This window comes from Kribbella sp. NPDC104218, assembly GCF_055584105.1.
Map to the genome: position 1 here is coordinate 559,161 of NZ_JBVJMQ010000001.1, position 54,945 is coordinate 614,105.

At 70.3% G+C, this 54,945-nt stretch carries 54 protein-coding genes (1 of these 54 cut by a window edge); 25 read left to right on the plus strand and 29 right to left on the minus strand.

Going from position 1 to position 54,945, the window contains the following annotated elements; genetic code table 11:
* Window positions 1-316, plus strand: a 316-nt coding sequence (locus ACZ6ZD_RS02590; protein WP_465667610.1) for a hypothetical protein, incomplete at its 5' end; no start/stop codon positions are given.
* Window positions 317-555: 239 nt separating this feature from the next.
* Here ACZ6ZD_RS02590 and ACZ6ZD_RS02595 read toward each other — a convergent pair.
* Window positions 556-1,113 carry a TetR/AcrR family transcriptional regulator gene (locus tag ACZ6ZD_RS02595; protein WP_465667612.1) on the minus strand — a complete coding sequence of 186 codons (558 nt, stop codon included), beginning with the start codon at window positions 1,111-1,113 and terminating at the stop codon, window positions 556-558.
* A 92-nt stretch (window positions 1,114-1,205) separates the two neighbouring features.
* Between ACZ6ZD_RS02595 and ACZ6ZD_RS02600 the strand changes: the two genes are divergently transcribed.
* The gene (locus ACZ6ZD_RS02600) at window positions 1,206-2,033 is read left to right on the plus strand and encodes an oxidoreductase (protein WP_465667613.1); all 828 of its coding nucleotides are present in this window, start codon (window positions 1,206-1,208) and stop codon (window positions 2,031-2,033) included.
* Between the two features lie 560 nt (window positions 2,034-2,593).
* Here the strand turns inward: ACZ6ZD_RS02600 and ACZ6ZD_RS02605 are convergent.
* The gene (locus ACZ6ZD_RS02605) at window positions 2,594-3,745 is read right to left on the minus strand and encodes an epoxide hydrolase family protein (protein ID WP_465667615.1); all 1,152 of its coding nucleotides are present in this window, start codon (window positions 3,743-3,745) and stop codon (window positions 2,594-2,596) included.
* Window positions 3,746-3,808: 63 nt separating this feature from the next.
* Between ACZ6ZD_RS02605 and ACZ6ZD_RS02610 the strand changes: the two genes are divergently transcribed.
* On the plus strand, window positions 3,809-4,747 hold the full coding sequence (locus tag ACZ6ZD_RS02610) for a helix-turn-helix transcriptional regulator (RefSeq protein WP_465667617.1): 939 nt from the start codon (window positions 3,809-3,811) through the stop codon (window positions 4,745-4,747).
* 59 nt (window positions 4,748-4,806) lie between these two features.
* Window positions 4,807-5,631: an alpha/beta fold hydrolase gene (locus tag ACZ6ZD_RS02615; RefSeq protein ID WP_465667619.1), complete on the plus strand. Its 825-nt coding sequence runs from the start codon at window positions 4,807-4,809 to the stop codon at window positions 5,629-5,631.
* On the opposite strand, the gene ACZ6ZD_RS02620 is transcribed toward ACZ6ZD_RS02615, so the two are convergent.
* Together ACZ6ZD_RS02620 and ACZ6ZD_RS02625 are read right to left on the minus strand one after the other, a co-directional pair.
* Window positions 5,612-6,526, minus strand: a complete 915-nt coding sequence (locus tag ACZ6ZD_RS02620) for a ribonuclease Z (RefSeq protein ID WP_465667621.1) — start codon at window positions 6,524-6,526, stop codon at window positions 5,612-5,614. The two genes, ACZ6ZD_RS02615 and ACZ6ZD_RS02620, sit on opposite strands and share 20 nt — an antisense overlap.
* Window position 6,527: 1 nt before the next feature.
* Complete coding sequence (locus tag ACZ6ZD_RS02625) at window positions 6,528-7,484, minus strand: pyridoxal-phosphate dependent enzyme (protein WP_465667623.1); 957 nt, start codon at window positions 7,482-7,484, stop codon at window positions 6,528-6,530.
* Between the two features lie 56 nt (window positions 7,485-7,540).
* Here ACZ6ZD_RS02625 and ACZ6ZD_RS02630 point away from each other — a divergent pair, with 56 nt between their 5' ends.
* Window positions 7,541-8,602 (plus strand): GDSL-type esterase/lipase family protein, encoded by a 1,062-nt coding sequence (locus tag ACZ6ZD_RS02630; protein ID WP_465667625.1) that lies wholly within the window; start codon window positions 7,541-7,543, stop codon window positions 8,600-8,602.
* Here ACZ6ZD_RS02630 and ACZ6ZD_RS02635 read toward each other — a convergent pair.
* Window positions 8,586-11,573: a glycine--tRNA ligase gene (locus ACZ6ZD_RS02635; RefSeq protein ID WP_465672604.1), complete on the minus strand. Its 2,988-nt coding sequence runs from the start codon at window positions 11,571-11,573 to the stop codon at window positions 8,586-8,588. The genes ACZ6ZD_RS02630 and ACZ6ZD_RS02635 overlap by 17 nt on opposite strands.
* Before the next feature lie 92 nt (window positions 11,574-11,665).
* Window positions 11,666-12,025, minus strand: coding sequence for a winged helix-turn-helix transcriptional regulator (locus ACZ6ZD_RS02640; protein WP_465667627.1), 360 nt, complete (start codon window positions 12,023-12,025; stop codon window positions 11,666-11,668).
* 63 nt (window positions 12,026-12,088) lie between these two features.
* Between ACZ6ZD_RS02640 and ACZ6ZD_RS02645 the strand changes: the two genes are divergently transcribed.
* Window positions 12,089-13,036, plus strand: a complete 948-nt coding sequence (locus tag ACZ6ZD_RS02645) for an NADP-dependent oxidoreductase (protein ID WP_465667628.1) — start codon at window positions 12,089-12,091, stop codon at window positions 13,034-13,036.
* Window positions 13,037-13,108: 72 nt separating this feature from the next.
* Here ACZ6ZD_RS02645 and ACZ6ZD_RS02650 read toward each other — a convergent pair whose 3' ends face one another.
* On the minus strand, window positions 13,109-14,050 hold the full coding sequence (locus tag ACZ6ZD_RS02650; protein WP_465667630.1) for a LysR family transcriptional regulator: 942 nt from the start codon (window positions 14,048-14,050) through the stop codon (window positions 13,109-13,111).
* Between the two features lie 84 nt (window positions 14,051-14,134).
* Here ACZ6ZD_RS02650 and ACZ6ZD_RS02655 point away from each other — a divergent pair, with 84 nt between their 5' ends.
* Together ACZ6ZD_RS02655 and ACZ6ZD_RS02660 are read left to right on the plus strand one after the other, a co-directional pair.
* Window positions 14,135-14,935, plus strand: a complete 801-nt coding sequence (locus tag ACZ6ZD_RS02655; protein ID WP_465667632.1) for an alpha/beta fold hydrolase — start codon at window positions 14,135-14,137, stop codon at window positions 14,933-14,935.
* A 219-nt stretch (window positions 14,936-15,154) separates the two neighbouring features.
* Complete coding sequence (locus ACZ6ZD_RS02660) at window positions 15,155-15,778, plus strand: superoxide dismutase (protein WP_171677649.1); 624 nt, start codon at window positions 15,155-15,157, stop codon at window positions 15,776-15,778.
* 90 nt (window positions 15,779-15,868) lie between these two features.
* Here ACZ6ZD_RS02660 and ACZ6ZD_RS02665 read toward each other — a convergent pair whose 3' ends face one another.
* A complete protein-coding gene (locus ACZ6ZD_RS02665) occupies window positions 15,869-16,651 on the minus strand; it encodes an alpha/beta fold hydrolase (RefSeq protein ID WP_465667634.1) in 783 nt (260 codons plus the stop codon).
* A 321-nt stretch (window positions 16,652-16,972) separates the two neighbouring features.
* Between ACZ6ZD_RS02665 and ACZ6ZD_RS02670 the strand changes: the two genes are divergently transcribed.
* The 4 genes from ACZ6ZD_RS02670 (at window position 16,973) to snpA (ending at window position 21,141) form a co-directional block, all read left to right on the plus strand.
* Window positions 16,973-19,279: a M4 family metallopeptidase gene (locus tag ACZ6ZD_RS02670; protein WP_465667636.1), complete on the plus strand. Its 2,307-nt coding sequence runs from the start codon at window positions 16,973-16,975 to the stop codon at window positions 19,277-19,279.
* A gap of 110 nt (window positions 19,280-19,389) precedes the next feature.
* Window positions 19,390-19,812, plus strand: coding sequence for a phage holin family protein (locus ACZ6ZD_RS02675; RefSeq protein ID WP_465667638.1), 423 nt, complete (start codon window positions 19,390-19,392; stop codon window positions 19,810-19,812).
* The gene (locus ACZ6ZD_RS02680) at window positions 19,809-20,261 is read left to right on the plus strand and encodes a DUF3618 domain-containing protein (RefSeq protein ID WP_465667640.1); all 453 of its coding nucleotides are present in this window, start codon (window positions 19,809-19,811) and stop codon (window positions 20,259-20,261) included. The genes ACZ6ZD_RS02675 and ACZ6ZD_RS02680 overlap by 4 nt, the downstream gene beginning before the upstream one ends.
* Before the next feature lie 262 nt (window positions 20,262-20,523).
* Window positions 20,524-21,141 (plus strand): snapalysin, encoded by a 618-nt coding sequence (gene snpA / locus ACZ6ZD_RS02685; RefSeq protein WP_465667642.1) that lies wholly within the window; start codon window positions 20,524-20,526, stop codon window positions 21,139-21,141.
* Window positions 21,142-21,200: 59 nt separating this feature from the next.
* Here snpA and ACZ6ZD_RS02690 read toward each other — a convergent pair whose 3' ends face one another.
* The 3 genes from ACZ6ZD_RS02690 to ACZ6ZD_RS02700 form a co-directional block, all read right to left on the minus strand.
* A complete protein-coding gene (locus ACZ6ZD_RS02690; RefSeq protein ID WP_465667644.1) occupies window positions 21,201-22,451 on the minus strand; it encodes an RNA polymerase sigma factor in 1,251 nt (416 codons plus the stop codon).
* A gap of 131 nt (window positions 22,452-22,582) precedes the next feature.
* Window positions 22,583-22,972: a YciI family protein gene (locus ACZ6ZD_RS02695; RefSeq protein WP_465667646.1), complete on the minus strand. Its 390-nt coding sequence runs from the start codon at window positions 22,970-22,972 to the stop codon at window positions 22,583-22,585.
* Window positions 22,973-23,041: 69 nt separating this feature from the next.
* Window positions 23,042-23,869, minus strand: a complete 828-nt coding sequence (locus ACZ6ZD_RS02700) for an SDR family NAD(P)-dependent oxidoreductase (RefSeq protein WP_465667648.1) — start codon at window positions 23,867-23,869, stop codon at window positions 23,042-23,044.
* A gap of 97 nt (window positions 23,870-23,966) precedes the next feature.
* Between ACZ6ZD_RS02700 and ACZ6ZD_RS02705 the strand changes: the two genes are divergently transcribed.
* Window positions 23,967-24,611 (plus strand): TetR/AcrR family transcriptional regulator, encoded by a 645-nt coding sequence (locus ACZ6ZD_RS02705; RefSeq protein WP_465667650.1) that lies wholly within the window; start codon window positions 23,967-23,969, stop codon window positions 24,609-24,611.
* A 712-nt stretch (window positions 24,612-25,323) separates the two neighbouring features.
* On the opposite strand, the gene ACZ6ZD_RS02710 is transcribed toward ACZ6ZD_RS02705, so the two are convergent.
* Together ACZ6ZD_RS02710 and ACZ6ZD_RS02715 are read right to left on the minus strand one after the other, a co-directional pair.
* The gene (locus tag ACZ6ZD_RS02710; RefSeq protein WP_465667651.1) at window positions 25,324-26,820 is read right to left on the minus strand and encodes an LCP family glycopolymer transferase; all 1,497 of its coding nucleotides are present in this window, start codon (window positions 26,818-26,820) and stop codon (window positions 25,324-25,326) included.
* 108 nt (window positions 26,821-26,928) lie between these two features.
* Window positions 26,929-27,603 carry an SDR family NAD(P)-dependent oxidoreductase gene (locus ACZ6ZD_RS02715; RefSeq protein ID WP_465667653.1) on the minus strand — a complete coding sequence of 225 codons (675 nt, stop codon included), beginning with the start codon at window positions 27,601-27,603 and terminating at the stop codon, window positions 26,929-26,931.
* Between ACZ6ZD_RS02715 and ACZ6ZD_RS02720 the strand changes: the two genes are divergently transcribed.
* A complete protein-coding gene (locus ACZ6ZD_RS02720; RefSeq protein ID WP_465667655.1) occupies window positions 27,602-28,606 on the plus strand; it encodes an NAD-dependent epimerase/dehydratase family protein in 1,005 nt (334 codons plus the stop codon). The genes ACZ6ZD_RS02715 and ACZ6ZD_RS02720 overlap by 2 nt on opposite strands.
* Here the strand turns inward: ACZ6ZD_RS02720 and ACZ6ZD_RS02725 are convergent.
* Window positions 28,603-29,499 (minus strand): hypothetical protein, encoded by an 897-nt coding sequence (locus ACZ6ZD_RS02725; protein ID WP_465667657.1) that lies wholly within the window; start codon window positions 29,497-29,499, stop codon window positions 28,603-28,605. The two genes, ACZ6ZD_RS02720 and ACZ6ZD_RS02725, sit on opposite strands and share 4 nt — an antisense overlap.
* A gap of 93 nt (window positions 29,500-29,592) precedes the next feature.
* On the opposite strand from ACZ6ZD_RS02725, the gene ACZ6ZD_RS02730 reads away from it, so the two are divergent.
* From ACZ6ZD_RS02730 to ACZ6ZD_RS02745, 4 genes are read left to right on the plus strand one after another with little or no spacing between them, the layout of a single operon-like run.
* Complete coding sequence (locus ACZ6ZD_RS02730; protein WP_465667659.1) at window positions 29,593-30,408, plus strand: ABC transporter ATP-binding protein; 816 nt, start codon at window positions 29,593-29,595, stop codon at window positions 30,406-30,408.
* A gap of 10 nt (window positions 30,409-30,418) precedes the next feature.
* Window positions 30,419-31,399, plus strand: coding sequence for an ABC transporter substrate-binding protein (locus ACZ6ZD_RS02735; RefSeq protein ID WP_465667661.1), 981 nt, complete (start codon window positions 30,419-30,421; stop codon window positions 31,397-31,399).
* The gene (locus ACZ6ZD_RS02740) at window positions 31,396-33,498 is read left to right on the plus strand and encodes an iron ABC transporter permease (protein ID WP_465667663.1); all 2,103 of its coding nucleotides are present in this window, start codon (window positions 31,396-31,398) and stop codon (window positions 33,496-33,498) included. Before ACZ6ZD_RS02735 ends, ACZ6ZD_RS02740 begins: the two co-directional genes overlap by 4 nt.
* Before the next feature lie 4 nt (window positions 33,499-33,502).
* On the plus strand, window positions 33,503-34,090 hold the full coding sequence (locus ACZ6ZD_RS02745; RefSeq protein WP_465667665.1) for an HhH-GPD-type base excision DNA repair protein: 588 nt from the start codon (window positions 33,503-33,505) through the stop codon (window positions 34,088-34,090).
* 7 nt (window positions 34,091-34,097) lie between these two features.
* Here the strand turns inward: ACZ6ZD_RS02745 and ACZ6ZD_RS02750 are convergent, their stop codons facing one another.
* Window positions 34,098-36,113: an oxidoreductase gene (locus ACZ6ZD_RS02750; RefSeq protein WP_465667667.1), complete on the minus strand. Its 2,016-nt coding sequence runs from the start codon at window positions 36,111-36,113 to the stop codon at window positions 34,098-34,100.
* Window positions 36,110-36,652: a PadR family transcriptional regulator gene (locus ACZ6ZD_RS02755; protein WP_465667669.1), complete on the minus strand. Its 543-nt coding sequence runs from the start codon at window positions 36,650-36,652 to the stop codon at window positions 36,110-36,112. The genes ACZ6ZD_RS02750 and ACZ6ZD_RS02755 overlap by 4 nt, the downstream gene beginning before the upstream one ends.
* Window positions 36,653-36,793: 141 nt before the next feature.
* Between ACZ6ZD_RS02755 and ACZ6ZD_RS02760 the strand changes: the two genes are divergently transcribed.
* The 3 genes from ACZ6ZD_RS02760 (at window position 36,794) to ACZ6ZD_RS02770 (ending at window position 39,762) form a co-directional block, all read left to right on the plus strand.
* Window positions 36,794-37,279, plus strand: coding sequence for a cation:proton antiporter regulatory subunit (locus tag ACZ6ZD_RS02760; RefSeq protein WP_465667670.1), 486 nt, complete (start codon window positions 36,794-36,796; stop codon window positions 37,277-37,279).
* A 1-nt stretch (window position 37,280) separates the two neighbouring features.
* Window positions 37,281-38,501, plus strand: a complete 1,221-nt coding sequence (locus ACZ6ZD_RS02765; protein ID WP_465667672.1) for a cation:proton antiporter — start codon at window positions 37,281-37,283, stop codon at window positions 38,499-38,501.
* Window positions 38,502-38,598: 97 nt separating this feature from the next.
* A complete protein-coding gene (locus ACZ6ZD_RS02770; RefSeq protein WP_465667674.1) occupies window positions 38,599-39,762 on the plus strand; it encodes an acyltransferase family protein in 1,164 nt (387 codons plus the stop codon).
* Between the two features lies 1 nt (window position 39,763).
* Here the strand turns inward: ACZ6ZD_RS02770 and ACZ6ZD_RS02775 are convergent, their stop codons facing one another.
* From ACZ6ZD_RS02775 to ACZ6ZD_RS02785, 3 genes are read right to left on the minus strand one after another with little or no spacing between them, the layout of a single operon-like run.
* Complete coding sequence (locus ACZ6ZD_RS02775) at window positions 39,764-40,249, minus strand: methylated-DNA--[protein]-cysteine S-methyltransferase (RefSeq protein WP_465667676.1); 486 nt, start codon at window positions 40,247-40,249, stop codon at window positions 39,764-39,766.
* A complete protein-coding gene (locus ACZ6ZD_RS02780) occupies window positions 40,246-40,779 on the minus strand; it encodes a GNAT family N-acetyltransferase (RefSeq protein ID WP_465667678.1) in 534 nt (177 codons plus the stop codon). Before ACZ6ZD_RS02780 ends, ACZ6ZD_RS02775 begins: the two co-directional genes overlap by 4 nt.
* A gap of 2 nt (window positions 40,780-40,781) precedes the next feature.
* Window positions 40,782-42,245 (minus strand): AlkA N-terminal domain-containing protein, encoded by a 1,464-nt coding sequence (locus ACZ6ZD_RS02785; RefSeq protein ID WP_465667680.1) that lies wholly within the window; start codon window positions 42,243-42,245, stop codon window positions 40,782-40,784.
* A gap of 122 nt (window positions 42,246-42,367) precedes the next feature.
* Here ACZ6ZD_RS02785 and ACZ6ZD_RS02790 point away from each other — a divergent pair, with 122 nt between their 5' ends.
* From ACZ6ZD_RS02790 to ACZ6ZD_RS02800, 3 genes are all read left to right on the plus strand, one after another.
* The gene (locus ACZ6ZD_RS02790; RefSeq protein ID WP_465667682.1) at window positions 42,368-42,967 is read left to right on the plus strand and encodes an LLM class flavin-dependent oxidoreductase; all 600 of its coding nucleotides are present in this window, start codon (window positions 42,368-42,370) and stop codon (window positions 42,965-42,967) included.
* A gap of 74 nt (window positions 42,968-43,041) precedes the next feature.
* Window positions 43,042-44,037, plus strand: a complete 996-nt coding sequence (locus ACZ6ZD_RS02795) for a LacI family DNA-binding transcriptional regulator (RefSeq protein ID WP_465667684.1) — start codon at window positions 43,042-43,044, stop codon at window positions 44,035-44,037.
* 19 nt (window positions 44,038-44,056) lie between these two features.
* Window positions 44,057-46,783, plus strand: coding sequence for a glucosidase family protein (locus tag ACZ6ZD_RS02800; protein WP_465667686.1), 2,727 nt, complete (start codon window positions 44,057-44,059; stop codon window positions 46,781-46,783).
* 375 nt (window positions 46,784-47,158) lie between these two features.
* Here ACZ6ZD_RS02800 and ACZ6ZD_RS02805 read toward each other — a convergent pair whose 3' ends face one another.
* The 10 genes from ACZ6ZD_RS02805 to ACZ6ZD_RS02850 all read right to left on the minus strand — a co-directional run bounded on the left by ACZ6ZD_RS02805 (window position 47,159) and on the right by ACZ6ZD_RS02850 (window position 54,805).
* Window positions 47,159-47,914 (minus strand): hypothetical protein, encoded by a 756-nt coding sequence (locus ACZ6ZD_RS02805; RefSeq protein ID WP_465667688.1) that lies wholly within the window; start codon window positions 47,912-47,914, stop codon window positions 47,159-47,161.
* Window positions 47,911-48,840: an ATP-binding cassette domain-containing protein gene (locus ACZ6ZD_RS02810; RefSeq protein WP_465667690.1), complete on the minus strand. Its 930-nt coding sequence runs from the start codon at window positions 48,838-48,840 to the stop codon at window positions 47,911-47,913. The genes ACZ6ZD_RS02805 and ACZ6ZD_RS02810 overlap by 4 nt, the downstream gene beginning before the upstream one ends.
* On the minus strand, window positions 48,840-49,199 hold the full coding sequence (locus tag ACZ6ZD_RS02815; RefSeq protein WP_171677680.1) for a GntR family transcriptional regulator: 360 nt from the start codon (window positions 49,197-49,199) through the stop codon (window positions 48,840-48,842). The genes ACZ6ZD_RS02810 and ACZ6ZD_RS02815 overlap by 1 nt, the downstream gene beginning before the upstream one ends.
* Window positions 49,200-49,283: 84 nt before the next feature.
* Complete coding sequence (locus ACZ6ZD_RS02820; RefSeq protein WP_465667692.1) at window positions 49,284-49,964, minus strand: GOLPH3/VPS74 family protein; 681 nt, start codon at window positions 49,962-49,964, stop codon at window positions 49,284-49,286.
* Complete coding sequence (locus ACZ6ZD_RS02825) at window positions 49,964-50,173, minus strand: type II toxin-antitoxin system antitoxin (protein ID WP_465667694.1); 210 nt, start codon at window positions 50,171-50,173, stop codon at window positions 49,964-49,966. The genes ACZ6ZD_RS02820 and ACZ6ZD_RS02825 overlap by 1 nt, the downstream gene beginning before the upstream one ends.
* 9 nt (window positions 50,174-50,182) lie before the next feature.
* Window positions 50,183-51,091 (minus strand): SPFH domain-containing protein, encoded by a 909-nt coding sequence (locus ACZ6ZD_RS02830; RefSeq protein ID WP_465667695.1) that lies wholly within the window; start codon window positions 51,089-51,091, stop codon window positions 50,183-50,185.
* Between the two features lie 86 nt (window positions 51,092-51,177).
* Window positions 51,178-51,870 carry an aminotransferase class IV gene (locus ACZ6ZD_RS02835; RefSeq protein ID WP_465667697.1) on the minus strand — a complete coding sequence of 231 codons (693 nt, stop codon included), beginning with the start codon at window positions 51,868-51,870 and terminating at the stop codon, window positions 51,178-51,180.
* Window positions 51,867-53,198, minus strand: coding sequence for an aminodeoxychorismate synthase component I (gene pabB, locus ACZ6ZD_RS02840; RefSeq protein WP_465667699.1), 1,332 nt, complete (start codon window positions 53,196-53,198; stop codon window positions 51,867-51,869). Before pabB ends, ACZ6ZD_RS02835 begins: the two co-directional genes overlap by 4 nt.
* A 45-nt stretch (window positions 53,199-53,243) precedes the next feature.
* Window positions 53,244-54,020, minus strand: coding sequence for a class I SAM-dependent methyltransferase (locus tag ACZ6ZD_RS02845; protein ID WP_465667701.1), 777 nt, complete (start codon window positions 54,018-54,020; stop codon window positions 53,244-53,246).
* 71 nt (window positions 54,021-54,091) lie between these two features.
* Window positions 54,092-54,805 (minus strand): metal-dependent transcriptional regulator, encoded by a 714-nt coding sequence (locus ACZ6ZD_RS02850; RefSeq protein WP_465667703.1) that lies wholly within the window; start codon window positions 54,803-54,805, stop codon window positions 54,092-54,094.
* Window positions 54,806-54,856: 51 nt separating this feature from the next.
* Here ACZ6ZD_RS02850 and ACZ6ZD_RS02855 point away from each other — a divergent pair, with 51 nt between their 5' ends.
* Window positions 54,857-54,945: the beginning of a cryptochrome/photolyase family protein gene (locus tag ACZ6ZD_RS02855; RefSeq protein WP_465667705.1), read on the plus strand. The gene runs 1,231 nt beyond the window's last position; 89 of the gene's 1,320 nt are visible here — the first part of the coding sequence; it begins with the start codon at window positions 54,857-54,859; its stop codon lies off the right edge, out of view.

Genomic DNA, 54,945 nt, shown 5'->3' on the forward strand with positions numbered 1-54,945 from the left:
CAGCACCACCCACCTGCGACCGCAGACCCACCTCGCCAGCACCACCCACCTGCGACCGCAGACCCACCTCGCCAGCACCACCCACCTGCGACCGCAGACCCACCTCGCCAGCACCACCCACCTGCGACCGCAAGCCTGGCTCACCAGCACCGCCCGCCTGCGACTGCAGTCCCGGCTCAGCACCACCAGCCTGCGCCCGCAGACCCGCCTCAACACCGCCCACCTGCGGCTGCAAGCCCGGCTCAGCAGCACCGCCCGCCGGCGAACTGGCGACAGGATCACTCACCTGCGAGCCCTCATCACGCTGACCTGCTGACTGCGCCGCCGGGGCGTGCGCTTCGGGCGTCGGGTCCGGAACCGCTTGAGCCCGAACCGTCTCGTCCGGAACCAGCTGGCCCGGATTCGCCTGCCCCTGCGGGGATTGCGGACTCTGCGCCTGCTGGTCGTCCTGGTGTCCCGTACCGTCGTTCATCGCCGTTGCCCTCCGTCAGCCAGTTCGCTCTGCCTTCGAGTAGAGCTCGCCAGACTGAGAACTCCATCGGGCCAACCAATGAATCAGCTGAGAATCTTCTCCACGGCCGCGACGACGGCCCGCCGGCGGACGATCCGGCTCGGCGCGGCGGCGCCGTACTCAGGGGTCATCGACGACCAGCTGGTCGCGATCGCCTGGATCAGCGACAGCAGCGTCACCGCGCTGAACTGCTTCGGTACGACGCGTCGCCGCTGCGCGCGTTCCAGCTCCTCGAGCCGGTCGTGGTTGACCGCGAGGACCGCCTCCAGCGGCTTACCGTCCGGCCGTTCGAGCCGGTACCAGCTGGTCAGCCGGAGCCGGGCCGGGTTGTCCTCGAAGTAGTCGAACAACCGCCCCGCGTACGCCGGGAGGTCACTGGTGTCGAAGCCGACCACCGTGAGGTACTCCTCGACGCTGGCGGTGAAGACGGCGTCGAACAAGCCGTCCTTGTTCCCGAAGTACGCGTAGAGCATGGCTTTGTTGCAGTCGGCCACTTCTGCGATCCGCTGCACCCGGGCGCCGGCGATCCCCCGCTCGGCGAACTCTTCGGTGGCGGCGGCCAGGATGCGGGCCCGGGTCCGGTCGGCGTTGCGCTGCTGCATGACACCAGCATAACCAACCGGTTGGTTGATTCCTCGGAGGTCGGGAGTTACCGTGGTCAAGTATCCAACCGTTTGGTTAGTTAGGACTGATCATGAGCAAGGTGTGGTTGATCACCGGAAGTTCCCGCGGCCTGGGGCGAGCGCTGGCCGAGGCTGTGCTGGCAGCCGGCGACCGGGTGGTCGCGACGGCGCGGACGCCGGAGCAGTTGAGTGACCTGGTGACGAAGTACGGCGACCAGGTCCGTGCGGTGGCGCTCGACGTCACCGACCCGGCTGCCGCGCGGAACGCCGTCCGGACGGCGGTCGCGGAGTTCGGCGGGCTCGACGTCGTGGCGAACAACGCCGGCTATGCGAACAGTGCGCCGATCGAGGAGATGGCGGACGACGACTTCCGCGCCCAGCTCGAGACGAACCTGTTCGGCGTGGTGAACGTGACGAAGGCCGCGCTACCCGTCTTCCGGGAGCAGCGCGGCGGGCACTTCCTGCAGTTCTCGTCGATCGGCGGGCGCGTCGGCGGGACACCCGGGATGGGCGCGTACCAGACCGCGAAGTTCGCCGTCGAAGGGTTCTCCGAGGTTCTCAGCAACGAAGTCCGGCCCTTCGGCGTCCGCGTCACTATCGTCGAGCCCGGCGCCTTCCGCACCGACTGGGGCGGCTCCTCGATGAGCATCGCCCCCGTCGGTGCCGACTACGAGCAGTCCGTCGGCGCCATGCACACCTTCCGCCGCGAAGCCGACGGCAACCAGGCCGGCGACCCCGCCAAAGCCGCCCAAGCCCTTCTCCACATCGTCAACCACCCCACTCCCCCACTCCGCCTCCTCCTCGGCACCGACGCCCTGACCCGAGCCCAACAAGGCGCCCAAGACCGCGCCACCGAAACCCAAACCTGGGCCCACCTATCAACCTCAACCGACTACTGACCCGCCAGCACCAGTCGCCCGAAGCGGCCGGACCCTCCGCTGCCGCTCACGTCCCCAGCGGCCGCGAGAGGGGATCCATCGAGCCCACCCACGGTGGGTGGGAGGGTGGGTGGCTGTCGGTCTGGCCGGTCGCCGGGCCACTCAGGTCGCCGGTGGCGCAGCTGACTGGCGCAGGTCCGGCGGCCACATCCGGCCCCTCGTAGGTGGCGAGCGGCCACGCACGCCAGTCGTCCGAAGCGGCCGGAGGCTCCGCTGCCGCTCTCGTCCCCAGCGGCCGCGGGAGGCGAGCCATCGAGCCCGCCCCCGGTGGGTGGGTGGCCGTCGGTCTGGCCGGTCACCGGGCCGCCTAGGTCGCCGGTGGCGCAGCTGACTGGCGCGGGACTGCGGCGCACTTGGCTGGCGTGGTCCGGTGACGCACTTGGCTGGCGTGGTCCGGCGGCGCGCACGGCGGCGGTCCGGCGGCGCAGATGGCGGCGGTCCGGCGGCGCGGATGGCCGGTGCGGGTCTGCGCCGCCGAAATCCGAAGCTGGGCCGACCTGGCCACCTCGACCGACTGCTGATTAGCGGAGGGGGTGGAAGAAGTGGCGGAGGTCGGTTAGGAGGAGGGTGGGTTCTTCTAGGGCGGCGAAGTGGCCGCCTTGGGGGACGTCGGTCCAGCGGGTGATGGTGTTCTCGCGTTCGGTGTAGGCGCGGATGGGGACGTCGTGGGCGAAGGCGAGGACGGCGGTGGGGACGCCGGAGTTGGGGCGGGTGGCGCCCCAGGGCTGGGATTGGGCGTAGCCGACGTAGGCGGCGGAGTTGGCGGTGCCGGTGAGCCAGTAGAGCATGGCGTTGGTGAGGAGACGGTCCTTGGGGATGATCTCGTCGGGGAGGGTTTGGGCGGGGTGGGTCCAGGCGTGGAACTTGTCCATGATCCAGGCGAGCTGGCCGACCGGGGAGTCGACGAGGCCGTAGCCGATCGTCTGCGGGCGGGTGGACTGGATGGCGATGTAGCCGAACTCCTGCTGGAGGAAGGTTTCGATCCGGGCGATCCGGTCCTGTTCGAGCGGCGTCATCGACTCGAGTTCGCCGGGTGCGAGCGGGAGGGTGGGCATGGGGCCGGGGCCGCCGTTGGTGTGGACGCCGACGACGTGCTCGCGGTCCGCGCGGGCGACCTCGGGTGAGACTGCGCCGCCGATGTCACCGCCCTGGACGCCGTACCGGGTGTAGCCGAGGCGGCTCATCAGCTCGGCCCAGACGCGGCCGATCCGCTCCGCCGTCCAGCCGCCCTCGGAGACCGGCCCGGAGAAGCCGAAACCGGGCAGCGAGGGGATGACGACGTGGAACGCGTCGGACGCGTCGCCGCCGTGGGCGACCGGGTCGGTGAGCGGGCCGATCAGGTCGAGGAACTCGACGATCGAGCCCGGCCAGCCGTGCGTCAGCAGCAGCGGGAGCGCGTTCGGCTCGGCCGAGGTGACGTGCAGGAAGTGGATCTGCTGCCCCTCGATCTCGGTCGTGTACTGCGGGTAGGCGTTCAGCTCGGCCTCGGCTGCCCGCCAGTCGTACGTCGTCCGCCAGTACTCGACCAGCTCGGACAGGTACCCGACCGGGACGCCGGTGTCCCAGTCGTCACCCGGCAGCGGAGTGGGCAGGCGGGTCGCGGCCAGCTTCGCCGCCAGGTCGTCCAGGGCGCTCTGCGGAATCTCGATGCGGAAGGGCTTGATCGTCGTCATGTCTTGTACTCTTTCAGCCAGTTAGGTCAGCTTTTGTCCTAAGTGACCGGAAGACTTCTGAACATGCTGGAAACCTCCGCACGCCTGCTCAAACTCCTGTCGCTCCTCCAGTCCCCGCGTGATTGGAGCGGCGCCGCGCTGGCCGCCGAGCTGGGCGTCGGCGTCCGCACCGTCCGCCGCGACGTCGACAAGCTCCGCAACCTCGGCTACCCGGTCGACGCCCTGCCCGGCGTCGCCGGTTACCGGCTCGGCGCCGGCGCATCGCTGCCGCCGCTCCTCCTGGACGACGACGAGGCCGTCGCGGTCGCGGTCGGACTGCGAGCTGCCGCGGGCGGACCGATCGCCGGGATCGAGGAGTCCTCGGTCCGGGCGCTGACCAAGCTCGAACAGGTCCTGCCGTCGCGGCTCCGCCATCGGGTCAAACTGCTCCAGACAGTCGCCGTGACGCCGTCCGGCGCGGCCGCCGTCCAGACCGACGTCCTGCTCGCCGTTGCTGAGGCCTGCCGCGACCATCAGCAGCTGCGGTTCGACTACCGCGATCACCACGGCGCATCGGCTCGGCGGACGACGCAGCCGCATCGGCTGGTCAACAACGGACGCCGCTGGTACCTCGTCGCCTGGGACGTCGACCGCGACGACTGGCGCACGTTCCGCCTCGACCGCCTGCAACCGGTGATCCCGACCGGCCCGCGCTTCACCCCGCGCGAAGTTCCCGAGCTGAAGTCGACCGCGGCCGGCGTCGCCTCCGGTGGATACCGCTACCAGGCAACCTTCCACATCACCGCCCCGGCCGACGTCCTCGCCGACCAGCTCCCACCAACCGTCGCCACCGTCACCCCCGTCGACGAGCACACCACCCGCGTCACCACCGGCTCCAACTCCCTCGACGAACTCACCCTCTACATCGCCCTCCTCGGCCACCCCTTCACCGTCGAGTCCCCACCCGAACTCATCACCCACATCCACACTCTCGCCACCCGCCTAACCACCGCCGTCCCCTGACCCAAACCCAAGCCAGCGGGTGGGTGTGGGGGTGGTGGGGTGGGCGGTACGGTTCGGGTATGACGGTCGGCGGGGTTGAGGATCGGTTTGTCGAGACTGGGTTGGGGCGGATTCGGCTGCGGGTGGGTGGGGCTGGGGCGGGGATCTTGTTCTGGCCCAGTTTGTTGATGGACGGGACGTTGTGGGCGGGGCAGGTTGAGCATTTTGCGGGGCGGTTCCGGGTGATCTTGGTGGATCCGCCGGGGCATGGGGGGAGTTCGCCGCTGACGAGGGCGTTCACGTTCGCGGAGTGTGCGGAGGTGGTGGTGGCGATCCTGGACGAGTTGGGGATCGAGAAGGTGCATCTGGTGGGGAACAGCTGGGGCGGGATGATCGGGGGGACGTTCGCGGCGTTGTATCCGGAGCGGATCGGGGTCGCGGTGTTGATGAATGCGACCGCGTCGCCGGCCGGGTGGGCGCAGAAGGTCGAGTACGGCCTGCTGGACAAGGCGACTCGGGTACTCGGGGGGATTCGGGGGCCGTTGGTGGGGCCGGTGGTGAACGCGTTCCTCGGGCCGACGGCGAAGCGGGAGAAACCCGAGGTCGTTGCCACGGTCAAGCAACTCGCGCGGCAGGTGGCGGTGAATTCCGGGCGGCACGCGGTGGCGAGTGTGGTGCCGCGGCGGCCGGATCAGCGGGAGTTGTTCGGGCGGATCCGGACGCCGGTGCTGGTCGTGGCGGGTGCGGAGGACGCGACGTTCCCGGTGGCCGAGACCGAGGCGATGGCCGATTCGATCCCGGGTGCGCGGTTCGTCGTCCTCGAGCAGTCCGCGCACCTTGCCGCGCTGGAGTCCCCAGCCGAGGTCAATACACTGATCGACGAGTTCATCGAGGACTACGGGTAGGGACCGGTGTTCGGGTGAGGTCGGCGGCTACGACGATCTCGCCGTCGAACTCGGCGGCGGCCTCCTCGTGGAAACGCTCAGGCTCCAAGTAGCGTTGGGAAAAGTGCGTCAGGACGAGTTTGCGGACGCCGCACTCGGCGGCCGCCCGCGCCGCCTGTTGCGCGGTGAGATGGCCGAAACGATGCGCCAGCTCGCGTTCGGCCGACAGGTACGTCGACTCGATCACCAGTAGATCGGCGCGATCGGCGAGTTTCAGTACGTTCGCGCACAGCCGGGTGTCCATCACGAACGCGAACCGCTGACCCGGCCGGGGCTCGCTCACCTCGTCGACGTGCACGGTCCGGCCGTCGACCTCGATCGAGCCGGTCCGTTGCAGCTGGGCGATGTCCGGCCCGGCGACGCCGTACGCCCGTAGCTTTTCCGGCAGCATCCGGCGTCCATCGGGCTCGATCAGCTGATAGCCGAACGACTCCAGCGAGTGCTCCAGCCGCCGCGCCCACAGCTGCCCGAACGAGCCGACCGCGAGCAGCCCGTCCTCCTCGACCGGCTCCTCCAGCAGCTCGGCCCGCTCGTAGAAGGACGCCGCATGGCGCAGGCGGTCGAAATACTGCTGGCCCGAGGCCGGGTAGTGCGCGCGGACGGCGTGCGGCACGTCGTCCAGTGACATCCGTTGGACGACGCCTGGTACGCCGAGGCAGTGGTCACCGTGGAAATGCGTGATGCAGAGGCGGGTGATCGCGCCGGCCGGGACACCGGCGAACAGCATCTGCCGCTGCGTCCCCTCCCCCGGGTCGAAGAGGAAGCCTTCGTCGTCCCAGCGCAGGAAGTAGCCGTTCTGGGTGCGTTCTCGCGACGGCACCTGACTCCCGGTGCCGAGCACCACCAGCTCGCGCATCTCAGGCGAGGACGGCGGCCAGCGTCGCCGAGGAGATGTTGGCGCCGCAGGACACGACCGCGACCCGGCCGCTGGTCAACCGGCGCGCGGCGGCGAACGCCATCGCGGCCGACCCCTCGATCAGGTGATGCTCGGTGTCGATGACGGTCTTCAGCGCGGAGCGGATCTCGGTCTCGTCGACGAGGATCCAGTCGTCGACCAGCTCGCGGCACAGCTCGAAGGTGATCGCGCCGGGCTCGACGCTGCCCGCCGTCCCGTCGGAGAGCGTCGGCGCGGCGTCCACCTGGATGATCTGACCGGCCCGGACCGACTCGGCCATCGCGGCGTCGGCGGCCGGGGAGGCGCCGTACACCTTGATCTCCGGGCGCTGTTGTTTGAGGACGGCGGCGATCCCGCTGATCAGCCCACCGCCGCCGACGGCGACGACGACCGCGTCGAGGGGTTCGCCGTCGAGCTGGCGGAGGAGCTCGACGGCGATCGTGCCCTGGCCGGCGATCACGTCGGCGTCGTTGTACGGCGAGGCGTAGGTGAGGCCGTGTTCCTCGGCGTACGCGCGGGCCTTCAGCTCTTGGGCTCCGGTGTCGGTGCCCTCGGCGCGCAGCTCGGCGCCGAGGCGGCGGAGGGCCGCGACCTTGCCGGCGGCGGCGTTCTCGGGGAGGTAGACGATCGCGTGGCCGCCGAGGAGGTTGAGCGCGTTGGCGACGCCGAGACCGTGGTTACCGGAGGACGCCGTCACGACGCCGGCCGCGCGCTGGGCGTCGGTCAGCGTGAGGATCTTGGCGAGCGCGCCGCGGGCCTTGAACGAGCCGGTCTGCTGGAGGTGTTCGCATTTCGCCAGGACGTCGACGCCGAGCTCCGCGCTGAAACCGCGGAACGGGAGCAGCGGGGTCGGCGGGAGGTACTCGTGCAGCGACGGCGCGATCCCTCGCGATCGGGCGGCGATCTCGGCTGCGGTCACGTGTGCTCCTCGTATTCTGTCGTCGTCGACTGCAGGCTATCCGGAGGGTGTTCGCGATGACGGAAGCACTGTGGAGCGGATACCAGTACGCCGACGTCGACGCCGACGGGTGGACGACGTTCTGGCGCCTCGACCCCCGCGGTCGCGACTTCACCCTGAACGACTGGACGGCGGACCGGGCTCGGCCGGAACACCGCCTCTGGGAGCGGGCCGCGACTCCGGCCGGTGTTCGCGGGGTATGGACGACGTCCGCGACCTCACTCCGCCTGGAGGTCCGGGCAGCCTTCGGTATCTCGAAGAAGATCGCACCCATAGATGTGCTCGTCGATGGGCAGTTGCACGCACGCTGCCCGCTGCAGGAAGGCGAGCAAGAGGTCGTCGTCGACCTACGGAAAGAGCGAAAACCAGGAGGCCCCGCATGGGCCGAAGCGGGCGCGGGAGACGGGGCGGGCGCGGGGGGCGGGGGTGCGGCGGTGGTTGAGGTTTGGTTGCCGCAGGCGGGGCGGGTCGAGGTTCGGGAGGTGGGGTTCGAGGGGGCGGCTGAAGCTGTGGTCTCGGGGGGTCCGCGGTGGGTGACCTATGGGAGTTCGATTACGCAGGCGGCGGGGGCGGCGGGGCCTTCGGAGACTTGGCCGGCTTTGGTGGCTCGGGCTCGGGGTTGGGAGCTGCGGTGTCTCGGGCTGTCCGGCGAGTGTCACCTGGATCCGGTGGTGGCGCGGACCATTCGGGACACGCCGGCTCGCCTGATCTCGATGTGCCTGGGCGTGAACATCTACGGGGGCGCGACGTTCAACGGGCGGACATTGCCAGGACAGGTCGAGCAGTTCATCCGGACCGTGCGGGACGGCCATCCGACAACGCCGATCGTGGTGATCACGGCGCTGACCGTGCCGGATCGGGACCGGACGCCGAATGCGGTCGGGCTGACACTGGACGACGTCCGGACCTGTGTCGAGCTGGGCGCCCGCCAGGATCCCGGCGTCCGGATCATCGGCGGGCGGACGATCCTGTCCGCGGACGAGACTCGGGCCCTGTACACAGATGGTCTGCATCCAGGGCCCGAGGGTTATCGCGTCATCGCGGAGCGGCTGACTCCGTTGCTCACTCTGCCGGAGTGAGCGAGGTGCCGAGGGCCTGCCAGTCGAGGACCGGGGCGGCCTGGGCGCCGATGGTGGCGAGCAGACCGAGGCGAGCGGCCCGGACGTCGGCGTCCTCGGCCATCACCAGGATCTCGTCGAAGAACGTGCTGACCGGCTCGACCAGGACGGACGCCGCGGTGGCGAAGTCGCCGAGCGCGATCGGGGCCTGACCGACCTTCTGGACGGCCTCGTGCAGGACGACCTCGGCCGGCTCGGTGAGCTTGCCCGCGTCGTACTCCGGCGCGGTGCCCTCCGGGACGATCCGGCGCACTCGCTGCAGCACGGCGACCAGCTGCGCGAACTCCGCGCTGCCGACCAGCGACTGCAGACTCGCCAGCGTCTCGTCCGCGACCGCCGGAGCCGTTGCCAACGGCAACACTGCCGCGACCTGCAGGTGGTCGTCACCGCGGTCGATCAGCTGCTGCTCGTAGCGCCGGACGGTGAACTCGACGACGTCCTCGATCGACTCGCCGGACACCTCGATGCCCTGGGCGCCGATCTCGGTCGCGGCGGCCTGCAGGCCCGCGGTCAGCGTGATCGCGCGCAGCGCCGGGTGCTCGCGCAGGATCGCGACCACACCGCCGGCCGCGCGCCGCAGGGCGAACGGGTCCGAGCTGCCGGTCGGCTTGGCGCCGATCCCGAACAGCCCGGCCAGCAGGTCGAACCGGTCCGCGAGCGCGAGCAGCGCGCCCGGGATCGTGGACGGCGTCGGGTCACCCGCCGAGCGCGGCAGCTCCATGTCGAACAGGGCCTGCGCGACGGCTTCGGTCTCACCGGCCCGGCGCGCGTACTCGCGAGCCATCGTGCCGGCCAGGCTGGTCAGCTCGACCACCATCTGCGAACCGAGGTCGAACTTCGCCAGCTCGGCCGCCCGCTGCAACGTGGCCAGGTCGTCGCCCTCGACGCCGGCGACCGGCGCCAGCGCGAGCGCGATCCGGCCGATCCGACCGGCCCGATCGGCCATCGAGCCGAGCTTCTCCTCGAAGGCGAGCTTGTCCAGCTCGGCCTTCATCGACTCCAGCGGGGTGTCGAGGTCGGCGCGCCAGAAGAACGCGGCGTCCTCGTAGCGGGCCCGCAGGACGCCCTCGTTCCCGTTCCGGACGGTCGCCTCGTTCACCGAACCGTTGGCGACGGCAACGAAGTGCGGCAGCAGCTCGCCGTCCGCGCCGCGGACCGGCAGGTAGCGCTGGTGCTTGCGCATCACCGTGGTCAGGATCTCGCTCGGCAGGTCGAGGTAGTCGGCCGCGAAGTTGCCGAGGATCGGGGTCGGCTCCTCGACCAGGTTGACGATCTGGTCCAGCAGCGCGGACTCCGCGGTGAAGTCGATCGAGCCGGTGACCTCGGCGGCGAGCCGCTCGGAGGTCTCGACGATCTGCTGCCGGCGGCGGGCCGGGTCGGCCTCGATGCCGTGGATGCGGAGCAGGTCCAGGTAGCCCTCGGCGGAGGCGATCTCCACCTTCGGCTGCGCGGCCGTGCGGTGCACGCGCGTCGTCCGGCCGGCGGCCAGCGAGGACACCGAGACCGGGACGATCTCGTCGCCGAGCAACGCGACCAGCCAGCGGACCGGCCGGGTGAAGGACAGCTTCGCGTCGTTCCAGCGCATGTTCTTGTCCGAGCGCAGACCGGCGACGATCTCGCTCAGCACGCCGCTCAGCACTTCGGCCGCACCGCGACCCGGGTCGGGCTTGGTGACCGCGACGTATTCGACGCCGCCGACCTCGATCGTGTGCAGCGCTTCGGCGTCCACGCCCTGACCGCGGGCGAACCCGGCGGCGGCCTTGGTGACGTTGCCGTCGGCGTCGTACGCGGCGGCCTTCTTCGGGCCGCGGGCGACGCGCTCGGCGTCCGGCTCACCGGCCTGCACCTCGGCGACGAACGCGACCACGCGGCGCGGCGTCGCGTACGTCGTGATCGCGCCGTGCCCGAGCCGGGTCGCGGCCAGCTTCTCGGTCAGCGCCGTCTTCACCGCGGCCGCGGTCTTGGTGACCTCGGACGGCGGCATCTCCTCGGTGCCGATCTCGAACGTCAGCTGCCGCGTGCCCGTGCTGACCGGGTACGACGTCGGCTCGGGCGCCGCGGCCGGGAGCTCGGCCAGGCCGAGCGGGTGCTCGAGCTCCGTCCGCCGCTCGGCCCAGAGCTGGGCGACCTCACGGGCCAGCGTGCGCATCCGGGCGAAGGCCTTCGCGCGCTCCGTCGTACTGACGGCGCCGCGGGCGTCGAGGACGTTGAAGGTGTGCGAACAACGCAGCACCTGGATGTGCGCGGGGACGGGCAGCCGGGCGTCGAGCATCCGCCGGGCCTCGCTCGCGTACTCCTCGAAGAGGCGCTTCTGCGACTCCACGTCGGCGTCGTCGAGGTAGTAACGGCTCATCTCGTACTCGGCCTGGCCGAACGCCTCGCCGTACGAGATGCCCGGCGCGTAGGCGATGTCCTTGAAGTGCGAGACGCCCTGCAGCGCCATCATGATCCGCTCGATGCCGTAGGTGATCTCGACCGACACCGGGTCCAGCGTCATGCCGCCGGCCTGCTGGAAGTAGGTGAACTGGGTGATCTCCAGACCGTCCAGCCAGACCTCCCAGCCGAGCCCCCAGGAGCCCGTCGCCGGGTTCGCCCAGTTGTCCTCGACGAAGCGCACGTCGTGCGCGTGGATGTCGATGCCGAGCGCGGTCAGGCTCTCCAGGAACAGCTCCTGCGGGTTGCCCGGATCCGGCTTGAGGACCACCTGGAACTGGGTGTGCGTCTGCAGGCGGTTCGGGTTCTCGCCGTAGCGCGCGTCGTCGGGCCGGACACTCGGCTCGACGTACGCCACCCGCCACGGCTCGGGACCGAGCACGCGCAGGATCGTCGCCGGGTTCAGCGTCCCGGCGCCGACCTCGGTGTTGAACGGCTGCACGACCATGCAGCCCCGGTCGGTCCAGTACTTCGTCAGCGCGATCAGCGCGTCCTGCATGGTCAGCACAACAAACCTCAAGCCGTCTTCCGGAGGATCTACAAAGCGGAAGTCTAGGGGGCGCGCGCCGGGCGCCACGACCGGTCCGCGACCTAGACGCCCAGCTGGTCCAGGTTGGTCTCGACCCAGCTGCGGAGGGCCGACAGCGGGACGGCGACGCTGCGGCCGAGGCCGGTCAGGGAGTACTCGACGTGGAGCGGGACGGCCGGGTAGACCTCGCGGTGCAGGAAGCCGTGGTCCTGCAGCCGGCGGAGCGTCTGGGTGAGGACCTTCGGGCTGATGCCCTGGAGGCGGCGCTGCAGCTCGCCGAACCGCAGCGGACCGGCTTCGAGCGCGCCGATCGCGAGGGCGGCCCACTTGTTCGCGAGCAGGTCGAGGACGTCGCGGCAGGGGCACTGCGCGGCGTAGACGTCGTGCTTGTCGTGGGCTCCGGTGGAGCAGGTGGCGCTCATACTTCCCAAAGGATAGCAATATTCCTTGCGGGAAACTACGGTCCTGGGGATAGCTTGCGGGACATGAGAGCCATCAGCCAAGAAGAGTTCGGCGGACCCGAGGTCCTGCAGGTGATCGAGACCGCGCGGCCGGAGCCGTTGCCGACGGAGGTGCTGGTCCGGGTCGAGGCGGCCGGCGTCAATCCGGTGGACGCGAAGACGCGGGCCGGGAGCGGTGTCGCCGGAGTGCTCGGGACGCCGCCGTTCGTGCTCGGGTGGGACGTGTCGGGGGTCGTCGAGGCGGTCGGGCACGGCGTCCATACGGTCGCGGTCGGGGACGAGGTGTACGGGATGCCTTGGTTTCCGCGGGCGGCTTCGGCGTACGCGGAGTACGTCACCGCGCCGTCCCGGCACTTCGCCCGGAAGCCGTCGAACCTCAGCCACGTTGAGGCGGCGGCGGTGCCGTTGGCCGGGCTGACGGCGTACCAGATCTTGACCGCGCTGGCGGATGTGCAGGCTGGGCAGCGAGTGCTCGTGCACGCGGCGGCCGGAGGCGTCGGGCATCTGGCGGTCCAGTTCGCGAAGCAGCTGGGCGCTTTCGTGGTCGGGACGGCGAGCGCCGGGAAGCACGACTGGTTGCGCGAACTCGGTGCCGACGAGCTGATCGACTACCACTCGACGGCTGTTCCGGACGCGACCGGCGACCTCGATCTGGTCGTCGATCTGATCGGGAGCGAGCAGACTCTGGCCGAGTCGGTCGCCGTCCTGAAGCCCGGTGGACTGTTGGTCGCCGTGCCGTCCGGGACGTCACCGGAGCTGCTGGCCAAGGCCGAGGCGGCCGGCGTCCGGGTCTCCGGTTTTCTGGTCGAGCCGGACGGTCATGCGCTCGGCGAGATCGCGCAGCTGATCGAGAAGGGCGCCGTCCGAGTCGAGGTCGAGCAGGTCTTCCCGCTGTCCGACGTCGCCGAGGCCCACCGCCAGCTGGAGAACGGCCGCACCCGCGGCAAGCTCGTCCTCGATCTCCGTCGGTAAGGACAGGAGGTAGTCGGCCGAAGAGCGAACCCGCCCGCCTGCACCAGGCGGGTGAGCGGGCCGAGAGCGCGACTACCTCATGTCGTTAGCGACGGCCTCCGGCATCGGCAGCCAGCCGTCGGGGATGTCCGGCCAGTCGGGGGCCAGCTCGTCGATGGCGGCATGGAGCGCGGCCAGGCCGGGGTGGGTGAAGTTGGCGCGCCAGATCATCGACCAGGGGTAGAGGGCGACGGGGTCGACGAGAGGGCGGAGGACGGCGCCGGGGACGGCGGGCTGCGTGGTCATCGTGAGGATCGGGGCGTTCCGGTCCTTGATGTGCCGCGCCAGCTCGTCGGTCCCCTGGACATGCGGGTGCGCTTTCGCGGCGTCCACCCCGAAGGGCGCGAGCAGTTGGTGGACGGCGTGCTCCCAGCCGGGAGTCGCGTGGTTCCCGGCCCGGGAGCAGACGCCCGTCCCCCGCAGCCGCTCGAACGGTACGGCGTCCAGCTCGGCCAAGGGATGCCGCTCCGGAAGGAGTACCGCGATCGGCTCGTGGCGGACGACGCGCTGCCGCAGACCGTCCATCGGACCGGGATGCCGGCCGAAGGTGACGTCGATGCGCTCCGCGAGCAGCAGCGGGACCGCGGCCTCGGCGCCGGTCTGATAGCGGGCGAAGTACTCGAGCTCCGGCGTCCGCCGCCGCGCGGCCGCGAGCACCAGCGTCGGCGTCAACCCCGCCCCGACCACGTCGACGGTCAACGACGGCGCCGCGCCACGCATCTCCTGCACGGTCAGATCGTGTAAGGCGATCAACTCACGCGCCCGGCCGAGGAGCTGCTGCCCGGACGGCGTCAGCTCGACCCGTCGCGTCGTCCGATCGAGCAGCCGGACGCCGAGCCGCTCCTCGAGTCGCCGGATGTCGCGGCTCAGCGCCTGCTGCGCGACGAACAGCCGTTGCGCCGCGCGACTGAAGTGCAACTCTTCGGCGACGACAACGAAGTAGCGCAGCAGTCTGATCTCCAGGTCGTCGGCCACGCCTCCTTATTAACACGCGAGGAGCGTCAATCGACCGCCAACAGGTGTTGGAGTTCAGGCCGGATTCTCCCGCATGGTCGAGACATGGAAACCAAAACTCTCGACACCGCCGATGGCCTGCTCTACTACGAACTGCGTGGTGACGGACCGCTCGTCGTCCTGGCAGGCGCCCCGATGGACGCCGACTCGTTCGCGCCGCTCGCCGAACTCCTGGCCGCCGAGTACACCGTGCTGACGACGGACCCGCGCGGTATCAAACGCAGCCCACTCGACGAACCGGAGCAGGATTCAACCCCCGAGCAGCGCGCCGGGGATCTGGCCGCGCTGATCAAGGCGGCCGGCGGGCCGGCGATCGTGTTCGGTTCGAGCGGCGGCGCCGTCAGCTCACTCGCGCTGGCTCAGCACTACCCCGAGCTGGTCCGCGCCGTGATCGCGCACGAGCCGCCGCTGCTCAGGCTGCTCGACGACAGCGCCGACCAGTTGGCCCGGTCGGCCGCGATGCAAACGACGTACCTCGGCGGGGATGTCCTCGGCGGCTGGGAGCAGTTCTTCGCGCAAGCGAACATCGCCGTCCCGGACGGGATGCTGGAGATGGCGTTCGGCGGCGAGCGTGATCCGCAGGTGGTCGCCGACGAACAGTTCTGGTTCGCCCACGAACTCGGTCCGAGCGTCGGCTGGCAGCCAGACCTCGACGTCCTCCGGAACACCCCGATCGTGGTCGGGATCGGGGTCGAGTCGGCCGGTCAGCTGTGCGAGCGGACGTCGTCCGCGCTGGCCGCCGGGCTGGGGACGCAGCCGGTCCGGTTCCCGGGCGACCACACCGGATTCGCGGAGGACCCGAACGGTTTCCTGCCCGCGCTGCGGGCGGTGTTAGCCGACATCTGACACCCGGAGTCGCTCCCGCGGCGGCATGTGTGAAGCTGGGGTGGTCCGGTGCGTGCGCTCGGCGGTTCGGAGCGGTCGTACCGGGCACCGGTCGGGTGCCGGGCGGACCGTCCCACCGCGTGGCGTCTTGACCTCAACCGTGGTTGAAGTTTCAAGCTGGTGCCAGCACCAGGACACGGCGATATCCGGCCCCCGCGGGGCCCCGACGAAGGAGCAGAGTTGACCACGTACACGCTTCCCGATCTTTCCTACGACTACGGCGCCCTCGCTCCGAGCATCGCCGGCGAGATCATGGAGCTGCACCACTCCAAGCACCACGCCACCTACGTGAAGGGCCTGAACGACACCCTCGACAAGCTGGCCGAGGCCCGCGACAAGGGTGACTTCGGCGCGATCGTCGGGCTGGAGAAGACGCTCGCCTTCAACCTGGGCGGTCACGTCAACCACTCGATCTTCTGGAAGAACCTCTCCCCGGAAGGCGGCGACAAGCCGACCGGCGAGCTGGCCGCCGCGATCGACGAGTTCTTCGGCTCGTTCGACGGCTTCCAGTCGCACTTCACCGCCGCCGCGACCACGATCCAGGGTTCCGGCTGGGCCATCCTGGGCTGGGACGCGCTGGCCGGCCGCCTGCTGGTGCACCAGCTGTACGACCAGCAGGGCAACCTGCCGGCCGGGCAGATCCCGATCGCGATGCTGGACATGTGGGAGCACGCCTTCTACCTGCAGTACAAGAACGTGAAGCCGGACTACGTCAAGGCCTGGTGGAACGTCGTCAACTGGGGTGACGCGCAGGCGCGTTTCGACGCCGCGCGCGGCGCGAGCGGGCTCATCACCGGAGCCTGATCGCCCACGCCATCACAATCGGCCGCGCCCGCTCGGCGCCCGCTCACGCGGGCCCGGCGGGCGCAGTTGTGATGGCGTAGCGGATCGGCCCTACCCGCAGAACCCAGCCACCACCGGGGCGATCGCGCTCGCCTTGATCACGTGGTTCTGGCCGGGCACCTCGACATGCGTGCTCCCCGGGAGGGCGGCCGCCAGCGCCCGGTTCGAGGTCTTCATCCAGCCCGGGCTCTTACCGCCGTTCACGACCTGGAGCGGGACGTCGATCGCCGCCCACTGGGCCGCGTCGAGGGGCCGGCCGAAGCAGTTGTCGCCGAGCATCCGGGCGTCGTACGGGAGCGTGTGCGCGACGGCCTTCATCCCCTTCCAGGCCGGCATCAGCTTCATCATCGCGACCACGAAGCCGGGCAGCCCGATCCCCTTGGTCATGAAGTACTTGACCGCCGCACCCGGCTCGAGCGCCTCCAGGTCCGCGACCCACGTCGCCGGGATCTGCTTGCGGCTGTCGTCGACGACGAACGGCGGCTCGAACACGACCGCCCGGTCGACGGCCACCCCGGCGGCCAGCGCGCGGAGCAGCAGCGCCGCGCCGGATGACGTCCCGTACACGGACGCCGAACCGCCCGCGACCTCGATCATCGCGGCCAGATCCTCGATCTCCCGCTCGACGGAGTACGTCGTCGCGTCACCGGAGTCGCCGCGGCCGCGCCGGTCGTAGTTGTAGACGGTGAAGCGATCCGCCAGCAGCTCGGCGAGCTCCGGCATCGGGCCCTGCGCGCGGCTGCAGAGCGCGCCGTCCACCAGGATCAGCGCCGGCCCCGTGCCGCGCCGGTCGTACGCGATCGTCGTGCCGTCCTTGGAAACCGTCGTGTGCATCGCACTGCTCCTTCATCGGTGGTCTTGCCAGTGCGTCGAACATCTTGCCGCCAGATCGACACGGATCGGCCAAAAAATCGGCCCGAAATCGACGCAGCGTGCGGAAATTACCCGGAGTGAGGAGGAAAACCCGTGTACTTCGGAGACCAATGTGACTTGGATCACGGTCGGTCGCGATTCGCAGTCACCGGATGACAGGGTGCGGTCAACAAGCGTCCGCCCCGCTTGTGACCACAGGTGGGGCTGGGCGTTTCCGGCCAGGAGCGAGCTTGGGGGCTCGTCACCGTTCCTGGCGCCAGACGGAAACCTGGGAGGAACCCTGTGAAAGCCCGTACCTGGCTGGCCGGCCTTGCCGCCGGCGCAGTCGCTCTGACGCTGGCAGCGCCCAACGCTGCCATCGGCGCCCCGACGGCCGACCCGGCTCCGAAGAGCCCCGAGGTCCGCACGCTGAGCGCCCCGAAGGGTGGCGGCAGCGACTACGTGAAGAAGCGCGACGCCCTCGGGCGCGCGAAGTCGATCCGCCCGGCGACTCCGCTCAAGGCGCCCGCGGCCGTCAGCGGCAAGGCGGCCAAGTCCGCCACCAGCAAGCCCGACTCGGCCGCCGTCGCCAAGGCCCAGGTCGACGCGGTCGCGCCGTACTTCGGCGCCCGCCCGGCCGACCTGGTCGCCAAGACCACCGAGCTGTCGGAGTACGGCTCGCAGACGCGCTTCCAGCAGACCATCGACGGCGTCCAGGTGTTCGGCGGCGAGATCGTCACCAACCTGGACAAGGCCGGCGCGCTGGAGTCCGCGAACGGCGAGGTCGCGCTCGCGACGTACGGCGCCTTCCCGGCCGCCGACCAGGCCGACGCGGCGAAGTCCAAGGCTCAGGGCTCGGCCCTGCAGGCCGTCGCCACCCGCGGCAAGTTCGACGCCGCCAAGCTGGACGCCGAGCTGATCGGCCCGCGCTGGTTCGACATGGGCCTGGTGACCCGGCAGCCCGGCTCGGTCGCGATCCCGGTGTACATGTACGAGGTGCACGGCCCGGGCGACATCCGCTGGCAGGCCATGGTGCACGCCTCGGGCCAGGCGCTGCTCGCCTGGGACCTGCAGGAGAAGATCAACCGCGTCGTCTGCGACGCCGACCGCGCGATCATCCAGACCGGCGCCGAGGACGTCCGCTGCGGCGGCGGCGTGTTCGCGCCGACCCGCGTCGAGGGCGGCCCGACCTCCACGGTCGCCGACGTCAACCAGGTCTTCGACTTCTTCGGCGACACCTCCGACACCTACGCGTCGCTCGGCACCGACCTCACCCAGCTGATCGGCGTCGACTACGGCGACGGCCTCGGCAAGGCGATCCGCGGCACCGTCCGGGTCTGCGTGGACGGCGGCTGCCCGTTCGCGAACGCCTTCTGGAACGGTGAGCAGATGGCCTTCGGCGAGGGCGTCTCGACCGATGACGTGACCGGTCACGAGCTGACCCACGGCGTCACCCAGCACACCGCGGGCCTGGCCTACCTGTGGGAGGCCGGCGCGATCAACGAGGCGCTGTCCGACATCATGGGCGAGTTCGTCGACCTGACCAACGGCTCGGCCGACGACACCGCCGAGAACCGCTGGCAGATCGGCGAGGGCTCCAGCCTCGGCGTGATCCGGTCGATGTCCGACCCGACGAAGTACAACGACCCGGACAAGATGACCAGCCCGAAGTGGTTCGACGACGACTTCTTCCAGGACAACGGCGGCGTCCACTTCAACTCCGGCGTCGGCAACAAGACGGCGTACCTGATCGCGGACGGCGGCTCGTTCAACGGCCAGAAGATGCTCGGGATCGGCCTGGCCCGCTCGCAGGTGCTGTGGCACGAGACCCAGAAGATCCTCACCACCGGCGCCGACTACGGCGACCTGGCCGAGGGCCTGCGGGCCAGCTGCGACAAGCTCGCCAAGAAGAAGAAGTCCGGTATGACCAAGAAGGACTGCGTCCAGGTCGGCCTGGCCATCAAGGCCACCGAGCTCGACCTCGAGCCGGCCGGCGGCCTGCCGGCCCAGGCCCCGGTCTGCGACACCGCCGGCGCCAAGGCGAAGAACCTGTTCAAGACCAGCTTCGCCGAGTACCCCGACGGCAAGGTCGTCCGGGACCAGGGCTGGGTCCTCGGCAAGGCCGAGGGCGTCGAGGGCTCGCTCGTCGACACGTCGTACAGCAAGGACGGTGACGACTCGATGCTCGGCGTCGTGACCGCCCCGGACCAGTCGATCGGCATCCAGACCGCCAACGGCACCAAGATCAAGAACCCGAAGACGTACCTGCGCTTCCAGCACGCGTACAACTTCTACAACGTGTTCATCATCTTCGGCGTCCGCACCGGTACCGGCACCCTGGAGTACTCCGACAACGGCGGCGCCACCTGGAAGGACAGCGCCGCGCTCACCGGCTGGACCAACGGCCCGACCGTCGACCCGAACTTCGACGACGAGCCGGCCGCCTGGCACGGCAACTCCGGCGGCTGGGAGACCAGCCGGCTCGACCTGACCGAGCTCAAGGGCAAGCAGGTCAAGTTCCGCTGGACCGAGCACGGCAAGGACTTCGCCGACCTGCTCCCGGCGAACTGGTGGCTCGACAACGCGTCGATCTACACCTGCTCCAAGTAACACCCGCTGTTCCGAAGGCCCGGTGGTTCACCCACCGGGCCTTCGGCCTGTCTGCGTAGTCTTCGGCGAGGTGGGTACCGGTCGGTCGAGCCGATCACGGGAGGCCGAAGATGACTGTGACACGTCCGGTGGTGGAGAACGAGCGCGTCGGGGCGCTGGTGAGTCAGGTGACCAGCGATGTGAGCCGGCTGGTTCGGGACGAGCTGCAGCTGGCGAAGGCCGAGCTGAAGGACAAGGGCAAAGAGGCCGGCGTCGGGATCGGATTGTTCGGTGGGGCCGGGACCGTCGCGTTGTACGGGCTCGGAGCTTTGATCGCGGCAGCCATTTGCGGGCTCGCCGTCGTACTACCGGCTTGGCTGGCCGCGTTGATCGTCGCGGTGGTGCTGTTCGCGGTTGCCGCGGTCGCGGCGCTGCTCGGCAAGAAACATGTCAGCCAGGCCACTCCGCCCATTCCGCAGCGCGCCGTCGACGGCGTGCACGAGGACCTCGAAGCACTGAAGGGCCATCAGCCGGAAGGGAAGATCACCGCATGACCACCTCGAAACATCGCGAGCCGATGTCCGAGACCGAGTCCTTGCGTCTCGAACTCGAAATGACGCGCCAGCACCTCGCCGACACCGTGCAGGAGCTGACCCGGCAGCTGAACGTCCCGCGCCGGATCAAGGAATCCGCCGGTCAGGCCGGACACCGGGTCAAGGAATCCGCCGGGTCAGCCGGGCATCGGATGAAAGAGAGTGCCGGGTACGCCGGACTCCGGATGAAGGAGTCGGCCGGGCAGGCCGGGCATCGGGTCAAGGCATCCGCTGGGCATGCCGGGCAGGTGATGAAGGAGAACGCCGGGGTGGCTGGACAGCGGGTGCGCGAAGGCGCGGGCCAGCTGCCGTCGACGACCAAGCAGCACCCCAAGGCGGCCGCGGCCGTCGGCGGCGCGATGCTGCTCGGCGCCGGCGCCATCGCGTGGATGGTCAGCCGCAACAAGTAGCGGCACGTCACCGGGCTGTGGTGATCGGAAAAGCTGGTTCGGCCTCCGGGTTGGACCTCTCAGCCGTCGGCGGACTCCCGGTTTCCCCGGGGTCCGTAGACGGTTTTCCGCGTGGTTATGGGCATTCTTCGCGGGTTATCCCCTGCGTTGGGGCTGAGGGGGTGCGCCGGGGTGGCGGGTTTGGCACTGTCGGACCCAGTAGCGACACGTAGTCCCCACGTCGCTCTTCGCATCCGCCCCAGTTTCGGAGTGAGGCCCGCCCATGTCACATCGTCATGCCCTGACAGCCCTCGCCGTACTCGCCACCGCCGGCGCCCTGGCCGCGCCGACCGCCGCCGCGGCACCCGTCCCCGAAGCCGCGCCGACGACGATTTCGGCCTACACCGGATCGCCGGCCGACGAGGCTGCCACCAAGGCCTTCTACGAGGCCGTCCGCAAGTCCGTACTCGCCAAGCGCGCGGCGGCCGCCAAGAACGGCCAGAAGCTGGCCGCCGTCACCGTCACCTACCGGGTGAACGCGCCGACGTTCCGGGCCCAGATCAACCGCAGCACACAGATCTGGAACTCTTCGGTCGTCGACGTCCGGCTGGCCGAGGTCAGCAGCGGCGCCGATTTCAGCTACCGGGAGGGTAATGACTCTCGCGGCTCGTATGCTTCGACCGACGGACGCGGTCACGGCTACATCTTCATCGACTACCGGCAGGCCCGGCAGTACGACTCGACCCGGATCACCGCCCACGAGACGGGTCACGTCCTCGGTCTGCCGGACCACTACTCCGGGCCCTGCTCGGAGCTGATGTCCGGTGGCGGCCCCGGCACGTCCTGCACGAACGCCGTCCCGAACGCCGCCGAGCGCCGCCGGGTCGACCAGATCTGGTGACGTAACAGGTCCCGGCCCGGGAGCCTCCGCTGCAAGGGGCTCCCGGGCCGCACGTTTTCTCAGCAAGCAGCGGCGCGATCGAGGAGGAGCGCGCGCTCCCGTTCGTTGCGGGTCAGGCCGGCGGCCTTCTCGAACTCCTTGCGGGCCTCGTCGAGCCGGCCGAGTTTGAACAGCAGATCACCGCGGACACTCGGCAGCAGGTGATAGTCCTTCAGGGACGGCTCGTCCGCGAGCGCGTCGACCGCCGTCAGGCCCTGTTCGGGCCCGAACGCCATCGAGATCGCGACCGCGCGGTTGAGCTCGACGACCGGTGACGGCACGAGCTGTGCGAGGACGGCGTACAGGCCGGCGATCGTCGTCCAGTCGGTGGCGTCGGGGTCGGCCGCTCGGGCATGGCAGGCGGCGATCGCGGCCTGCACGAGGTACGGGCCGGGCGGTTTGTCCAGGGCCCAGGCGCGGTCGAGGCCGGCCAGGCCGCGGCCGATCAGGAGGCGGTCCCAGCGGCGGCGATCCTGGTCGAGAAGGAGAACCGGCTCGCCTGTCGGGCTGACGCGGGTGTTCGCGCGGGACGACTGCAGCTCCATCAGCGCAAGCAGACCGTGGACTTCGGGCTCCTCCGGCATCAGCTCGGCGAGCAGCCGGCCGAGCCGCATCGCCTCGTTGCACAGCTCCGGGCGCATCCAGTCGTCGCCGGCGGTCGCGGAGTACCCCTCGTTGTAGATCAGGTAGACGACCTCGAGGACGCTCGCCAATCGGTCGAGCAGCTCCTGGCCGGCCGGGACCTCGAACCCGACGCCGGCCTTGGCCAGGTTGCGTTTCGCGCGGACAACGCGCTGCGCGATCGTCGCCTCCGGCGCGAGGAACGCGCGGGCGATCTCGTCGGTCTTCAGGCCGCCGAGCAGTTTGAGCGTCAGCGTCACCCGCGCGTCCATCGTCAGCACCGGGTGGCACGCGGTGAACACGAGCCGGAGCAGGTCGTCCTCGATGTGGTCCTCGAGAATCGCCTCGACGTCGTCCTCGACGCTCTCGCCGTCGATCTCCAGGTCGTGGCCCAGCTCCGCGAGCTTGCGCTGGTAGGTCTCCTTACGCCGGATCAGGTCGATCGCCCGCCGCTTCGCGATCGCCATCAGCCAGGCGCCCGGGTTCTGCGGGACGCCGGACTCCGGCCACTGCTCCAGCGCCGCCACCAACGCGTCACCGGCCAGCTCCTCCGCGAGCCCGACGTCCCGCACGATCCGTGCCACCCCGGCCACGATCCGCGCCGACTCGATCCGCCACACCGCATCAATCGCCCCGTGCACATCCGTCACCCGGCCGATACAACCCCACGACCCTGATCCGCGGCAACTGCCCTGCGGCGTACCGAGCAACGGGTAGAGGTCGGCGATTCAGCCCCGCGGACGGGCCGGCGCCGCTTGCCCCCTGCTTGGCGACCGGCGGACTACCCGTTCGTCGGTCCGCCGTAGAGCTCGGACTCCGGGTCGAAGTCGGCCTCCTCGACGACCCGGCGGACCTCGACCTCGTTGCCGAGCGCCTCGGCGAGGCGGGCGGCCCACTCGACGGCCTCGTCACGGGAGCGGACCTCGAGGACCATCACGCCGCCGATCAACTCCTTGGTTTCCGCGAACGGGCCATCGGTGACGGTCCGGCGTCCGGCGTCCACCTTGACCCGGGCGCCGAGCGCGCTGCGGTGCACCCCTTCGGCGAACAGCAGTACGCCGGCCTTGGACAGGTCCTCGACGACCCGGCCGACGCCCTCGACGACGTCCGGCCCGGGGAACTTCCCGGCCTCGCTGTCGGCGTCCGCCTTGTTGATGATCATGTAACGCATAGCGCTCGGCTCCTCTGTCTCGGTCGATCTCCTACTCTCACGTCGGACGACGGTCGACCGGATCGACACTCAGCGGCGCACAGATTCCAGCATCGGGGCCGTCAGCTCGTACAGCCGCCGCGCGTTCGCCGGGTCGAACGTCGGCAGCCCCGGGTCGACCGGCTTCCCGACCGCGCGCAGGATCAGCCGCTCGGCGGGCTGGTCGTCCATGACCGCGAGTGTGTCGCGGACGCCGTCCGCGGGGGATTTCGCGAACGCCGCGGCGGTCAGGCGGCTGAGCGTGCGCAGCGGCTGCGGCAGGTGGTTGCCTGGGGTATTCGTGTATGGCGGCTGGATGCCGAAGTACTTCGTCCGGCCGTCGGGGTGGTTCTGCAGGTAGTGGATCGGCAGCAGGTCGTTGGCGCGGCCGTTCGCGATGGTCGCCTGGACGACGCCGTACTTCCGCTCGCTCTGCAGGTCGTCCCAGGCGACGGCGCCCTTGGTGATCCCGGTGGCGCCGATGTTGGCGATGATCGGCGTCCCGCCGCGCTCCAGCAGCTCGGTCAACCCGTAGCTGAGCAGGAACCGGCTCAGGTAGTAGAGGACGAACCCGCCCTCGAACCCGTCCACCGTCACCTTCCGCTTCACGAACGGCACCATCGCCGTCAGCACCAGCGCATCCAGCGCCTCGTGCCGCGCCCCGACCTCCTCGATCACCCGCCGGTTCTCCGCGAGCGACGTCAGATCCGCCGCCACGAACGCCGCCTCCCCCGGCAACCCCGCGACGTCGTCCAGAAACACCTGTCCGCGCTCCGGCGTACTCCCGACCACCGTCACCCGCGCCCCGCGGCGCAGGTAATGCACGGCGATCTCCCGCCCCAGCCCCGTCGTCCCACCGGCCACCACCACGTCCCGCATCCCGACCTCCTCCCAAGTCATCGATCGATGACTTATCTGGTGACGAGGCTAGCCAGCCCGCGGGTACGATGTCAACACTCGATGACTTGGAGGCGAGATGCCGAACCCCGACAGCCCCGCGGACACCCGGCAGAACGCCGGGCGGAAGCCGGCGGCAGACGCGGGGCAGGGCGCCGGGCGAAAGCGGGACCGGGAGGCGACGCGGGCGCGGTTGGTGGAGTGCGCGCGGCTGCGCTTCGCGCGGGACGGGTACGACGGGACGTCGGTACGCGACGTCGCGGGGGACGTCGGGGTCGACCCGGCGCTCGTCTTCCGCTACTTCGGCTCGAAATCAGGCCTCTTCACCGAGGCCATGGCGACCTCCCAGGACGCCGTCCCGCTCCCCGACGGCCCACTCGAGGACCTCCCCGCCAAACTCATGCACCAGCTCGTCTTCCAGGACTGGTCCGAGTACGCCGGCGAGCACCCCCTGATCGCCATGCTCCGCTCCGCCTCCCACGAGGACACCCGCGACCGCCTCCGCCAACAGGTCTGCGACGGCTACCTCGGCGTCCTCGCAGAACTTGCCGAAGGCAACGAAGACAAAGCCCTCCGCGCCGAACTCTTCGGCGCCTTCCTCCTCGGCATCGGCATCCTCCGCACCGCCGTCGGCACCCCCCACCTGACCGCCGCCACCGAACCCGACCTAACCCCCCACCTAACCGCCGTAACCAAAGCCCTCTTCACCCCCACCACAACCTGACCCACCCCACCCGCCCACCACCCAACCAACACACCCCCGCAGCTAGCCACCACACCCCCGCACGACCAGCCCCGCACCAGCACACCCCGGCAGCGCCGCACGAGCAGCCCCCGCACCACCGCACCCCCCGCACGACCGCACCCCGCACCCCGCACCGCCGCACGACCGGAGCGCCGCACCCCGCACCCCCGCACGACCGGACCGCCGCACCCCGCACCCCGCACCCCCGCACGACCGGACCGCCGCACCCCGCACCCCCGCACCCCGCACCCCGCACCCCGCAGCAGCCTCGCGTCACACCACCTGCCGGCGCTGACAACCTGACCAAGGCCGACGTCCCGCCGGCCTGTCACGAACCCGCGCCAGGCCGCAGTCCCACCGTCCCCGACAACCGGCGGACGCTACACGCCGGTCCAGTCGCCACCGCCGGCGGTAGGCGTGCATGCACCTGGCAGGTGGGCGCGGCGTCCAGTGGAACCTATGGCGCGTGATCCGGCCGGACGCCGGTGAAGCTCAGCCACGACCCGGCTCCGGAGCATCCGGCCGGTCCGCGGGCAGCGGACGTCGGTCCGGGCGCCAGCGGACGTCGGGCAGACACAGTCAGCCGACCGGAGCGTGATCAGCGACCGGAGGCCTCGCCATGAACAACGACGATCGGAAGCGTCAGGCGAACAGGCAGTCGCCGCTCCCCTTCGGTTACAGGCCGCGAGAGCTAGCTGGGTTGGTTGGTTTCGGGTTGGTAGGCGCAGGCGTCTACGAGGTTTTGGGTGGGGGGTTTGGGGGTGTTGGTGGATTTGGTGGGGGGTTTGGGGGTTTTGGCGGTGGGTTTGGCGGTGGGGGGTGGAGCGGGGGCTTCGAGGGCGTCGGCGATGGCTTCGCGCATGCCTTCGTAGTCGGGGTGGAGGTACTTCATGCGGAGTTTCGACACGTCGAGGTTGATGTTGGAGACGGTGCCGGACTTGACCTTGAGGGCGAGGGTGACGAGGGCCGGCAGGAGCTCTTGGGGGATGTCGGTGCGGAGCAGGTGCCGGCCGGCTTTGGCGATCGCCTTGTACTTGGTGACGAGGGTGGCGGGGTCGGCGGCGTCGACCATGGCCTTGATCGTGCAGCGCTGGCGGATCTGGCGCTGGTCGTCGTCGGCGTTGTAGCGGCCGCGGGCGAACCAGAGGGCGTGCCGGCCGTCGAGGTGCTGTTTCGGGCCCGGCTCGATCCACTCCTTGGGCGGGATGTGGGCGCTGCTGACGCCGCCCATCGCGACCCGTTCGTTGACGTTGACGGTGATCCCGCCGAGCGCGTTCACCAGCTCGGGGAAACCGGTCAGGTTCACCTGGAGGTAGTAGTCGATCTTCAGGCCGGTCGCCGCGCCGACGGACTGTTTGAGGACGTCGGCGCCCTCGTTGTCCGACGGGCCGAGGATGCCGGGGTGCGCGGCCGGGACGTTCTCGTACATGGCGGTCAGCATCCACTCCAGCCGACCCTCCAGGCTGAGCCCCTCCTTGCCGAAACCGTTCGGGTACTTGCGGTACAGCGGCGAGTCCTTCGGGAACGGCATGAAGGTGAGCTGGCGCGGCATCGAGATCAGCGCGGTGTTACCGGTCTTGGTGTCGATACTCGCGACGATGACGGTGTCGGTCCGGACGCCGACGCGGCTCGGCGCGTCGTCACCGCCGAGCAGCAGCAGGTTCAGCCGCGGGCGGTCCTCCCACGGGTCCTTGATGTTGACGGTCTTCGGCCGGGTCGCGCTCTTGCTCTCGCCCTGCGCGACGAAAACGTCCTGGACCAGGTCCCGCTGGGCCATCACGTTCTGGACGGCGACCGCGGCCGGGGCCGCGATCGCGAAACACAGCACCCCGACGAAGGCCGCGCCGAGCGCCCGCCGGCCGGCGCCGCCCGTTGCCGGACGCAACGACCGGTGCGAGGCGACGATCACCACGATCCAGAGCAGCGCGAGCGCGCCGATCGTCACCGAGGTGATCAGCAACCGGCTCGGTACGACGGCGGCCGCGAGCACCTCCTGGCGACGCGTCAGCCCGACGTACACGCCGAGACCGACCAGGCCGAGGGTGATGGTGAGGACGAACGCGCCGATCCGCCGGCGTCCACCGGCGATCAGCCCGACCCCGGGCACGAGCGCGCCCAGCAACGTCCAGCCCAGCAGCTTCGGCACCGAGCGTGGCCGGTCGACCGCCGTGTGCGAGTGTCTCCCCATTGACTCCCCTGTCGCCGTCCAGGTGTGTCCCGGGAGACACGCCCTCACAAGTGTGCATCGTTGCAGCACGCTCTACAGCTTCAGACGTGTTACAGGGCCATTCGGTTGTCACACGGGCAGATGACCGCCGGCGAAGCCTTCGGTCTCGACCAGGGTCCGGACCACTCGGGCGATCTGTTCCGGCGGGGTCCAGCCGCTGGTGTCGGCGCCCGGGCGGGCCGCGCGGTTGGCCGCGGTGTCGATGGTCGCGGGCAGGATCGTGTTCACCCGGACGCCGTCACGCGCGTACTCCGCGTGCAGCGCGTCGGCGAAGGCGATCACGCCGGCCTTCGCGGCGATGTACCCGGCCGCGCCGGCGAACGGCCGGATCGCCGACCGGCTCGACGTACAGACGATCGCCCCGGCGCCCGCGGCGAGCAGGTGCGGCAGGACGGCCTGCGTGATCAGGTACGTCGGCCGCAGGTTGATCCGGAACTGCTCCTCGAACTCCTCGATCGGCGTCTCGTGCACGCGCCCGCCGGCCGCGAACCCGCCGACCAGGTTGACCAGCGCGGTCAGCGGCGCACTCTCGTCGGACGCCGCCAGCGCGACGACGTCCGCGATATCGGCGGGGTCGCACGGGTCGGCGACGATCGGGCTCAGCGCGGGGTGCGCGCCGAGCCGCCCGACCGTCTGCTCGGTCCGGCCGGGCGCGACCACCCGCCAGCCGGCGTCCAGGAACTCCGCGACCACCGCCCGGCCGAGGCCTCCGGTGCCTCCGGCAACAACCACCGTCTGCGTCATGACGGCGAGCTTAATCGGCTCGCGCCGGCGGTGGGACGGCGTTAGCGTCGGGCGGATGCGGATGCTGGCGCTGGGCGGGAACGGGTTTCTTGGACGCGCGATCGTGCTGGACGCGCTGGCGCACGGCGCGGAGGTGACGTCGTTCAGCCGCGGGATGAGTGGCGAGCGCCTGCCGGACGCGGTCGTGCAGCTGGCCGGCGACCGGTCGCGCGGGGACTACGCGGCGTTGGCTTCCGGCGAGTGGGACGTCGTCGTCGACCTGAGCGGGTACCAGAGCCGCGAGGTCGACGAGGCGATGGACGCGCTCGGCGATCGGGTCGGGCGGTACATGTTCATGTCGAGCCACGCGGTGTACGCGCTCGATCTGCCGGCCGGGGCGACCGAGGACGCCGTCCGCCGGGAGCCGCTGCGCGCGGCCGACATCCTCACGAACGACACCTACGGGCCGTGCAAGGTCGCGTGTGAGGACGACGTCCTGGCGCGGTACGGCGACCGAGCGACGATCGTCCGCCCGGGTCGAGTGACCGGGCCGGGCGACTCCGCCGAAACCGTTCTCTACTGGGTACGCCGAGGCGCGCGCGGCGGCCGGGTCGCCGTCCCCACCAGCCCCGACCAGCCCCTCCAACTGGTCGACAGCCGGGACGTCGCCCGCCTCGTCGTCCAACTAGCCACCGACAACCGCCCCGGCGCCTACACCGCCGTCGGCCCCGACTCCACCCTCGGCGAACTCATCACCACCGCAGCCACCCTCACCAACACCACCGTCGACCTCATCCAGATCCCCACCACCGCCGTCCCACCCAACTTCCCCCTCGTCGAACCCCCACCCCTCTGGCCCACCCGCCGCCGCAACCCCACCAAAGCCCGCTCCGCCGGCCTCCCCACCACTCCCCTCCCCCAAACCCTCGCCGCCCTCCACACCTGGGACCACCACCGCGGCCACCCACCCCTCACCACCGGCCCAACCCCCGAAGCTGAATCCGCCCTCCTCCAGAACTACTAGTCGGGGAGGGTGAGGGTTTTGCCGGCGGTGCGGGCGGCGGTGATGGAGCGGGTGAGGGTTTGGCGGAGGGCGGTGGCTTCTTCGGTGAAGTTTTCGAGGAGGGTGTTGTTGTGGAGGGGTTCGGTGCGGGCGAGGAGGTCGAGGTAGCGGTCGGAGTCGGCGAGGGCGGCTTCGGCGCGGAGGGCGGCGTCGGCGGCGCGGACGCGGTCGGCGTACTGCTCGAAGAGGGCTACTTTGCGGTCGATGGCGGCGACGGAGAGGGCGAGGGCGCGGCGCTGGGGGCCGAGGACGGTGTCGAGTTCGGCGGTGGCCATGCCGCGGGCGACGTCCTGCTGGCGGGCGCGGAGGACGGTCTGCTCGCGGAGGACCTGGGCGATGTCCCAGAGCTGTTCGGGCAGGACGAGCTCGTTCTGCATGTCGTCGAGCAGGCCACGCCGGGTGACTGTTGCCTCCAGCACCGATTTGACCGCGCGCTGGGCGCGGGTGAGCAGGCGGGCGGCGGGTTCGTCGAAGTCGGCGGGCAGCAGGTACTTGCCGTGCTGCAGCCGGACCGACTTGTGCCCGCGGTCCTCGACCACCGACTTGACCAGGATGCCGGCGGTGGACAGGACGGCGAGCGCGGCCAGCGCGGTCGCGACCCAGATCGTCACGGTCGTCGGCAGCACCGCGCCCATCACGATCGTCGCGAGGATCCACCCGCCCACGCAGACCGTGACCCAGACCAGCAACTGGCCAAGGGTGTTCGCGGGCGTCCCCGACCAGGACGTCTGCCGCTTCGGCCGCTGCGCGTCCGCCGGGACGAACAGCTCGGGCCGGTGCTCGTAGAGCCGTCGTACCGCGACCGGCACATCGGGTGCGAACACCGGATCCATCGCCACCTCCGCAGGCTTCATCAGCACACAGCGTAGCTGGGCCGCTGCAGGTTCAAGTGCAGGTGAGATCTGAACGATATTGCTGACAGGTTAGGTAAGGCTATGCTTTCGGCCATGCGCGATCAGGCAGGGTTGACCGGTGACGATCTGCGCCTGGGCTATCACGGAAAGCGCGTGGTGGACGGCGCTTCGCTGCGCATCGAGGCAGCGAGTGTGACCGCGCTCGTCGGGCCCAACGGCAGCGGCAAGTCCACGCTGCTGCGCGCCCTCGCCCGGCTGCACCAGCCGGAGTCCGGCAGCATCACCTTCCCGGACGGCGGGAACGCGCTCGCCTTGTCGAGCAAGGAGTTCGCCCGCAAGGTGACGCTGCTCTCGCAGTCCCGCCCGACGCCGAACGGCGTCTCGGTCCACGACGTCGTCGGGTACGGACGCCACCCGCACCGGGGCCGCTGGCGCGGCGACGACCCGGACGGCCACCGCGCCATCGAGCACGCCATGGCCGTGACCGGGGTGACCGACATGGCCGATCGCTCGGTCGACGAGCTGTCCGGCGGCGAGTTGCAGCGCGTCTGGCTCGCGACCTGCCTGGCCCAGGACACCGGCGTCCTGCTGCTCGACGAGCCGACCACTTTTCTCGATCTGCGCTACCAGATCGAGATCCTCGACCTGATGCGTGACCTGGCCGACGACCACGGGGTCGCGGTGGGCGTCGTCCTGCACGACCTCAACCAGGCCGCCGCGGTCGCGGACCGGATCGCACTACTCGATCAGGGGCGAGTACGTGCGACCGGCACTCCCGCCGAGGTCCTGGACGCCGCCGCGCTGTCCGAGACCTACGGCATCGCGATCGAGGTGGGTACCGACCCGGCCACCGGCCTGGTCAGCACCCGCCCGATCGGCAAGCACCTCAGTCGCATTCCAACCAGCTGAAAGTACTGTCATGAAGCGAACCGCTGCTCTCGCCATCTCCGCGCTGATCGCCTTGACGGCGTGCGGAACGAGTGAACCCGCCGCCGACGAGAACGCCGGCGGCACCGCGACGGCGACGCCGGTGCCGGTCTCGATCACCGACGCCCGGAACAAGAAGATCGACCTCAAGGCGCCGGCCACCCGCGTCGTCGGCCTGGAGTGGGGCGTCGTCGAGAACCTGATCTCGGTCGGCGTGATGCCGGTCGGCGTCGCGGACGTGAAGGGTTACACCGCCTGGGTGACGGCGGCCAAACTCGACCCGTCGGTGAAGGACGTCGGCACCCGCGGCGAGTCCAGCGTCGACGCGATCGTTGCCCTCAACCCCGATCTGGTGATCACCACCAGCGACGAGTCCAAGAGCGCGATCGAGCAGATCGAGAAGGCCGTGCCGGTGCTGGTGGTCCGGGCCGCGGACGCGAAGAACGCGATCCCGCAGATGAAGTCCAACCTGGAGCTGACCGCGAGCGCCGTCGGCCGGACGCCGGAGGCCCAGCAGATCAACGCCGACTTCGACAAGGCGGTTGCCGAGGGCAAGAAGAAGATCACCGACGCGGGGAAGGCCGGGACGGCGTTCACGATGGCCGACGGCTGGAAGGACGGCAGCTCGATCTCGATCCGGATGTACACGTCCGGCTCGCTGCTCGGGGCCGTCGGCAACGAGCTCGGCCTGAAGAACGCCTGGCCGGGCGAGGGTGACAAGGACTACGGCCTGGCCCAGAGCGATCTCGAGGGCATGACGAAGCTGAAGGACGGCGAGTTCCTCTACATCGCGAACAAGTCCGACGGCGGCGACGTGTTCGGCGACGACCTGGCCAAGAACGCGATCTGGAAGAACCTGCCGTTCGTGAAGAGCGACAACGTGCACCGGCTCGAGGACGGTATCTGGATGTTCGGCGGCCCGAAGTCCACCGAGCAGTTCATCGACGCGGCCGTCCAGGCAGTCACCTCTTGACCCAGCTCGACACCGCGCGGGCAGCTGACGAAGCTGCCGCGGCGCTGCGCCGGCCGGTGCGGCGGATCCGCGTCGCCGGGGTCTTCGTCCTGACCCTGGCCGCGGTCGTCGTGCTGGCCGGCGTCCATCTCACCCAAGGTACGTCGACGGTTGGCGCCGGCGACCTGATCAAGCTGGTCTTCGGCCAGGGCACCGACAACACCGCGAACGTGCTGGTCGCGTCCCGGCTGCCCCGGCTGCTCGCCGGCGTCCTCGTGGGGATCGCCCTCGGGTTCGCCGGGGCCGGTCTGCAGTCGCTGGCCCGCAACCCGCTCGCCTCCCCCGACACGCTGGGCGTCAACGCCGGCGCCTATCTGGCCGTCGTGACCGTCGCCGCGCTTGGCATCCAGCTTCCGGTGCTCCCCGCGGGCGGCGTCGCCTTCACCGGCGGTCTGGCCGCCGCCGTCCTCGTTCTGGCGTTGTCGGCGGGTGGCACGACCGGTCCGACCCGGCTGATCCTGGCCGGGTCGGCGGTGGCGATGGCGCTCGGCGGCGTCACGACGACGCTGATGCTGCTGTACCGCGAGGAGACCGTCGGCACGTTCGCGTGGAGCGCGGGCACGCTCGTCCAGACCGATCTGAACGCCGTCAGCCAGATGGCCCCGGTCGTCGCGGTCGGCATCATCGGATCGCTGATCCTGGCGGGCAAACTCGACATCCTGGCCCTCGGCGACGACACGGCGTCCGTCCTCGGTGTGCACGTACGCCGGGTGCGCGTGATCGTCACGCTGCTCACCGTGCTGTTGTCGGCCGCGGCCGTGACGGTGACGGGCCCGGTCGGCTTCGTCGGCCTGGTCGCGCCGGTGCTGGTCCGGCTGCTCGTACCGCTGGTTCCCGGCCTGCTGCGGCACCGCGTCCTGCTGCCGCTGTCCGGGCTGGCCGGCATCCTCGTCGTCCTGCTGTCGGACGTCGTACTCCGTGCGGCCCTCGGCGGTCAGGCCGGGGTCGAGATCCCGACCGGCATCATGACGATGGTGGTCGGCGCGATCGTGCTGGTCTGGCTGGCCCGCCGCTACCGCGACTCCGGCCCGAGCCGCTCCCCCGGCGGGGCCGGCGGCGGGCTGCGCAGCCGCCGGACGTTCCTGCTGGTCACCGCCGTCCTGCTGATCCTCCTGGTCGCGTTCGCGGTCTTCGCGATGCTCTCCGGTGATGCCTTCCTGCGGACGGGCGACATCGTCAACTGGGCCAACAACCGCTCCGGCCGGGTCATCACCTATGTGCTCGACGCGCGGTTCCCGCGGGTGCTGGCCGCGATCCTGTCCGGTGCCGCGCTCGCGATCGCGGGCGCCGTCGTCCAGGCGGTCTGCCGGAACCCGCTGGCCGAGCCTGGCATTCTCGGGATCACCGGCGGCGCGGGCGTCGGTGCCGTGGCCACTCTGGTCCTGGCGCCGGCGGCCGGTATCTGGCTGCTCTCCGGGGTCGCCGCAGTGGGTGCGCTGGCGACGTTCGCTCTGGTCTACCTGGTGTCGTGGCGGGGCGGGCTGAGCTCGGACCGGCTGGTGCTGATCGGTGTCGGCGTCTCGTCGGCCGCGACGGCGGTGATCACGCTGATGATCGTCGCGACCGACCCCTGGAACATCAGCCTCGCGATGACGTGGCTGTCCGGGAGCACCTACGGCCGGACGCTTCCGCAGGTCCTTCCGGTCACGCTGGCGTTGCTGGTGCTGACGCCGGTGATGCTGCATGCGCGGCGCGAGCTCGACCTGCTCGCGCTGGACGACGACGTCCCGCGCGTGCTCGGCGTCCGCCTGGAGCGGACCAGGCTCGTCATGCTGCTCTGCGCGGCGCTGATGACCGCGGCCGCGGTGTCGGCGATCGGCGTGGTCGGCTTCGTCGGGCTGGTCGCACCGCACGCCGCTCGTGCTCTGGTCGGCGGGAGCCACGCCCGGATCCTGCCGGTCGCCGCGCTGCTCGGCGCCGTCCTGGTCAGCATCTCGGACAGCCTCGGCCGCACGCTGATCGCACCGGCGCAAATTCCGGCCGGTCTGCTCACAGCGATGATCGGAGCGCCGTACTTCGTCTACCTGCTCTGGCGAACCAGAGTGCCCGTGTCAAGATGAGTACATGCTGCGCGAACTGCACCTGACCGGCGATCCGGCCGCGGACAAGCTGCTCAACGACGACCCGTTCGCCCTGCTGGTCGGGATGCTGCTGGACCAGCAGTACCCGATGGAGCACGCGTTCGCCGGCCCGCGGAAGATCGCGGACCGGATGGACGGGTTCGACCTGGTCAAGATCGCCAACTCGGACGTCGAGACGTTCGTCGAGCTGTGCGTGACCCCGCCGGCCATCCACCGCTACGGCGGCTCGATGGGACGCCGGGTGCACGCGCTGGCCCAGCACATCATCGAGAACTACGACGGCGACACCACGAACATCTGGACGGCCGGCAAACCCAAGCCGGACGGCGCCGAGGTGCTCAAGCGGCTCAAGGCCCTGCCCGGTTTCGGCGAGCAGAAGGCGAAGATCTTCCTCGCGATGCTCGGCAAGCAGCGTGGCGTCGAGCCCAAGGGCTGGCGGGAGGCGGCCGGCTCGTACGGCGACCGCGGCTCCCGGCGCTCGATCGCGGACGTCGTCGACGCCAAGACCCTCGGCGAGGTCCGCGCGTTCAAGAAGGAAGCGAAAGCCGCCGCCAAGGCCGCTACGACCTGAGCCTGTACTAGAGCGTCAGCGCGAGCCGGGTGGCCTGGTCGATGGCTCGTTTGGCGTCGAGCTCGGCCGCGACGTCGGCGCCGCCGATGATGTGCACCGGCTTACCGGCGAGCGCGTCGGCCAGGTCGCGGACCGACTCCTGCCCGGCGCAGATCACCACGGTGTCGACGGCCAGGACGCGCGGCTTCTCCCGCTGCGGCCCGAAGGTCAGGTGCAGTCCTTCGTCGTCGATGCGCTCGTAGTTGACGCCGCGCAGCTGCTCGACCTGCTTGTTCTTCAGCGCGGCCCGATGCACCCAGCCGGTCGTCTTGCCGAGCCCGGCCCCGATCCGCCCGGGCTTGCGCTGCAGCAGATAGACCTGCCGCGGCGAAGCCTCCGGAGCCGGTACGCCGAGGGCGCCTGGAGCGACCGTGGGGTCGGCGACTCCCCACTCGGCCTTCCACGCCGCCAGATCCAGGGCCGGCGACTCCGCGGTGGTCAGGAACTCACTGACATCCACCCCGATCCCGCCCGCGCCGATCACCGCGACCGAGCCGCCGACCGGCTTCCCGTTCCGGACGACATCGACGTACGAGAGCACCTTCGGGTGGTCGATCCCGGGGATGGCCGGGACCCGCGGGACGACGCCGGTCGCGAGCACGATCTCATCGAATCCGGCCAGGTCCGCGGCGCTCGCCCGGCGGCCGAGATGCAGTTTGACGCCGGTGAGCTCCAGCCGGCGCCGGTAGTACCGGATCGTCTCGGCGAACTCCTCCTTACCGGGGATCCGCTGCGCGATCCCGAACTGGCCGCCCACCTCGGACTCGGCCTCGAACAGCTCGACCCGATGCCCGCGCTCGGCCGCCGTGACGGCCGCGGCGAGCCCGGCCGGGCCGGCGCCGACCACCGCGACATGCTTGACCTTGCGGGTCGGCAGCAGCCGCAGCTCGGTCTCCCGCGCGGCCCGCGGGTTGACCATGCAGCTCGCCTTCTTCTTGGCGAACACGTGGTCCAGACAGGCCTGATTACAGGCGATACAGACGTTGATCTCGTCGGCGCGCTCGGTCATCGCCTTGCGCACCCAGTCCGGATCGGCGAGGAAGGGCCGCGCCATGCTGACCAGGTCGGCGTCGCCGCGGGCGAGCACCTCTTCGGCGACCTGCGGCAGGTTGATCCGGTTCGAGGTGACGACCGGGATGGTCACATGCGGTTTGAAGGACGCCGTCACACTCGTGAACGCCGCCCGCGGCACCGAGGTGACGATCGTCGGCACCCGCGCTTCGTGCCAGCCGATCCCGGTGTTGATGATCGACGCCCCGGCCGCCTCGATCTCCTTGCCCAGCGCAACGACTTCGTCCCAGGACTGCCCGCCCTCGACCAGATCGGCCATCGACAGCCGGTAGATGATCAGGAAGTTCGGGCCGACCCGCTCCCGCGTACGGCGGACGATCTCGACCGCGAGCCGGCGCCGGTTCTCCGCACTGCCGCCCCAGCGGTCGGTCCGTTTGTTGGTCCGCTCGGCCAGGAACTGGTTGATGAAGTACCCCTCGGAGCCCATGATCTCGACCCCGTCGTACCCGGCCTCCTGCGCGAGCGCCGCGCAATCGACGTACGCCGCGATCTGCCGCCGTACCCCGCGGTCGGACAGCGCGCGCGGCTTGAACGGGTTGATCGGAGCCTTCAGCGCGGACGCCGAGACGCTGAACGGGTGGTACGCGTACCGGCCGGCGTGCAGGATCTGGAGCGCAATCTTGCCGCCCGCGGCGTGCACGGTCGCGGTCAGGTCGCGATGCCTGCGCGCCTGCCGACGGCTCCGCAGTGTCGATCCGAACGGCGTCAGCCAGCCGGTCCGGTTCGGGGCGTAGCCGCCGGTGACGATCAGGCCGACGCCGCCGCGTGCCCGCTCGGCGAAGTACGCCGCGAGCTTGGGCAGGTCGCTCAGCCGGTCCTCCAGACCGGTGTGCATCGAGCCCATGATGACCCGGTTCGGCAGCACCACATGACCGAGATCGAGCGGCTCCAGCAGGTGCGGGTAGTCCGTCATGACGTCTCCTTCTGCAGGGCTTCGAGCACTTCGTCACACCACGCCACGAACGACTCCTCGGCCCGGATCCCGCCGCGCAGCACCAGGTACTGGTGCAGCTCGCGACCGTTCAGCGTGTCCGGCTTGGGGAAGTCGCGGGTCTGGATCCCGCGGTACACCTCGAGGCGGGTGGCATGCTCCGCGCGATGCCGCGCGACCTCCCGCACGACGGCGTCGACGCCGCCGATCGAGGCGCCGCGCAGTTTCACGCCGAGGGCGTCGCGCAGGACGACGGCGTCACTCGGCTCGGCGATCCAGCGGGCCAGCTCGGCGCGACCGGCGCCGGCGATCCGGTAGACCTTCTTGTCCGGCCGGCCCTCCTGGGCGACGTCGGTATGGGTGATCCAGCCGGCCTCGTCCATCCGGCGCAGCACCCGGTAGATCTGCTGATGGGTGGCCGGCCAGAAGTAGCCGATCGACCGGTCGAACCGCCGGGCCAGCTCGTACCCGGACCCGGCCCGCTCGGTCAGGGAGACCAGGATCGCGTGCTCCAGCGCCATCCCCTGATCATACCTATGCAACTCGTTGCAGTGCACCTGGTTGCAGCACAAGTCACATTCAGGCAGCGGACAGAGTTGTCAGGACTTGAGATAATGGTTGCAGACGCCATCTATCCGGCGCCGGACGATCGAGGGAGCACCATGGACCAGCAGGCCCACCCGACCAAGACGACGCTGCCCGGGATCGGCACCCGGTACGACCTGGTCACCGAAGGCGGTAAACACGTCTCCGTGGTGGTCCGCAACGACGGGCGGCGCTTCCTCGGCTTCCACGATCCGGACGACGACGACACCTGTACCAACTCGGTCCCGCTCGATCCGGGCGAAGCGGCCGCGCTGGCGAACCTGCTGATCCCCGAGCAGATCGACCCGGTCCGCAACGAGATCGAGATCGACCTCGTCACCGAGCACATCCCGATCAGCGGCAAGTCGCCGTACGCCGGGCGCACCCTCGGCGACACCCAGGCGCGCAGCCGGACCGGCGCGTCGATCGTGGCCGTCCTGCGCCGGACCGGCGCGACCCCGTCGCCGACGCCGGACTTCCGGTTCGCGACCGGCGACACCCTGGTCGTCGTGGGGACGCGCGAAGGTGTGGACGCGGTGGCCGATCTGATTCTGGGAGGGTGAGATGCACGAGAACATCACGATGCTGCTGATCGAGCTCGGCGCGGTCATCCTCGCGCTCGGCATCCTCGGCCGGATCGCCGGCCGGGTCGGGTTCTCCCCGATCCCGCTCTACCTGCTCGCCGGTCTCGCCTTCGGGCACGGCGGTTTGCTGCCGCTGGCAGCCAGTGAGGAGTTCGTCGCCACCGGCGCCGAGATCGGCGTCATCCTGCTCCTGCTGCTGCTCGGCCTGGAGTACACCGCGTCCGACCTGGTCGGCACGCTCAAGACGCAGTACCTGTCCGGTGTCGTCGACTTCGTGCTGAACGCGCTGCCCGGTGCGGCGGTCGCGCTGATGCTCGGCTGGGGCCCGGTGGCCGCGGTCGCGCTCGCCGGCGTCACCTGGATCTCGTCGTCCGGCGTGATCGCCAAGGTAGTCGGGGACCTGGGCCGTCTGGGTAACCGCGAGACGCCGGTGATCCTCGGCATCCTCGTCCTCGAGGACCTGTCGATGGCGGTCTACCTGCCGATCCTGACCGCGCTGCTCGCGGGCGTCGGCCTGGCCGGCGGCAGCGTGACGCTGCTGATCTCGCTCGGCACGGTCAGCATCGTCCTGTTCCTCGCGCTCCGGTACGGGCGCGTGATCAGCCGGGCAGTCTCGTCGGACAACCCCGAGATGCTGCTGCTCGTCGTCCTCGGTCTGACCCTGCTGGTCGCCGGCATCGCCCAGCAGCTGCAGGTGTCGGCGGCCGTCGGCGCCTTCCTGGTCGGGATCGCGCTGTCCGGTGAGGTCGCGCACGGCGCGCGGAACCTGCTCAGCCCGCTGCGCGACCTGTTCGCCGCGGTGTTCTTCGTCTTCTTCGGGTTGAGTACCGACCCGCGGGAGATCCCGCCGGTGCTCGCGATCGCGTTCGCGCTCGCCGTCGTCACCGCACTGACGAAGATCGCCACCGGCTGGTACGCCGCGCGCCGGGCGGGTGTGAAGTCGGCCGGTCGCTGGCGGGCCGGCGGGACGCTGGTCGCGCGCGGCGAGTTCTCGATCGTGATCGCGGGTCTGGCGGTCGGCGTCGAGCCGCGGCTCGGCCCGCTGGCGACGGCGTACGTGCTGATCCTGGTCATCCTCGGCCCGATCGCGGCCCGCTACACCGAGCCGATCGCGCGCCGGTTCAGCAAGCAGCAGCCGGTCGCGGCGATCGAGGCGCCGGCCGCCGAGCGGATCGACGACACGGCCAACACCACCAGATAGTTCCCTTCCGGAGGCACCCGGCTCACTTTGGCGAGCCGTGAAACCGAACGGCAGTCCCCAGACATTTAAGGGGAAATCTGCTGAGAGGTGACCTCCGATGGCTGTACTGACCAGACCGAACACCGCCGGCCGTGGGGGCAGGCCGGCGGTGTTTCACGCCCGGCCGCCGCTGAGCCACTCCGAGTACCTGGCTCTGCGGCGGTTTCCGGCCCTCGACGGACTGCGCGCGATCGCCGCGTTGCTGGTGGTCTTCTTCCACAACAACGGGCCCGGCCGGCTGCAAGGCTGGATCGGCGTCCAGATCTTCTTCGTGATCTCCGGGTACCTGATCACCTCGCTGATGCTGCGCGAGGAGGATCGGGACGGCCGGATCTCGTTCCGGAACTTCTACCTGCGCAGGGTTTTCCGCATCCTGCCGGTGTACTTCGTCGTCCTGCTGGCGACCCTGATCGCGCAACTCGCCGCGGGCACGCTGACCAGAAGCGCGCCGGGCTCGGAGTTGCCGCTCTACTTGTTCTTCTGGACCGAGTTCGGCAACGGCGGCCTCTACGGCCAGGCCTGGTCACTCGGGATCGAGCAGAAGTTCTACCTGCTCTGGCCGTTGCTCGCGTTCGCGACGATCGTCGCGCAGCGGCGCGCGAAGTCCGGCCTCCGGATCGGGCTGACGCTGGCGCTGATGGCGCTGTCGCTGCTCGCCGTCCCGCTCTCGGTGCCGGTAAGTGGCACGCTGCAGGGCTGGCCGGCACACTACTTCGCGATCCTGATCGGCTGTCTGGTCGGCATTCTGCTGCACCACCCGAAGGGATTCGCGTTGCTCCAGCCGCTGACCCGGCCGTGGGTCGCGACCGTCGCGGCCGGGCTGTTCCTGGTCGCGCACCTGTTGGTGCTGCCGGCAACGAACCTGATCGATCGGCACGACCTGGTCGGCAGCATCCCCGGCTTCATGGCGATCACCCCGCCGTACGTCGTCCTGGTCGCCTTCCTGCTCCTGCCCGCGCTGATCGCGAACGCGCTGCCGCAGCGGCTGCTGTCGACGCGGACGATGGTGTGGCTGGGTGAACGCTCGTACTCGATCTACCTCGTGCAGAACCTCGCGCACGAGCTGGGTGCCTGGCTGTGCGGGCTGATCGGGCTGGAGCTGTCGAGGAGCCCGCTGATGTTCCTGGTCGCGGGCGCGCTGACGATCGGGATCGCACACTTCACCTACCGCTGGGTGGAGCTGCCGATGATCGCCCTGGGACGCCGGCTGATCCAGCGCTAGCTCAGAACAGGGCGTCACCGCGTTCGTGGTCGAGGAGGGCCTGCTTGTTGTGCAGGCCCCCGCCGTACCCGGTGAGACTGCCGCTGGAACCGATCACGCGATGGCAGGGGACGATGATGGAGACCGGGTTCTTCCCGTTGGCCAGACCGACGGCGCGGGAGGCGCCCGGGACCATCCCGAGCTCGCGCGCCAGCTCGCCGTACGTGCGGATCTCGCCGTACGGGATGTCTTGGAGTGCGGCCCAGACGCGCTGCTGGAACGGCGTCCCGGGCAGGTGCAGCGGGAGGTCGAAGGTCTTCCGGTCGTGCGCGAAGTACTCGGTGAGCTGCTCGACGGCGGCGGGCAGGACGTCGTCGTCGCGGGCGCCGAAGGTTTCGAACGGCGGCTGGTGCCGGTGCTCGGTCATGTAGAGACCGGCCAGCTCACCGGCGTCGGTCGCGACCAGAGTGAGCGGGCCGACCGGGCTGTCCATCACGGCGTACGTCATCGGCTGATCCGGTAGAGGACGTGCCGCTGCAGGCGATGACCGGCCGGGATCCGCGGATGGTCGAAGTCACCGGCCTCGTCGCGGGTCATCCCGATCTTCTGCATCACCCGCTGGGACGGCAGGTTGGTGGTCGCGGTGAACGAGAGGATCTCGGTCAGGCCGGCCGGGCCGAAGCCGTAGTCGAGCGCGGCGCGGGCCGCCTCGGTCGCGTAACCGTTGCCCCAGGCACTCTTCGCGAGCCGCCAGCCGATCTCCACCCCAGGCAGGAACGGCGCGTCGAACCGCGGCACCGCCATCCCGGTGAACCCGATGAACTCACCGGTCGCGCGCACCTCGACCGCCCACAGGCCCCAGCCCTGCTCGGCGATCCGCGCGGACGTGTGGTCGACCAGGGCGTCGCTGTCCTCCCGGCTGACGGTCCGCAGGAAATGCTCCATCACGACCGGGTCGGCATTGAGCGCTGCGAACGGCTCCTTGTCGGACTCCCGCCACTGCCTGAGCAGCAACCGGTCGGTGGTCAGGTCGGCCATCATCACTCCGGAATCTTGTTGATGGGATGGTCTCCGGTCGCCCAGAGGTACTGCACGGCGTAAGCCCGCCAGGGCCGCCAGGCGGCCGCGTGGGCAGTCAGCGCCTTCGGCGCCTCGGGCAACCCTAGGTCGCGCGCGGCGTACCGGATGCCGAGGTCGCTGGCGACGAACGCGTCCGGGTCGCCGAGGGCACGCATCGCGATCGACTCGACCGTCCACGGGCCGATCCCCGGCAAGGCCGCGAGCTGCGCGCGGGCCTGCTCCCAGTCGGCGCCCGCGCCGAGGTCGATCTCACCCGCGGCGAGCGTCTCGATCAGCGTGCAGAGCGTCGTCCGCCGGGACTTCGGGAAGGCCAGCTGCTCCGGGTCGAGGCCCGCGAGCGCCTGCATGGTCGGGAACAGGTGGGTGAGGCCGCCGGCCGGATCCTCGATCGGGTCGCCGTGCTGGCGGACGAGCCGATGCGCGTGCGTCCGGGCGGCGGCGGTCGAGACCTGCTGACCGAGAACCGCGCGGACGGCGAACTCCTCGCCATCGACCGTATGCGGAACACGACGACCGGGCGCCTTCGCGACCAGCGGCGCCAGCACCGGATCGGCCGCGAGCAGCTCGTCGACGGCGACCGGGTCGGCGTCCAGATCGAGCATCCGGCGGCAGCGGCTGATCGCGATCGCGAGGTCGCGCTGGTCGGTGAGCGACAGCTGGCAGGCGATGTGGTCGGGCATGGGCTTGAGCGCGACGAGACCATGGCCGTGCGGGAGCCGAAGCGTTCGGCGGTAGTAGCCGTCGCGCCACTCCTCGACGCCTGGGACACCGGTGGCGATCAGATGACCGAAGAGGTTGTCCGGCGTCAGCGGGGCCCGGAAGGGCAGCCGCAACGCGATGGTGCCGGGCGCGGCGATCGGCGTCCCGCGGCGCCGCAACTCACTGGGCGACAGCGCGAAGACCTGTTGAACGGTCTCGTTGAACGTCCGCACACTGGCGAATCCAGCGGCAAAGGCGACATCCGCCAGCCGTAGATCGCTGGTCTCGATCAACAGCCGCGCGGTCTGAGCGCGCTGCGCCCGCGCAAGCGCCAACGGACCGGCCCCCAACTCGGCCAACAGCTGCCGCTGGACCTGCCGCACGCTGTACCCCAGCCGGCTCGCCAGCCCCGGTACGCCGTCCCGATCAACCACGCCATCCGCGATCAGCCGCATCGCGCGCGCCACGACGTCCGCCCGATCGTTCCACTCCGGCGACCCAGGGCTCGCATCCGGCTGGCACCGCTTACAAGCGCGAAACCCAGCCTGCTGCGCCGCGGCCGCACTCGGGTAGAACACCATGTTCTCAACCTTCGGCGGCACCACCGGACAACTCGGCCGACAGTAGATCCGCGTCGTCAGCACAGCCGTGAAGAACCACCCGTCGAACCGCGCATCCTTCGACTGCACCGCCCGAACGCACCGCTCCCTCGACTCGTACACCACCCCAGCATCCCCGCCCCCACCGACAGAACCTAGCGACTTTGCGACATCGAGCCAGGCGCCTCTGATGTCGGTGGTGATGTCTAGGGTCCAGGACATGCGCTACTCGGTGACGGTGGGAGCTGTTGGGGGCGGCGACGTCTCGGGTGCGGATCGGGACGACGGTGACGCCGCTGCCGCGGCGGAATCCGTGGCAGGTCGCGGCGGAGGCGGTGGCGCTGGATCACCTGACGGGTGGTCGATTCGTGTTGGGGGTGGGGACCGGCGATCCGAATGATCCGTTTCTGCCGCGGCGGCCGGCGCGGGTGCTGGCGGAGATGCTGGACGAAGGCCTGACGGTGATTGATCGATTGTGGTCGGGCGAGCCGGTTGATTTCGTGGGGAAGCACTATCGGCTGGAAGGCGCGCAGCTGACGGCCCGGCCGGTGCAACGGCCGCGGATCCCGGTCTGGGTGGGTGGGAACCTGCTGGTCCCGGCGGTGCGGCGGCGGATTCTGCGGTGGGACGGGAGCTGTGCTTACAAGGGCAGTACGAGCGCGCCGCAGCAGATGACACCGGACGACGTCCGCGGGTTGCTCGCGGAGCGGCCTGAGCTCGAGGTGAAGGTGAGCGGCGGGGATCCGGCGGCCTTCGCGGCAGCGGGCGCGTCGTGGTGGGGGCGGTGGATCGGGCCGGCGTCGTGGGCGGAGACGGTTGCGGTGGTGCGGCGCGGTCCGGTGGGGTGAGGCGTTGACAGGGGGAGGTGGGCGGGGGAGGATGCGAAGGGTTTTAACGTTCAAAAGGCCTGGGGGAGGTTGTTGTGGCGACGTTGAAGCAGGTTGCCGCGCACGCGGAGGTGTCGGTGCAGACGGTGTCGAACGCGTTGAACGCGCCGCACCGGTTGCGGCCGGACACCCTGGCGCGGGTGAACGCCTCGATCGAGCTGCTCAACTACCGGCCCAATCGTAATGCCCGGAGTCTGCGGACGAGCGCGGTCGAGTTGATCGGGTACTGCGTGCCGAGCTGGCCGAATCAGACGCATCTGGTGATGGACCAGTTCTTGCATGCGCTGTGTGCGGCGGCGGAGCGGACCGGGCGGCACATCTTGTTGTTCACGGCGCCGGCCGGGGTCGAGGGGATGCCGGTGTACGACGATCTGCACGCGCGGCGGCTGGTCGACGGGTTCGTGTTGTCGCAGACCGAGACGCGGGATCCGCGGCACGGGTGGCTGAAGGAGAAGAAGATCCCGTTCGTGTCGTTCGGGCGGGTGTGGAAGGAGAGCACGCAGCCCGGCGCGTGGGTAGACGTCGACGGCGCGGCCGGATCGGCGCTCGCCGTCCGCCATCTGTACGAGACCGGACGCCGCCGGATCGCCTTCCTCAGCTGGCCGAAGACCTCCGGGCTCGCCGAGGACCGTCTGTACGGCTGGCGCACCACCTGCGCGGAGCTCGGCCTGCCGACCACCGGCCTCGCCGTCCGCTGCCGCGAGGACACCCTCGACGAAGGCGCCCGCGCCACCGCCCAGCTCCTCGACTCCCCCGAACCCCCGGACGGCATCGTCGCCCTCTCCGACGTCCTCGCCCTCGGCGCCCTCCGCGAGCTCACCCGCCGCAACCTCACCCCCGGCCGCGACCTCGGCGTCACCGGCTTCGACGACTCCCCCCTCGCCGACGTCGTCACCCCCGGCCTCACCACCCTCCGCCAGCCCATGGACGAGATCGCCACCCACCTCATCACCACCCTCACCACCCAATCTCCCGCCGCCCACCTCCTCCACCCCACCTTGGTCATCCGAGGCAGCACCGCCCCTGGCTAACCCCCAAAGGAGACCCGCCATGACTCCGCACACCCCTGCCACCCCGCCCCGCGGGCAGAGCAACTCCTCCACGAGCCGCACCCCCGCACCCGGCGCGATCCGCCGCTTCCTCAGCAACTGGTTGGAGCCGGCGCGAAGCCGGGCCGGCGCGAAGCGGCGGGTTGTGGGGGTTGGGTTGTTGGCGCTGGGGGTGGGGTTGGCCGGGACGGCGTCGGCTCGGGCGGACGGGGTGCCGGGTGAAGGGACGACGGCGAGTGCCGGGGCGGGGGCCTCGGCACGTGAGTTGTCGGAGTCGAGTCGGTTGGGGGATCGGCGCGGGTTGGTGGTGGGGGATCGGGCTTATGTCATGGGGGACGAGAACGGGTTGTATCCGGCGACGGGGTGGCATGTGCGCGGGGAGATGGGCGGGTTCTGGGCGCAGCCGTTGAAGTTGCTGGACGGGTTGTGGTTCGGCCTGGACGGCGAGTGGTTGCAGGAGGCATCGAAGTACACGAGCGGATGGGGCTACAGCCGAGTCGAGTACGGCGGCGACGTACAGGTCCGCAGGACAGACTTCGTACCGGACGGCGTCCGCGGAGCCGTCGTCGGGCTGACCTTGCGGGCCGGGACGACGCGCAAGGTGAAGCTGGACGTCGATGCGCATTCGGAGCTGATGTCGTCGTACCCGTGGGGCTGGACGACGCCGAGCGCGGCCGACGCCAACCTGCCGGATACCGGTGATTACCAGAGCGGCGCCTTGCGGTTCCGGGAGCAGGGGACGCCGGCCTATCCGAATGCGAGCAAGCACGACTACGCGGCGTACGTCGGCTCGTCGCTGAAGCCGACCGCGCACACACTCGGGCCGGACCATCGAGGCCCACAGAGCCCAGCGGTGATCTGCCCGCCCGACGGTACGACGCCGGCCCGATGCGACGACTCGTTGATCGGAAAGGGCACCGGCGGGCGGCTGAGCTACGAGGTCGCCCTGCAGGCGAACAAGGAGCGGACAATCTGGTTCGCGGTCGCGGGCTCGGACGACGGTAGCGCTGCCGCCAAACGCGAGTACGACAAAGCGCTGCGCAACCCAGACCAGTTGCTGCAGGCAAAGATCCGGCAGCGCGCGGAGCTCGACGAACGCTCGAAGGTCGAGCTCCCGGGTGATCCGCTGCTGGAGCAGAGCGTCGCGTGGAGCAAGCAGAACCTGGCCGACTCGGTCCAGGAGGCCCGCAACCTGCAGGTCCGCGACGTCAATGAGGGCAAGGACTACCCAGCCCCAGCAGGCCGGATCGACACCGCGCGCTGGTTCGGCGCCGGCTTCCCCGATTATCCCTGGCTGTTCGCGACGGACGGCGAGTACACGTCGTACGCCGCCGTCGCCGCCGGCCAGTTCGACACGGTCAAGGCGCATCTGCGCGCACTCCGTGACATCAGCGATCTGCTCAACCGGCGCAGCGGCAAGGTCGCACACGAGATCATCCCGACCGGTGACGTGTACTTCGGCTCCAACCAGAGCGCCGGTAACACCGACGAGACGGTGAAGTTCCCCAGTATCGTCGCGCTGCTCTGGCGCTGGACCGGCGACGACCGCTTCCGCGACGAGATGTACGACTTCAGCGTCCGCAACCTGCGCTACGTCTACCGTGAGCTCGACCAGGACCAGGACGGCTGGCCCGAGGGCCTGGCGAACGTCGAGCGCAGCGGGATGGGCGCCGAGAAACTCGACAGCACGGTCTATCTCGCGCGCGGTCTGCGCGACCTCGCCGATCTGGCCGACGCCCGCGGCGATCACCGGACCGAGCAGTGGGCGACCGCGCGCGCAACCGACCTCGAGCGCCGCTTCGAGGCCCAGTGGTGGGTGCCGAAGGCGCTCGGGTACGCCGATTCCGTCGATGACCCGGCCGATCCCGCGAACGACAACACCCCGATCTTCCAGCGGCACTGGACCGGCGTCACCCCGATGGAGGCCGAGCTGGTCCGGCCCGGCAAGCCGACCTCCCCGCTCGCCTCCCCCGAGCACGCCGCCGCGGCGCTCGACCAGCGCGAGAAACCCTGCTACACCGGCGAATTCGGCCTGTTCCACACCGGCACCGGCCCGACGTCCGACCCGGCCGGCAACCCCGGGGCGAGCTGCGACCCGGTGGTCTCCCAGGTGAAGAGCGAGCGCAGCATCTTCTCCCTCAACACCTCGATCATGGCGGTTGCCGAGGGCAACTATGGACGGCTCGGCAAGGCCCAGCAGCAGGTCTACACGACCGGCAACGCCCGGATCCAGCTCGATCCGTCGGTCTGGGAGACGCCGGGCGCGATGCCGGAGATCGCCCCCTCCCCCGACTCCCCCGCCAATATCGGCCGCCCGTTCTACGACCGTTCGATGAACCTCCAGGCCTGGGGCACGTACGGCGTCCTCTGGCCGGTCATTCACCAGCAGCTCGGCGTCGACCCCGATCTCGGTCGCGACCGGCTCGCGATCGTCCCGCAGCTTCCCGAAGGCCAGCAGAAGGTGGCCGGCAGCAACATCCGGCTCGACCGCGGCGCCGTCGACGTGACCGCACGGCTTACCGGTAAGGAGTTGCGGACCGACGTCAGCTCGGACGGCGTCAGCGCGAAGCTCACCATCGGGGCCGTGTTACCGGCGGGCGCGTCCGTACAGCGTGTGACGCTCAACGGTCAGACGGTCAACTACCAGCTGCAGAAGACCAGCCGCGGCACCGAGTTGCACGTCGCGGCCCGCGGCCCGCTGAACCGGCTGCGCATCACGCTTCGCTAACCGGCACCGCCGGGTATCGAATCACCGAGGGGCCTCGCATGAAGCGGGGCCCCTCCGAGTATGAGTCGGAGGGGCCCCTCAGTAGCTGAAGGAAGGTGACGTCTCCAGCCTCCCGAGCAAGATCCGTGGGACCGGCAGACCCCGTCACCGGTCTACCTCAGTGGGGATCCCCACCGCGTGGGCCCTCGGTTTCTCGTCGACCCGCCGCTGTTCGACACAACGGCGTGTCGACATTTGTACCGCCGCCGACCGGGGCCGCACAACCCTTTCCAGACAACAGTTCTTGCGACTCCGCGACTATCTGCGTGTCGTCCACAGCGAGCACGCAACCGTCCACAGAACGCACCCGACTTATACACATCCCCTGTGCATAACTCAGCCCTTGGCGGGTTTCAGCGGCATCGGCCGCAGCACCCGGTGCCCGGCGTACAGGCCGAGCGCGGTGACCAGCAGGACGGCCGGGACGGCGATCGCCAGCGGCGGCCGCTCGTACAGGCCGGACAGCGGCCCGGCCAGCCACTGGGAGACGAGCAGGAACTCCGTCGCCGCGGCCGGCAGCAGCGACAGCGGGACGAGCGCCAGCGCCCGCCAGAAGCCGAACCGGTAGAAGGTGACCCCCAGCAACCACCCGGTCGCCTCGTGCGAAACGATCAGCAGGAAGAACTCGACGAAGATCAGTCCGCCCTGGGACGTACTGGTGAAAAGATGCGCGTTCTCCAGGCCCTGGCCCCAGCCCTGCGCGTCGTAGACCACGCGCTCGATCTGGTAGCCCAGCACCCACAGCAACGCCGTGGTGGCCGCGGCCAGCGTCAGGAAGATGCTCGCGGCAACCGAGAACATCCGCCGGGTGACGCCCTGGGCGACGAGCAGGTTCAGGTACGCCGGCGCGAGGCTGATCCCGGCCGCCATCGAGAAGTACTTCGGCGACTGGGTGCCGTAGTCCCACATGCTGTTGCCGGTGCCGTCGTTCAGGGCCTGGACGGCGAAACCGCCGGCGATGAACAGGACCAGCATCACGCCCCAGTAGACGCTCAGCATCGGCATGGAGCCGATCCGCATCGCGCGCAGCACCTGCCGGAGCCGATCGAGGTTGGTGACTCCTCGCGGCAGCTCCACGGTCGTGGCGGTCATCGGCGGTCTCCCTTCGGCGCCGGAGCGGTGAGATGGACGAAGAGGTCCTGCAGACCGACCAGACCGATCTCCAGCCCGGACGCCGCGGCCTCCGCACGCAGCGCCGGATCGAGGTCACCGAGCACGGTCGCGGACTTCGTCCCGCCGAGCCGCTCCTCGGCCAGCACGGTGAAACCGGCCGCGAACTTGTCGACCAGCGCCACCGGCCCGACGATCGCCGCGCCGCGCCCGCGCAGCGCGTCCACCGGCGACTGCGTGACGAGCCGGCCGTTGTCGAGGATGACCACCTCTTCGAGCAGCGTGCTGACCTCGCTGACCAGGTGCGTGGACAGGACGATCGTCCGCGGCACTTCGGCGTAGTCGGCGAGCAGCGCGGCGTAGAACGCGTTCCGGGAGGGGACGTCCATCCCGAGGTAGGTCTCGTCGAAGATCGTCAGCGGCGCGCGGCTGGCCAGCCCGAGAACCGCCCCGAGCGCCGACCGCTTACCGCGGGACAGCTTCGAGATCCGCTTGTTCGTCGGGACTTCGAAGCGGTCCAGCAGCTCGCCCGCCAGCTCGGCGTCCCAGTACGGGCGCAGGCTCGCCGCCAGCCCGAGCACCTGCCGGACCGGGGCGCTGTCGACGAGGTCGCCGGACTCCCGGATCAGGCAGACCCGGCTCGTCACGACGGCGTTCTCGTACGGCGGCATCGGCGTCCCGAGCCCGGCGCCGTCGATCAGCACCCGGCCGTCGTCGGGCTGCCGGAACCCGGCCAGGACGGCGGCCAGCGTGCTCTTGCCGGAGCCGTTGCGGCCGAGCAGGCCGTGGATCTTGCCCGGCGCGAGCCGCAGATCCAGCCGGTCCAGGGCCGGGACGCCGCCGAAGCGGACGGTGAGTTCCTCGGTACGCACTCCGAGGGCGGATCGGTGCACAGTGCTCGTGGTCATCACGCGTCTCCGTACTCGCGGATGTGCTGGACGACGTCCCGGAGCGGCACGCCGAGGGCCTTGGCCTCACGGATCATCGGGTCGACGACGTCGGCGAAGAAGCCCTCGCGGCGTCCGGTGCGGAGCAGATCGCGCGCGTTCGGGCTGACGAACATCCCGATCCCGCGCTTCTTGTACAGCACCCCTTCGTCGACCAGCTGGGCGAAACCCTTGGCCGCGGTCGCCGGGTTGATCCGGTAGAACGCGGCGTACTGGTTCGTCGACATCACCTGCTCGTCCTCGGCGAGCGCGCCGCTGACGATGTCGTTCTTGATCTGGTCCGCGATCTGCAGGTAGATCGGGCTGCGCTCGTCGAACACGACACCTCTCCCCTCAGCAGATCTCGCAGGCTCTATGGTTCCTTACTTGAGTAACGAACCATAGCACCCTCCGGATCTCCCTGGTCAAGCCGCACCCGAGGCCGCGTGCTGCGCGGCTTGCAGGGCCTTCTTGAGCGCCGGAGCCACCGGCCCGACCCGAACCGCCAGCTGGGCCAGGCGATTCTTGTGCTGCCGCTGCTGCTCCTTGGACAGGACGACCCGCAGGTCGGCGGTCGCCGCCAGGACGATCAGCGCGGCGTCCCGGAGGTCGACCTGACTGACCGGGCGGGACGGGCGCAGTACGTCGGTCGCACGCTGCACCAACTGCCGCCGGACGAGCGGATGCCGGACGGTGATCCGGTCGTTCGGGATCAGGCCGAGCCACCGGCGGCGCTCGACCTTGATCACCTGGTCGTGCTCCAGCCCGTCGCGGACCTGACGCAGGATCGCGCCCTGCCGGCGATCGATCCAGGCCCGCCACTTCTTCGGCCGGGACGCCTCGATATCGGCCAGGATGCCGATCAGCACATCATCGGACGGGACCGCCGGTTTCACCTCGACCCGGACCTTACCGTTGTCATCGGCAACATTCCCCCGGAGTTGCAGATCGATCAGCGCCGCGGCCCGGAGCAACCGGCCGAGTTTCGCCTTCGCCGTCAACCGGCCCTTGGCCGGATCGTAAGCCAGTAAGAACATTCGCGCCGCCAGCGGCTCCGGCACGACGGGCGCCCCGACCCCCGCCGGCCGGCGTACTCGACTCGTCATCATTCGTCCTCTTCCCCCTTGGCCGGGCGGCCCGGGCCGCGCTGCTTGCCGACCCCCGACGGGAGCCGGCCGGCTTCGGCCAGCGCCCGCCGGAGCAGGAACTCGATCTGGGCGTTGGTACTGCGCAGATCATCGGCCGCCCAGCGCGCGAGCGCGTCGTGCACGCCGGGATCCAGCCGGAGCAGGATCTTCTTGCGTTCCACGGCCATGACGGCCGCTTACTGGTAGAGCGAACCGGTGTTGACCACGGGCTGGGCGTCCCGGTCACCACACAGCACGACCAGCAGGTTGCTGACCATGGTCGCCTTGCGCTCCTCGTCGAGCTCGACCACGTTGTGCTCGGACAGCCGGTCCAGCGCGAGCTCGACCATGCCGACCGCGCCCTCGACGATCCGCTGCCGGGCCGCGACGACCGCGCCCGCCTGCTGGCGGCGCAGCATCGCCTGCGCGATCTCCGGCGCGTACGCCAGGTGGGTGATCCGGGACTCGATGACATGGACGCCGGCCGCCTGCACCCGGGCGCCGATCTCGGTCGACAGCGTCTCGGTGATCTCGTCGGTGCTGTCCCGCAGCGACATCCCGCCCTCGTCGGTGTGCACGTCGTACGGGTAGCTGTTCGCGATGTGCCGGACGGCGGTCTCGGTCTGGATCGCGACGAACTCGACGAAGTCGTCCACCTCGAACATCGCCTGCGCGGTGTCCTCGACCTGCCAGACCACCACGGCCGCGATCTCGATCGGGTTGCCGTCGGCATCGTTGACCTTGGCCACCGCCGTCTCGTGGTTCCGGATCCGGGTCGAGACCTCGTGCCGCGAGCTGATCGGGTTCACCCAGCGCAGCCCGTCGGTCCGCAGCGTTCCGGAGTACCGCCCGAGGATCTGCAGCACCCGCGCCCGCCCCGGCGCGACCGGCGTCAGCCCCGCAGCCAGAAACGCACCGACCAGGAAGGCCACCACCCCGAGCACCAGCACCGGAACGGCCCCCTTCACGGCCGCGACACTGAACAGCGCACCGCCGCCCACCACCAGCACGAAGGCCGCACCGGCCATCGGCCAGCCGTTGACCTCCCGCGCCGCGCGCTCGCGCACCTTCGGCGCCGGCATCTCCACCACATCCACGTCCACCATGGCCCACTCCCTTCGGATGTCCAAAAGGTAGCAAACTGATATCACATTTACAAGCGGGCTTCGCCGCTGTCGCCGACCACCCAGAACTAGAGCGGGGCGGCGAGGGACGTCAGGTGGGATTGCCAGGTGGGGGCTGTGGAGTTGGGGAGGGGGTCTATCGGGGAGTCGTTCCAGGCGTGGACCGGGCGGATGCCGTGGAGGGCGTTGAGGAGCCAGACCTCGGTGGTGTGGAGGTCGGCGGGGGTGCGGGTGCGGTGGGCGGTGGGGGTGTCGTTGGTGGCGGCGAGGGTGCGGAGGAGGGTGGCGGTGACGGAGGGGAGAATCGGGGCGGTGGGGAGGGGGAAGCAGAGGGTGCCGTCCTCCCACCAGGCGATGGCCGAGTAGGCGGCTTCGAGGACGGAGCCGTCGGCGTCCAGGAAGAGGAGCTCGTCGGCCCGGTGCGGGGCGGCGTCCTTGAGTTTGCCGAGGAGGTCCAGGTCGGGGCCTTTGACGCGCGGGTTGGCGCGCGGGTCGGGCCCTTCGTGGACGGCGACGCGGACGCGGCCGCCGGTGGTCGGGGCGGGCCGGCGCAGGACGGCGAGTTCGCCGGTGTCGCGGAGCTCGAAGCGGGGGAACCAGCGGCCGAAACCGGGCAGGCGGCTGACCTGCTGCGCCCAGAACGGCTCCGCGTCCACGCCGGCCGCGGCGCAGGAGCCGACGAACCGCTCGCGGTGCAGGTCGAGCCCGCGCACCGCCCCGTCGACGACCAAGAACGAGTCCGCCACCTGCAAACCGGTCATTCCCCCACCTTCCCACCCAGGGCAGCCGTTGCCTTGAGCACCATTTCGTCGTACTCCGCGCTCGCGTCGGAATCGAGCACGATCGCTCCCCCGGCGCCGATCACCGTCTCGTCCGGGGTCAGCACCGCCGTCCGGATCACCACGCTGAGATCCGCCCGGCCGTCGAGTGTCAGGTAACCGAGCGCGCCGGAGTACACCCCGCGGGCACTCGGCTCGAGCTCGTCGAGCAGCTCCATCGTCCGGATCTTCGGCGCCCCCGTCATCGACCCCGGCGGGAAGCACGCGCGGACGGCGTCCACCGCGGTCACGTCCGCGCGCAGCCGGCCGCGGACCGTGGTGACGAGCTGGTGCAGCGTCCGGTAGCTCTCGACCTGCATCAGCTGCGGGACCTGGACGCTGCCGGGCTCGCTGACCCGGCCGAGGTCGTTACGGATCAGGTCGACGATCATCAGGTTCTCGGCGCGGGTCTTCTCGTCCTCGGCGAGCGCCTTCGCGGCGATCTGGTCCGCCTGCGGATCGGCATCCCGCGGCGCGGTGCCCTTGATCGGGCGGCACTCGGCCCAGCGGTCGCCGTCCACGGTCAGGAACCGCTCCGGCGACGAGCTCGCCACCGCCAGCTCGCCGTACCGGAGGAAGGCGGCGTACGGCGCTGGGTTCGTCGCGCGCTGCCAGCAGAAGAACCCGAACGGGTCGTCGACGGCCGGGAGGCGGACGCGGTTGGTCAGACAGACCTCGTACGTCTCCCCCGCCTCCAGCGCGGTCATACAGCGCCCGATCGCGGCCAGGTACGCCGTCCGGTCCAGCTCGAGATGCGCCTCGACGTCCAGCTCGGCGATCGCCGGCCGCTCGACCCCGGACATCCACCAGCCGCCGGACGCCGCGCGATCCAGCCAGCGCTCGTCCTGCGCGACCAGGAAGCTGACCTCCCGGTCGTGGTCGATCACGACGAACCGATCGGCCCAGATCCACAGCGCGTCCGGCGTCGGCGCAGCATGCGCGGCCGCGCCACCCGTGAGCGCCTTCAGCTCGTACCCGAAGTACCCGACGTATCCGCCGCTGAAGTACCCCTCCAGCCCAGCCGGCGCCGGAACAGCCCGCGCCGCGAGCAACTCCGTCAGCTCGGCGAACACGTCCCCGTCGGCAGCATCCCGAACCAGTACGTCGGACAGCGGCCCGGTCCCCAGCACGGAGACCCGCCGCTCGACGCGATCGGTCAGGCTGCCGTCGAGCCAGAACGCGACCGGCTCGTCGGCCAGCAGCTCGCGGTAGACCGTCTCACCGTCGAGCGCCCGATCCACCGTCCGCACGGACCAGCTCAGCGCACCCACAGGAACACGCTACTTCCCCGCGCGGGCCGTCCGGCCACTGACTCGTCAGGTGGTCAGGGCAACCTTCGTCCGCATCGCGGTGATCCGGCGGATCGGGATCGCGACCTCCAGCCCGTCCTTGGACTCCGCGCGGTCGGCCAGCCACTCCGCGGCGGTGTCGCGACGGGCGTCCGGCGTACCGGGCAGGTAGACGGCGTTGACGAGCCGCTGCGCGTCGTCCCGGCTGCGGATCGTGTAGACGTACCGCTCGCGCTGGCTCTCCATCACGTCGAACCCTGCCTGCCGCAGCTTCTCCTTCAGCTCGGTGATCTCACCACCGGCCGGGAACTGCGGGGTCGACCGCAGCCGCGTGGTCAGCCCGCTCAGCGTGCGGATGTCGCCGCGCCGCAGCGGCCGGACGGCGGGAACGATCGCCGCCAGCACCCCGCCCCGGCGCAGGACGCGCGCCGCCTCGGACAGGACGGCGGGCAGCGGCTGCAGCACCATCAGCCCCATCGAGCAGGTGACGACGTCGAAGACCTCGTTGGCGAAGGGCAGGTGCAGCGCGTCGGCCTGGACCTTAGGACCAGGCGCTCCGGCCAGCTGGGCGGAGTTGTTGTCGACCCCGACCACCCACCGCCCGTACAGCTCACGGGCGACCGGGCCGTTTCCACAGGCGAGGTCGAGGACGCGGCGCGCCTCGCCGGAGACAGCGCGGACCAGCCACCGGTACGGCGTGTGATCGCCGGCGACGGCTCGGGACAACAGGGCTTCGGTGCTGCCCGGGGCCGCGGTGTGGAACTCCCGCAGGTACTGGGGCCAGTCGATGACGTTTTCGGACATTTCAGCGAGACGGTACCCGCTGAGCACACGACGTACCGCATCGAGTGCTCAGCGTTAACGGAGCTTTGACCTCAGACGATGCTGACGAAGATGTGCCCGGCGGTCTCGTCGCTGATCACGCCGCCGGCCTCCCGGCTGCCGACCAGCACGCCCTCGGCGTCCAGCGCGGAGTCGACCTCGCGGCCCGGCAGGGCGCCGGCCTTGCGCAGGACGGCCATCGCGCTGTCGTCGGTCTGCACCGGCTCGGCGATCCGGCGGACCAGCACCCGGACGCTCTGCCCGGTGGCCTGGTCGAGGACCTTGTCCAGCGGCTCGACGCCGATCCGGAAGTCCTCCGTGGCGCTGGCCTGGCCGTCGGTGAGCAACTCCTCCAGGCCCGGGATCGGGTTGCCGTACGGCGACTCGGTCGGGTTGTCCAGGATCTTCAGCAGCCGCAGCTCGACCGCGTCGCTCATCACGTGCTCCCAGCGACAGGCCTCGGCGTGCACGTCCTCCCACTCCAGGCCGATCACGTCGACCAGCAGCCGCTCGGCCAGGCGGTGCTTGCGCATCACCCGGACCGCCTGCTTGCGCCCGACGGCGGTGAGCTCGAGGTGCCGGTCGCCCTCGACCGTGACGAGACCGTCGCGCTCCATCCGCGCCACCGTCTGACTGACTGTCGGCCCGGACTGGTGCAACCGTTCGGCGATCCGCGCGCGCAGCGGCAGGATGCCCTCTTCTTCCAGCTCGTAGACAGTCCGCAGGTACATCTCGGTGGTATCGATCAGCTCGCTCACGAAACCCATTCTCGCTTATGCGGGCAAGTCTGCCCGCATTGCCACGGGTACTGGCGTTAGATGCCGGACGTGACAGCACTGATGTGGTTCCGCCGTGATCTCCGATTGAGCGACAACCCGGCCCTCCTGGACGCCGTGAGCGCGGGTGC

Coding starts and splice junctions, on each gene's coding strand:
- ACZ6ZD_RS02595 (WP_465667612.1), bottom strand. CDS start 1,113: ATGCAGCAGCGCAACGCCGACCGGACCCGGGCCCGCATCCTGGCCGCC.
- ACZ6ZD_RS02600 (WP_465667613.1), top strand. CDS start 1,206: ATGAGCAAGGTGTGGTTGATCACCGGAAGTTCCCGCGGCCTGGGGCGA.
- ACZ6ZD_RS02605 (WP_465667615.1), bottom strand. CDS start 3,745: ATGACGACGATCAAGCCCTTCCGCATCGAGATTCCGCAGAGCGCCCTG.
- ACZ6ZD_RS02610 (WP_465667617.1), top strand. CDS start 3,809: ATGCTGGAAACCTCCGCACGCCTGCTCAAACTCCTGTCGCTCCTCCAG.
- ACZ6ZD_RS02615 (WP_465667619.1), top strand. CDS start 4,807: ATGACGGTCGGCGGGGTTGAGGATCGGTTTGTCGAGACTGGGTTGGGG.
- ACZ6ZD_RS02620 (WP_465667621.1), bottom strand. CDS start 6,526: ATGCGCGAGCTGGTGGTGCTCGGCACCGGGAGTCAGGTGCCGTCGCGA.
- ACZ6ZD_RS02630 (WP_465667625.1), top strand. CDS start 7,541: ATGACGGAAGCACTGTGGAGCGGATACCAGTACGCCGACGTCGACGCC.
- ACZ6ZD_RS02635 (WP_465672604.1), bottom strand. CDS start 11,573: ATGCAGGACGCGCTGATCGCGCTGACGAAGTACTGGACCGACCGGGGC.
- ACZ6ZD_RS02640 (WP_465667627.1), bottom strand. CDS start 12,025: ATGAGCGCCACCTGCTCCACCGGAGCCCACGACAAGCACGACGTCTAC.
- ACZ6ZD_RS02645 (WP_465667628.1), top strand. CDS start 12,089: ATGAGAGCCATCAGCCAAGAAGAGTTCGGCGGACCCGAGGTCCTGCAG.
- ACZ6ZD_RS02655 (WP_465667632.1), top strand. CDS start 14,135: ATGGAAACCAAAACTCTCGACACCGCCGATGGCCTGCTCTACTACGAA.
- ACZ6ZD_RS02665 (WP_465667634.1), bottom strand. CDS start 16,651: ATGCACACGACGGTTTCCAAGGACGGCACGACGATCGCGTACGACCGG.
- ACZ6ZD_RS02675 (WP_465667638.1), top strand. CDS start 19,390: ATGACTGTGACACGTCCGGTGGTGGAGAACGAGCGCGTCGGGGCGCTG.
- ACZ6ZD_RS02680 (WP_465667640.1), top strand. CDS start 19,809: ATGACCACCTCGAAACATCGCGAGCCGATGTCCGAGACCGAGTCCTTG.
- snpA (WP_465667642.1), top strand. CDS start 20,524: ATGTCACATCGTCATGCCCTGACAGCCCTCGCCGTACTCGCCACCGCC.
- ACZ6ZD_RS02695 (WP_465667646.1), bottom strand. CDS start 22,972: ATGCGTTACATGATCATCAACAAGGCGGACGCCGACAGCGAGGCCGGG.
- ACZ6ZD_RS02700 (WP_465667648.1), bottom strand. CDS start 23,869: ATGCGGGACGTGGTGGTGGCCGGTGGGACGACGGGGCTGGGGCGGGAG.
- ACZ6ZD_RS02705 (WP_465667650.1), top strand. CDS start 23,967: ATGCCGAACCCCGACAGCCCCGCGGACACCCGGCAGAACGCCGGGCGG.
- ACZ6ZD_RS02710 (WP_465667651.1), bottom strand. CDS start 26,820: ATGGGGAGACACTCGCACACGGCGGTCGACCGGCCACGCTCGGTGCCG.
- ACZ6ZD_RS02720 (WP_465667655.1), top strand. CDS start 27,602: ATGACGGCGAGCTTAATCGGCTCGCGCCGGCGGTGGGACGGCGTTAGC.
- ACZ6ZD_RS02715 (WP_465667653.1), bottom strand. CDS start 27,603: ATGACGCAGACGGTGGTTGTTGCCGGAGGCACCGGAGGCCTCGGCCGG.
- ACZ6ZD_RS02725 (WP_465667657.1), bottom strand. CDS start 29,499: ATGAAGCCTGCGGAGGTGGCGATGGATCCGGTGTTCGCACCCGATGTG.
- ACZ6ZD_RS02730 (WP_465667659.1), top strand. CDS start 29,593: ATGCGCGATCAGGCAGGGTTGACCGGTGACGATCTGCGCCTGGGCTAT.
- ACZ6ZD_RS02735 (WP_465667661.1), top strand. CDS start 30,419: ATGAAGCGAACCGCTGCTCTCGCCATCTCCGCGCTGATCGCCTTGACG.
- ACZ6ZD_RS02745 (WP_465667665.1), top strand. CDS start 33,503: ATGCTGCGCGAACTGCACCTGACCGGCGATCCGGCCGCGGACAAGCTG.
- ACZ6ZD_RS02750 (WP_465667667.1), bottom strand. CDS start 36,113: ATGACGGACTACCCGCACCTGCTGGAGCCGCTCGATCTCGGTCATGTG.
- ACZ6ZD_RS02755 (WP_465667669.1), bottom strand. CDS start 36,652: ATGGCGCTGGAGCACGCGATCCTGGTCTCCCTGACCGAGCGGGCCGGG.
- ACZ6ZD_RS02760 (WP_465667670.1), top strand. CDS start 36,794: ATGGACCAGCAGGCCCACCCGACCAAGACGACGCTGCCCGGGATCGGC.
- ACZ6ZD_RS02765 (WP_465667672.1), top strand. CDS start 37,281: ATGCACGAGAACATCACGATGCTGCTGATCGAGCTCGGCGCGGTCATC.
- ACZ6ZD_RS02770 (WP_465667674.1), top strand. CDS start 38,599: ATGGCTGTACTGACCAGACCGAACACCGCCGGCCGTGGGGGCAGGCCG.
- ACZ6ZD_RS02775 (WP_465667676.1), bottom strand. CDS start 40,249: ATGACGTACGCCGTGATGGACAGCCCGGTCGGCCCGCTCACTCTGGTC.
- ACZ6ZD_RS02780 (WP_465667678.1), bottom strand. CDS start 40,779: ATGGCCGACCTGACCACCGACCGGTTGCTGCTCAGGCAGTGGCGGGAG.
- ACZ6ZD_RS02800 (WP_465667686.1), top strand. CDS start 44,057: ATGACTCCGCACACCCCTGCCACCCCGCCCCGCGGGCAGAGCAACTCC.
- ACZ6ZD_RS02805 (WP_465667688.1), bottom strand. CDS start 47,914: ATGACCGCCACGACCGTGGAGCTGCCGCGAGGAGTCACCAACCTCGAT.
- ACZ6ZD_RS02810 (WP_465667690.1), bottom strand. CDS start 48,840: ATGACCACGAGCACTGTGCACCGATCCGCCCTCGGAGTGCGTACCGAG.
- ACZ6ZD_RS02820 (WP_465667692.1), bottom strand. CDS start 49,964: ATGACGAGTCGAGTACGCCGGCCGGCGGGGGTCGGGGCGCCCGTCGTG.
- ACZ6ZD_RS02825 (WP_465667694.1), bottom strand. CDS start 50,173: ATGGCCGTGGAACGCAAGAAGATCCTGCTCCGGCTGGATCCCGGCGTG.
- ACZ6ZD_RS02830 (WP_465667695.1), bottom strand. CDS start 51,091: ATGGTGGACGTGGATGTGGTGGAGATGCCGGCGCCGAAGGTGCGCGAG.
- ACZ6ZD_RS02835 (WP_465667697.1), bottom strand. CDS start 51,870: ATGACCGGTTTGCAGGTGGCGGACTCGTTCTTGGTCGTCGACGGGGCG.
- ACZ6ZD_RS02845 (WP_465667701.1), bottom strand. CDS start 54,020: ATGTCCGAAAACGTCATCGACTGGCCCCAGTACCTGCGGGAGTTCCAC.
- ACZ6ZD_RS02850 (WP_465667703.1), bottom strand. CDS start 54,805: ATGGGTTTCGTGAGCGAGCTGATCGATACCACCGAGATGTACCTGCGG.